Source organism: Sulfurospirillum sp. MES (assembly GCF_000789415.1).
Taxonomy (GTDB): domain Bacteria; phylum Campylobacterota; class Campylobacteria; order Campylobacterales; family Sulfurospirillaceae; genus Sulfurospirillum; species Sulfurospirillum cavolei.
Window position 1 is genome coordinate 1 of the sequence record NZ_JSEC01000007.1, and the last position, 57,671, is coordinate 57,671.

57 protein-coding genes, 1 tRNA gene and 1 pseudogene (1 of these 59 running past the window's edge) are annotated in these 57,671 nt (G+C 44.8%); 31 read left to right on the top strand and 28 right to left on the bottom strand.

The annotated features are described in order from the left end of the window. The coding region (locus OA34_RS09610; protein ID WP_039674783.1) for a transporter substrate-binding domain-containing protein at positions 1 to 470 on the bottom strand (470 nt) is incomplete at its 3' end. 401 nt (positions 471 to 871) lie between these two features. Here OA34_RS09610 and OA34_RS09615 point away from each other — a divergent pair. Beyond that, on the top strand, positions 872 to 2,983 hold the full coding sequence (locus OA34_RS09615) for a methyl-accepting chemotaxis protein (protein ID WP_286682970.1): 2,112 nt from the start codon (positions 872 to 874) through the stop codon (positions 2,981 to 2,983). 71 nt (positions 2,984 to 3,054) lie between these two features. After that, a complete protein-coding gene (locus OA34_RS09620) occupies positions 3,055 to 4,419 on the top strand; it encodes a class II 3-deoxy-7-phosphoheptulonate synthase (protein WP_039674784.1) in 1,365 nt (454 codons plus the stop codon). Here OA34_RS09620 and OA34_RS09625 read toward each other — a convergent pair. Further along, positions 4,416 to 4,703, bottom strand: coding sequence for a DnaJ domain-containing protein (locus tag OA34_RS09625; protein WP_060825864.1), 288 nt, complete (start codon positions 4,701 to 4,703; stop codon positions 4,416 to 4,418). The two genes, OA34_RS09620 and OA34_RS09625, sit on opposite strands and share 4 nt — an antisense overlap. Before the next feature lie 128 nt (positions 4,704 to 4,831). Between OA34_RS09625 and OA34_RS09630 the strand changes: the two genes are divergently transcribed. Further along, positions 4,832 to 5,251 (top strand): chemotaxis protein CheX, encoded by a 420-nt coding sequence (locus OA34_RS09630; RefSeq protein ID WP_039674785.1) that lies wholly within the window; start codon positions 4,832 to 4,834, stop codon positions 5,249 to 5,251. Here the strand turns inward: OA34_RS09630 and OA34_RS09635 are convergent. Genes OA34_RS09635 through OA34_RS09645 form a run of 3 tightly spaced genes read right to left on the bottom strand, consistent with a single transcriptional unit; the run spans position 5,217 to position 7,690 of the window. After that, the gene (locus tag OA34_RS09635; RefSeq protein WP_254376043.1) at positions 5,217 to 5,864 is read right to left on the bottom strand and encodes a DedA family protein; all 648 of its coding nucleotides are present in this window, start codon (positions 5,862 to 5,864) and stop codon (positions 5,217 to 5,219) included. The genes OA34_RS09630 and OA34_RS09635 overlap by 35 nt on opposite strands. 18 nt (positions 5,865 to 5,882) lie before the next feature. Then, the gene (locus OA34_RS09640) at positions 5,883 to 6,458 is read right to left on the bottom strand and encodes an ATP-binding cassette domain-containing protein (RefSeq protein ID WP_039674789.1); all 576 of its coding nucleotides are present in this window, start codon (positions 6,456 to 6,458) and stop codon (positions 5,883 to 5,885) included. Further along, positions 6,455 to 7,690: a glutamate-5-semialdehyde dehydrogenase gene (locus OA34_RS09645; protein WP_039674790.1), complete on the bottom strand. Its 1,236-nt coding sequence runs from the start codon at positions 7,688 to 7,690 to the stop codon at positions 6,455 to 6,457. The genes OA34_RS09640 and OA34_RS09645 overlap by 4 nt, the downstream gene beginning before the upstream one ends. 124 nt (positions 7,691 to 7,814) lie before the next feature. Here OA34_RS09645 and OA34_RS09650 point away from each other — a divergent pair, with 124 nt between their 5' ends. The 14 genes from OA34_RS09650 to OA34_RS09715 all read left to right on the top strand — a co-directional run bounded on the left by OA34_RS09650 (position 7,815) and on the right by OA34_RS09715 (position 20,025). Then, positions 7,815 to 8,774, top strand: coding sequence for an NAD(P)-binding domain-containing protein (locus OA34_RS09650; protein ID WP_039674791.1), 960 nt, complete (start codon positions 7,815 to 7,817; stop codon positions 8,772 to 8,774). An 8-nt stretch (positions 8,775 to 8,782) separates the two neighbouring features. After that, positions 8,783 to 11,665 carry a hypothetical protein gene (locus OA34_RS09655; protein ID WP_039674793.1) on the top strand — a complete coding sequence of 961 codons (2,883 nt, stop codon included), beginning with the start codon at positions 8,783 to 8,785 and terminating at the stop codon, positions 11,663 to 11,665. Between the two features lie 2 nt (positions 11,666 to 11,667). Continuing rightward, positions 11,668 to 12,363 (top strand): tRNA1(Val) (adenine(37)-N6)-methyltransferase, encoded by a 696-nt coding sequence (locus OA34_RS09660; RefSeq protein WP_039674800.1) that lies wholly within the window; start codon positions 11,668 to 11,670, stop codon positions 12,361 to 12,363. Next, positions 12,351 to 12,731: a YkgJ family cysteine cluster protein gene (locus OA34_RS09665; protein WP_039674802.1), complete on the top strand. Its 381-nt coding sequence runs from the start codon at positions 12,351 to 12,353 to the stop codon at positions 12,729 to 12,731. Before OA34_RS09660 ends, OA34_RS09665 begins: the two co-directional genes overlap by 13 nt. Continuing rightward, entirely contained in the window at positions 12,707 to 13,972 is a 1,266-nt protein-coding gene (locus tag OA34_RS09670) for a tetratricopeptide repeat protein (RefSeq protein WP_039674804.1), read from the top strand. Before OA34_RS09665 ends, OA34_RS09670 begins: the two co-directional genes overlap by 25 nt. Continuing rightward, positions 13,969 to 14,757, top strand: a complete 789-nt coding sequence (gene trpC, locus OA34_RS09675; RefSeq protein ID WP_039674808.1) for an indole-3-glycerol phosphate synthase TrpC — start codon at positions 13,969 to 13,971, stop codon at positions 14,755 to 14,757. Before OA34_RS09670 ends, trpC begins: the two co-directional genes overlap by 4 nt. After that, the gene (locus tag OA34_RS09680) at positions 14,757 to 15,248 is read left to right on the top strand and encodes an HIT family protein (RefSeq protein ID WP_039674810.1); all 492 of its coding nucleotides are present in this window, start codon (positions 14,757 to 14,759) and stop codon (positions 15,246 to 15,248) included. The genes trpC and OA34_RS09680 overlap by 1 nt, the downstream gene beginning before the upstream one ends. Next, the gene (gene mnmH, locus OA34_RS09685; RefSeq protein WP_039674811.1) at positions 15,242 to 16,246 is read left to right on the top strand and encodes a tRNA 2-selenouridine(34) synthase MnmH; all 1,005 of its coding nucleotides are present in this window, start codon (positions 15,242 to 15,244) and stop codon (positions 16,244 to 16,246) included. The genes OA34_RS09680 and mnmH overlap by 7 nt, the downstream gene beginning before the upstream one ends. A 71-nt stretch (positions 16,247 to 16,317) precedes the next feature. Further along, a complete protein-coding gene (locus tag OA34_RS09690; protein WP_039674812.1) occupies positions 16,318 to 17,061 on the top strand; it encodes a DUF4198 domain-containing protein in 744 nt (247 codons plus the stop codon). Continuing rightward, positions 17,061 to 17,657, top strand: coding sequence for a cobalt transporter CbiM (gene cbiM, locus OA34_RS09695; protein ID WP_039674813.1), 597 nt, complete (start codon positions 17,061 to 17,063; stop codon positions 17,655 to 17,657). The genes OA34_RS09690 and cbiM overlap by 1 nt, the downstream gene beginning before the upstream one ends. Then, complete coding sequence (locus OA34_RS09700) at positions 17,654 to 18,076, top strand: hypothetical protein (protein ID WP_039674814.1); 423 nt, start codon at positions 17,654 to 17,656, stop codon at positions 18,074 to 18,076. The genes cbiM and OA34_RS09700 overlap by 4 nt, the downstream gene beginning before the upstream one ends. Continuing rightward, positions 18,049 to 18,723: an energy-coupling factor transporter transmembrane component T family protein gene (locus OA34_RS13745; RefSeq protein WP_286682971.1), complete on the top strand. Its 675-nt coding sequence runs from the start codon at positions 18,049 to 18,051 to the stop codon at positions 18,721 to 18,723. Before OA34_RS09700 ends, OA34_RS13745 begins: the two co-directional genes overlap by 28 nt. After that, positions 18,720 to 19,436: an energy-coupling factor ABC transporter ATP-binding protein gene (locus OA34_RS09710; RefSeq protein ID WP_041961766.1), complete on the top strand. Its 717-nt coding sequence runs from the start codon at positions 18,720 to 18,722 to the stop codon at positions 19,434 to 19,436. The genes OA34_RS13745 and OA34_RS09710 overlap by 4 nt, the downstream gene beginning before the upstream one ends. Next, positions 19,411 to 20,025: a class I SAM-dependent DNA methyltransferase gene (locus OA34_RS09715; protein ID WP_039674817.1), complete on the top strand. Its 615-nt coding sequence runs from the start codon at positions 19,411 to 19,413 to the stop codon at positions 20,023 to 20,025. The genes OA34_RS09710 and OA34_RS09715 overlap by 26 nt, the downstream gene beginning before the upstream one ends. Here OA34_RS09715 and pdxA read toward each other — a convergent pair. From pdxA to OA34_RS09740, 5 genes are all read right to left on the bottom strand, one after another. Continuing rightward, complete coding sequence (gene pdxA, locus OA34_RS09720) at positions 20,022 to 20,960, bottom strand: 4-hydroxythreonine-4-phosphate dehydrogenase (protein ID WP_039674818.1); 939 nt, start codon at positions 20,958 to 20,960, stop codon at positions 20,022 to 20,024. The genes OA34_RS09715 and pdxA overlap by 4 nt on opposite strands. Beyond that, positions 20,957 to 21,736: a pyridoxine 5'-phosphate synthase gene (locus OA34_RS09725; RefSeq protein WP_039674820.1), complete on the bottom strand. Its 780-nt coding sequence runs from the start codon at positions 21,734 to 21,736 to the stop codon at positions 20,957 to 20,959. Before OA34_RS09725 ends, pdxA begins: the two co-directional genes overlap by 4 nt. Positions 21,737 to 21,910: 174 nt before the next feature. Further along, entirely contained in the window at positions 21,911 to 23,041 is a 1,131-nt protein-coding gene (locus tag OA34_RS09730) for a cytochrome b/b6 domain-containing protein (protein WP_286682972.1), read from the bottom strand. Positions 23,042 to 23,096: 55 nt separating this feature from the next. Continuing rightward, positions 23,097 to 23,471, bottom strand: a complete 375-nt coding sequence (locus OA34_RS09735) for a c-type cytochrome (protein ID WP_039674822.1) — start codon at positions 23,469 to 23,471, stop codon at positions 23,097 to 23,099. Between the two features lie 31 nt (positions 23,472 to 23,502). Continuing rightward, a complete protein-coding gene (locus tag OA34_RS09740; protein ID WP_039674824.1) occupies positions 23,503 to 24,972 on the bottom strand; it encodes an NAD(P)/FAD-dependent oxidoreductase in 1,470 nt (489 codons plus the stop codon). Positions 24,973 to 25,237: 265 nt separating this feature from the next. On the opposite strand from OA34_RS09740, the gene OA34_RS13750 reads away from it, so the two are divergent. The 6 genes from OA34_RS13750 to OA34_RS09765 all read left to right on the top strand — a co-directional run bounded on the left by OA34_RS13750 (position 25,238) and on the right by OA34_RS09765 (position 29,969). Then, positions 25,238 to 25,402, top strand: a complete 165-nt coding sequence (locus tag OA34_RS13750) for a hypothetical protein (protein ID WP_254376027.1) — start codon at positions 25,238 to 25,240, stop codon at positions 25,400 to 25,402. A 10-nt stretch (positions 25,403 to 25,412) separates the two neighbouring features. Further along, positions 25,413 to 26,315, top strand: a complete 903-nt coding sequence (locus tag OA34_RS09745) for a Ppx/GppA phosphatase family protein (RefSeq protein WP_039674826.1) — start codon at positions 25,413 to 25,415, stop codon at positions 26,313 to 26,315. A 283-nt stretch (positions 26,316 to 26,598) separates the two neighbouring features. Continuing rightward, a complete protein-coding gene (locus OA34_RS09750) occupies positions 26,599 to 28,290 on the top strand; it encodes an acetolactate synthase large subunit (RefSeq protein ID WP_039674827.1) in 1,692 nt (563 codons plus the stop codon). 13 nt (positions 28,291 to 28,303) lie between these two features. Continuing rightward, on the top strand, positions 28,304 to 28,765 hold the full coding sequence (ilvN, locus tag OA34_RS09755) for an acetolactate synthase small subunit (RefSeq protein ID WP_173636971.1): 462 nt from the start codon (positions 28,304 to 28,306) through the stop codon (positions 28,763 to 28,765). Next, positions 28,765 to 29,718: a UDP-3-O-(3-hydroxymyristoyl)glucosamine N-acyltransferase gene (gene lpxD, locus OA34_RS09760; RefSeq protein ID WP_039674831.1), complete on the top strand. Its 954-nt coding sequence runs from the start codon at positions 28,765 to 28,767 to the stop codon at positions 29,716 to 29,718. The genes ilvN and lpxD overlap by 1 nt, the downstream gene beginning before the upstream one ends. Positions 29,719 to 29,720: 2 nt before the next feature. Beyond that, positions 29,721 to 29,969 (top strand): hypothetical protein, encoded by a 249-nt coding sequence (locus OA34_RS09765; protein ID WP_041961761.1) that lies wholly within the window; start codon positions 29,721 to 29,723, stop codon positions 29,967 to 29,969. Positions 29,970 to 30,020: 51 nt separating this feature from the next. Here OA34_RS09765 and OA34_RS09770 read toward each other — a convergent pair whose 3' ends face one another. The 13 genes and pseudogenes from OA34_RS09770 to murA form a co-directional block, all read right to left on the bottom strand. Then, positions 30,021 to 31,217: an NAD(P)-dependent oxidoreductase gene (locus OA34_RS09770; protein ID WP_039674833.1), complete on the bottom strand. Its 1,197-nt coding sequence runs from the start codon at positions 31,215 to 31,217 to the stop codon at positions 30,021 to 30,023. A 109-nt stretch (positions 31,218 to 31,326) separates the two neighbouring features. Continuing rightward, a complete protein-coding gene (locus OA34_RS09775; protein ID WP_039674835.1) occupies positions 31,327 to 32,499 on the bottom strand; it encodes a pyridoxal phosphate-dependent aminotransferase in 1,173 nt (390 codons plus the stop codon). A gap of 321 nt (positions 32,500 to 32,820) precedes the next feature. Further along, positions 32,821 to 33,540, bottom strand: coding sequence for a serine O-acetyltransferase (gene cysE / locus OA34_RS09780; RefSeq protein WP_039674838.1), 720 nt, complete (start codon positions 33,538 to 33,540; stop codon positions 32,821 to 32,823). After that, the gene (speA, locus tag OA34_RS09785) at positions 33,537 to 35,381 is read right to left on the bottom strand and encodes a biosynthetic arginine decarboxylase (RefSeq protein ID WP_039674839.1); all 1,845 of its coding nucleotides are present in this window, start codon (positions 35,379 to 35,381) and stop codon (positions 33,537 to 33,539) included. Before speA ends, cysE begins: the two co-directional genes overlap by 4 nt. A gap of 11 nt (positions 35,382 to 35,392) precedes the next feature. Further along, on the bottom strand, positions 35,393 to 36,601 hold the full coding sequence (hisS, locus tag OA34_RS09790) for a histidine--tRNA ligase (protein ID WP_039674840.1): 1,209 nt from the start codon (positions 36,599 to 36,601) through the stop codon (positions 35,393 to 35,395). Continuing rightward, the gene (gene tmk / locus OA34_RS09795) at positions 36,594 to 37,178 is read right to left on the bottom strand and encodes a dTMP kinase (protein WP_039674841.1); all 585 of its coding nucleotides are present in this window, start codon (positions 37,176 to 37,178) and stop codon (positions 36,594 to 36,596) included. The genes hisS and tmk overlap by 8 nt, the downstream gene beginning before the upstream one ends. Then, complete coding sequence (coaD, locus tag OA34_RS09800) at positions 37,169 to 37,654, bottom strand: pantetheine-phosphate adenylyltransferase (RefSeq protein ID WP_173636970.1); 486 nt, start codon at positions 37,652 to 37,654, stop codon at positions 37,169 to 37,171. Before coaD ends, tmk begins: the two co-directional genes overlap by 10 nt. Further along, positions 37,651 to 38,181, bottom strand: coding sequence for a UbiX family flavin prenyltransferase (locus tag OA34_RS09805; protein ID WP_039674845.1), 531 nt, complete (start codon positions 38,179 to 38,181; stop codon positions 37,651 to 37,653). Before OA34_RS09805 ends, coaD begins: the two co-directional genes overlap by 4 nt. Beyond that, entirely contained in the window at positions 38,178 to 38,993 is an 816-nt protein-coding gene (gene flgA / locus OA34_RS09810; protein ID WP_286682973.1) for a flagellar basal body P-ring formation chaperone FlgA, read from the bottom strand. Before flgA ends, OA34_RS09805 begins: the two co-directional genes overlap by 4 nt. Before the next feature lie 83 nt (positions 38,994 to 39,076). Further along, a tRNA-Gly gene (locus OA34_RS09815) sits at positions 39,077 to 39,151 on the bottom strand. A 298-nt stretch (positions 39,152 to 39,449) separates the two neighbouring features. Then, positions 39,450 to 39,800 (bottom strand): annotated as a pseudogene (locus OA34_RS13935) (methyl-accepting chemotaxis protein); the annotation flags it as partial. Between the two features lie 1,234 nt (positions 39,801 to 41,034). Continuing rightward, entirely contained in the window at positions 41,035 to 42,234 is a 1,200-nt protein-coding gene (locus tag OA34_RS09825) for a molybdopterin molybdotransferase MoeA (RefSeq protein ID WP_039674852.1), read from the bottom strand. A gap of 3 nt (positions 42,235 to 42,237) precedes the next feature. Beyond that, on the bottom strand, positions 42,238 to 43,506 hold the full coding sequence (murA, locus tag OA34_RS09830) for a UDP-N-acetylglucosamine 1-carboxyvinyltransferase (RefSeq protein ID WP_039674854.1): 1,269 nt from the start codon (positions 43,504 to 43,506) through the stop codon (positions 42,238 to 42,240). A gap of 100 nt (positions 43,507 to 43,606) precedes the next feature. Here murA and OA34_RS09835 point away from each other — a divergent pair, with 100 nt between their 5' ends. Continuing rightward, entirely contained in the window at positions 43,607 to 45,505 is a 1,899-nt protein-coding gene (locus OA34_RS09835; RefSeq protein ID WP_039674855.1) for a PilZ domain-containing protein, read from the top strand. Between the two features lie 72 nt (positions 45,506 to 45,577). On the opposite strand, the gene OA34_RS09840 is transcribed toward OA34_RS09835, so the two are convergent. The 3 genes from OA34_RS09840 to OA34_RS09850 form a co-directional block, all read right to left on the bottom strand. Further along, the gene (locus OA34_RS09840; RefSeq protein ID WP_039674856.1) at positions 45,578 to 46,141 is read right to left on the bottom strand and encodes a Fe-S-containing hydro-lyase; all 564 of its coding nucleotides are present in this window, start codon (positions 46,139 to 46,141) and stop codon (positions 45,578 to 45,580) included. A gap of 12 nt (positions 46,142 to 46,153) precedes the next feature. Then, the gene (locus OA34_RS09845) at positions 46,154 to 47,005 is read right to left on the bottom strand and encodes a fumarate hydratase (protein WP_039674857.1); all 852 of its coding nucleotides are present in this window, start codon (positions 47,003 to 47,005) and stop codon (positions 46,154 to 46,156) included. A gap of 210 nt (positions 47,006 to 47,215) precedes the next feature. Further along, entirely contained in the window at positions 47,216 to 48,625 is a 1,410-nt protein-coding gene (locus tag OA34_RS09850; protein WP_039674860.1) for a DASS family sodium-coupled anion symporter, read from the bottom strand. Positions 48,626 to 48,820: 195 nt separating this feature from the next. On the opposite strand from OA34_RS09850, the gene OA34_RS09855 reads away from it, so the two are divergent. From OA34_RS09855 to OA34_RS09875, 5 genes are read left to right on the top strand one after another with little or no spacing between them, the layout of a single operon-like run. Then, on the top strand, positions 48,821 to 50,938 hold the full coding sequence (locus OA34_RS09855; protein ID WP_254376017.1) for a sensor histidine kinase: 2,118 nt from the start codon (positions 48,821 to 48,823) through the stop codon (positions 50,936 to 50,938). Then, entirely contained in the window at positions 50,935 to 51,585 is a 651-nt protein-coding gene (locus OA34_RS09860) for a response regulator transcription factor (RefSeq protein ID WP_039674864.1), read from the top strand. Before OA34_RS09855 ends, OA34_RS09860 begins: the two co-directional genes overlap by 4 nt. Next, entirely contained in the window at positions 51,575 to 52,741 is a 1,167-nt protein-coding gene (locus OA34_RS09865; RefSeq protein ID WP_039674866.1) for an MFS transporter, read from the top strand. The genes OA34_RS09860 and OA34_RS09865 overlap by 11 nt, the downstream gene beginning before the upstream one ends. Beyond that, complete coding sequence (locus OA34_RS09870; protein ID WP_039674868.1) at positions 52,722 to 53,003, top strand: hypothetical protein; 282 nt, start codon at positions 52,722 to 52,724, stop codon at positions 53,001 to 53,003. The genes OA34_RS09865 and OA34_RS09870 overlap by 20 nt, the downstream gene beginning before the upstream one ends. Positions 53,004 to 53,049: 46 nt before the next feature. Then, entirely contained in the window at positions 53,050 to 53,565 is a 516-nt protein-coding gene (locus tag OA34_RS09875; RefSeq protein ID WP_039674869.1) for a SixA phosphatase family protein, read from the top strand. An 11-nt stretch (positions 53,566 to 53,576) separates the two neighbouring features. Here the strand turns inward: OA34_RS09875 and OA34_RS09880 are convergent, their stop codons facing one another. Together OA34_RS09880 and tgt are read right to left on the bottom strand one after the other, a co-directional pair. Next, entirely contained in the window at positions 53,577 to 54,359 is a 783-nt protein-coding gene (locus tag OA34_RS09880; RefSeq protein WP_039674949.1) for a CorA family divalent cation transporter, read from the bottom strand. A 26-nt stretch (positions 54,360 to 54,385) separates the two neighbouring features. Next, a complete protein-coding gene (gene tgt, locus OA34_RS09885) occupies positions 54,386 to 55,507 on the bottom strand; it encodes a tRNA guanosine(34) transglycosylase Tgt (protein ID WP_039674870.1) in 1,122 nt (373 codons plus the stop codon). A 38-nt stretch (positions 55,508 to 55,545) separates the two neighbouring features. Here tgt and OA34_RS09890 point away from each other — a divergent pair, with 38 nt between their 5' ends. Then, positions 55,546 to 56,952 carry a COG3400 family protein gene (locus OA34_RS09890; protein ID WP_039674871.1) on the top strand — a complete coding sequence of 469 codons (1,407 nt, stop codon included), beginning with the start codon at positions 55,546 to 55,548 and terminating at the stop codon, positions 56,950 to 56,952. Positions 56,953 to 56,994: 42 nt separating this feature from the next. Continuing rightward, positions 56,995 to 57,671 carry the 5' portion of a 3-dehydroquinate synthase gene (gene aroB / locus OA34_RS09895; RefSeq protein ID WP_039674872.1) on the top strand. 373 nt of this gene lie beyond the right edge of the window, so only the first 677 of its 1,050 coding nucleotides appear in the window; the start codon lies at positions 56,995 to 56,997; the stop codon falls past the right edge of the window.

The window sequence follows — 57,671 nt, forward strand, 5'->3', positions numbered from 1 at the left end:
GTCGTTCCCGTTTGAAGACAAATCGAAGCACCGTCTAACTCTTTGGCACTTTTGACGCCGAGTTTTTTCGTCACCATAAAGCCTTGTCCGTCATAATAATTGACGCCGGCGAAATTTAAACCCAAAGAGGTATCGCGTGTTTCCGTCCATGTCGTATTACGGGAAAGCATATCAATCTCGCCCGATTGAAGCGCGGTTAATCTCTCTTTTGCGTTCAAAGCGACGTATTTAACCTTTTTGGCGTCACCAAGTGTTGCCGCGGCGACGGCACGGCATACGTCCACGTCGATTCCTCTGTAAATACCGTCGCTACCGACTTCGGAAAACCCCGGAAGTCCGCCGTCGACGCCGCACTTCACAAAACCTTGCTTTTGTACTTCACTGAGCGTATCGGCACTAAGTGTCGTGACGCCTAAACCCAAAATCGTTACGGTTGCTAAAGAGACTTTAGCGATACGAGATAAAACCATTATTTCTTTCCTTTCGTTTGAGAATTGGTGTACGTCCATTTTAACATCAAAAGATTTTTTTTGGCGAAAAAATTGCCTATAAATTAATCAGTCGAAAAAGGTGTGTAGAATCTACATTCTTGAAGAAAAAAGGCTTTTTCGAAATCTTATGATTATTTTTTAATCAATTTTATCATTGCATCGAGATTGCTATTTTTGTATAGTTCTGCGTTGTTTTTTTTAAAATATAAAGCTTTCAATGCTCTATATGAAGGGGCTTACAGACGATACTTTTTTTGAGGCGATTCAATGACGTAAAACCGTCGGAAGCGTTTATGAATCAAAGCAATCGTTAAACGTCTTTCTATAATAAAAGAAAATGATTAAAAATTAAACAATCAAAAACAATAAAGGAAAATACCGTGCTTTCACTCAAAGATAAAGGGACTATTTGGTCGAAATGGACGTGCAATAAAGGAATGCTCAGTGCCGTAGAGACCGCATTTGAAGGTATTGCGCAAACACGTAAACGGCTTATGGTCGAATGGGCAAACGAAATATGGCGCGAAGTCGAAAATACCGCTATTCTTCTCGATCAAGAAGCAGGCGATCCCATCGGTATCCTCAAAGAGCAAGAAAAGCTAAGCGAAACGATTTTAGAATATTTCATCCTTAACGGTGCCAAAACGATGCTTTTTAGCTCGATACAACGTCCGTTAAAAGAGTATCGTTACGATGCAACCGCTTTTTGCGAAGCAATCGATTACGTTCAGCTTGCCTCCTCGCAACTGCTTTTCGGCCCTTACGTCGATGAAGATACGCTTTTATTTAGACCGAAGGCTTCGACGTTCCACGATTGCGTAACGCTCGCTTTTATGAAACACGTTACATGTCAAAACGAAAAGTGCCTTCTCGTCGCACGTGTTTCCAACGATACGCTCAGCGATCTTATTCAACGCGAAGCGGGACATATCTTTAAAGAATCCGGCGATAACTATCTGTTTATGATCAAACCCTATTTTAATAAAAACATTAAAACCGGAACGGCACTTTCTCGCTCGCGTTTTGAAGACGACACGTTTAGCTTCGGTGAAAACCTCAAAGAGGGCGTGCACACAAAACAAGGCATCATTTCGATTCAAAAACATACCGAATTTGAGATCGTTTTTAACGACCCCGCGACCAAAGCATTGCACTTTGGCGTAGCCAACACCGTTAAAAAAGGAGCAAATCTCTGTTGTGCGTATCCGGGGTATTCCGATTATCGCGGCATTCCCGTGATCGGCAAAGGTATTACCGTAACGCTTCCTTATAGCCTCGATACGTGGGGGATGATGTGCGAGGGCGATCTTTTGGAAGTATACGACATCATGCAATTTCGCCATAAACTTTATTTTAGAATGGCTTTGCTCATCGGTCTTTTCATTCCGAGTGCCTATTATGCAACACTCACGTTTATGCCGTTTTTAACCCGCTTACAAGAAATCGGCATCATTACGACGGTTTCTTTAGCGATGATTTTAGGGATGACCAAAAACGAACTGTCTAATTTTTTTAATGCATACGCCTCTTTACGTTCACTCTTGCAAAGTTTTGTCGAAGGTGACGGCGATATTACCCAACGGGCAGATTTGAATCGATTTGCAAAAGACGAGAACCGACGTACGGCCGTTTGGATTAACAGCGTCATCGATATTTTCGATACGATCTTACAAAAAACCAAAAGCTCGCTTCTCAATTTGCTCAATCTCAATAAACATCTCACCAACACGATCGTCGTAACGGGCAAAAAAATCGAGCAAATCGGCGTTAGCATTCAAAATATCGCGACGCATATTCAAACCCAAAACAACGCGATCCAAAATTCGGTCACTAAAGCCGACGCGATGAGCCTTAAAATTAGCCAAACGCAAGCACATGTCGCCGAAAAACTCGGAAAAGTAGAATCGTCCATCGGCAACATCAAAACCATCGCAGACGAAACGACGCAGATTATTTTTACGCTGGAGCAAAACGTCGCCGAGGTTTCGTCGATGATCGAAACCATCAAAGACATTACCGACAAAACCAATCTTCTCTCCCTCAATGCGGCGGTAGAAGCCAGTCGTGCGGGCGAACAAGGACGCGGATTTGCGGTCGTCGCCGAAGAGGTTCGCAAACTAGCCGACATGACCGATAAAGCCACCGTACGTATCGAAGCCATCGTGCATAACATTAACGACAATGTCGGAGACGCGCTTTCGAGTATGCAAAACGTCAATCGTACGGTCGACAACGGTGTTGCGATCTCCACCGAATCGTTACAAAGTATCGATGCGATTTTGCACGACCAAAAAGAGGTGATCTCGGCGATGAAAGAAGACGTTTACGCCGTTTTTGAAGATTCGAAAAATACGATGCTTCACGCAAAGGCGATTAGTGACGAAGTGCACGAGTTAACGCACCTTAACCGCCGCGTACGAACGATTAGCGACAGCGTCACGCATCACGTCAATTCGCTTAGCAAAACCGTAGGGCAGTTTAAAACGTCCTAAAACGTCGGGACTTTTCAATTCTCTTTAAAGCCAATCTCATTATAATAGAGAAAATCATTAAAGGGTCTTTTATGAGTTCTTGGACGCGTGCATCTTGGAGAAACAAACCGATCAAACAACAACCGACTTATGCTAATCAAGAGATTTTAAAAAATGTCGAAGAAGAGCTAAGTAAGTATCCGCCGCTCGTATTTGCCGGAGAAGTGCGACAACTCAAATCCGCTTTGGCGGACGTCGTACACGGCAAGGCTTTTTTACTGCAAGGCGGCGACTGTGCCGAAAGTTTTGCGGAATTTAATGCGGTCAATATTCGCGACATGTTCAAAGTTCTGCTTCAAATGGCGGTCGTTTTGACCTTTGCCGGAGGGTGTCCGATCGTTAAAGTCGGAAGACTCGCGGGACAATTCGCCAAGCCCCGCTCAAGCGATTACGAAGAGTTGAACGGCGTCAAATTGCCGAGTTATCGCGGCGATATTATCAACGATATCGAATTTACCGAAGAAGCGCGTATACCAAACCCGAAACGCATGCTCAAAGCCTACAACCAATCGGCGGCGACAATGAACTTACTGCGCGCCTTTTCGCGCGGCGGTTTGGCAGACTTGCATCAAGTACATAAATGGACCTTAGGTTTTGTCCAAGAGAGTCCTTTGGGCGATCGCTACCGACATTTATGCGAGCGCATTTCCGAAACGCTTGCGTTTATGGAAGCATGCGGTATCACATCGACTAGCACGCCGAGCATTCACGAAACCGTCGTCTATACCTCACATGAAGCCTTGCTTCTCAACTACGAAGAAGCCCTCACGCGTCAAGACAGTTTAACCGGAGACTGGTACGACTGTTCGGCGCATATGCTGTGGATCGGCGATCGAACGAGAGAAGTCGACGAAGCACATGTCGAGTTTTTAACCGGCGTTAAAAATCCTATCGGTATTAAAGCAGGCCCTAGCATGACGGCCGAAAAGCTGATGGCGTTAATCGAAAAATTGAACCCCGAAAACGAAGCGGGACGCATCAACATTATCGTTCGTATGGGTGCCGATAAAATCGAATCCGAATTCCCAAAACTCGTACGCGCGGTCAAAGCAGCGAGAAAAGAAGTGCTTTGGAGTATCGATCCGATGCACGGAAATACCATCAAAGCTTCCAATAACTACAAAACGCGTTCGTTTGATGAAGTCTTACGCGAAGTCAAAGGCTTTTTTAAAGTTCACGAAGAAGAGGGCACGTTTCCGGGCGGCGTTCATTTGGAGATGACGGGACAAGATGTCACCGAGTGCATCGGCGGCGCACAAGAGATCACCGAAGAGAACCTTGCATGCCGTTACCAAACCCAATGCGACCCGCGTCTCAACGCGAACCAAGCTCTTGAACTTGCCTTTTTGATTGCCGATTCCCTCAAAGCGGCACGCCAACGTCTGATAGAATCTTAACGCTCGTTCATCCATATTCCCGCTTTGGCGTCATAAAGCGGGAATTGGTGCTTAAACTCCTCTTCGTCAAAGTCAAATCGATAGGCTTCCATATAATCCATCACCAGTGTGTACGCATCGTTAATGGCTTGAAATTTTGCGTGATCGCCTGTTGGCATATCGGGATGAAACTCTTTGCATAAGAGCAGATAAACGCTTCGAACGGTCTTTTTATCGGTTTTTCCGACAAGACCCAACGTCTCTACGGCACGGCTAAACGCTTCAAAACTGATCTCTTTTTCCATCACGTGAGTTCCTTATTTTTGACATGTAGCTTTGAATATGCCTCATTGGCGCATCGATTGTTATTTAATCTTTAATTTACATTGCTTGCATTATAATCGTTTCACAAAATAATATTTTTGGACAAAAAATGAAACAAGCCGTTCTTTCTGCCGCTGAGAATTTTTGCTCCACGATCTTATCGACGTCTTTACGACAAGGGCGACTCGAAACAGACAACTTTTACGGTGCCGCGGTTTCTTTGTACGAAAACGAAGCCGAGCATATTTGGTATCTCTTATTTCAACGAGAAACCCTCAACCAAATCGCACAAAACCTTCTTTTTGAAGATAGCCTGTGCGAAGACGATCTGGACGACTTAATCAAAGAGGTTTCCAACCAAATTATCGGCGGAGCCAAAGTCATCTTACAACAAAAATACCCAAATCACACCTACCAACTCAGCGTTCCCGAATTTATGGGACATATCTCGCATCCTTTCCCGTTTACGACGCAAGAAACGCTGTGTTATTCGCTTAACGATTTTTCGTTTGTGATTGCGCGCCAATAGCACTACGAGCGCGTTTTTTCTCTTTTGTACGAAATACTTTGACGTACACGAGCGAACTAACGACGATCAAAGCGAGTAAACTCCACGTTATCGTATGCAAATTTTCTTCCAAAAGGGCTTGATTCTGACCGAAGAAATACCCCAAAAGCGTCAAAATCGTGACCCAAATACCGGCACCCAATCCCGTGTAAAAGCAAAAAAGTGCCACATTCATACGCGCCAATCCGGCGGGCAACGAGATGTAATGGCGTACAACGGGGATCAGACGTCCCGTAAACGTTGAAAACGAACCGTGCGTTTTGAAAAATCGTTCGACTTTTTCAAGCTTTTCGGCACTAAAAAAGAGATAATGGCCGTATTTTAAAATCAATTTTCGACCCAAAAAGACTGCCAAATAGTAATTAAGTAAAGCTCCGGCGATACTTCCGAGCGTTCCTAACACGATCACGACCGGCATACTCATTTCGCCTTTAGCACATAAATAGCCCGCCGGGATCATCACAACTTCGCTGGGAAGCGGAAAAACACTGCTTTCGATCAACATCATCACGAAAATACCCAAATACCCTAAAGCTCCAACCGTTTGAACAATCCAATCTATCATAGCGTGCATGCCGTTTTAATCCTTACTTTATGTTAATTTAATCGTTTTATCGCTACACCATGCGGCTAAATGCGTATCGTGCGTAATAAGTACGATTCCCACGCGATCTAAAAAACGCATCAGCAACTGCATCACATGTAAGCCCGTAACGTTATCGAGCGCGGAAGAGGGCTCGTCGGCTAAAAGCAGTTGAGGCTTCATCAATAATGCACGTAAAATCGAGCATCGTTGCAATTGACCGCCGCTTAATTGATGCGGTTTTTTCGTTAAAAGGTTCGCATCAAGGTCCAAGTCGTGCAATAACGCTTCGCAATCTTCCATCGACGCGACGTCTTTGATTTGATTTTCAATGCTATACGTCGGGTGAAACGACGTGTAAGGGTCTTGAAAAATTTGTGAAAGCGGTGCGGCAACGATGCTTCCTTTAAGCGGTTTAAGGTGTCCGGTAATGAGCTCGAAAAGCGTGCTTTTCCCGCTTCCGCTCGCTCCCAAAATCGAAACGCATTCACCTCGATGCACGCTTAAGCAAAAATCCTCGTACAAAAGCCGTCCATGAGGATAACCGAAGCAAAGGCCTTCAATCGCTAACACCTCTTGGTTCATTCGCGAATTTGCCCTTGCCCGTAAACTTTAAATTTATAAGTCGTCAAATCGTTAATACCCATAGGACCGCGCGCATGCAGTTTATTGGTACTGATGCCCACTTCCGCCCCGAAGCCGAATTCTCCGCCGTCGGTAAAACGCGTCGAAGCGTTGGCGTACACCGCCGCCGCGTCTACTTCGTTTAAAAAACGCTCAACGACGCTGTAATTGTCGCTCAAAATTGCCTCCGAATGCGAAGAGCCGTAAGCCGCGATATGCGCAATTGCCGCATCGACGTTCGCAACGATCTTGATGTTTAAAGCGTTGCTTAAGTGTTCGGTATGATAATCTTCGTCACTCGCACGTTCTACATGTAAGAGTTCTTGTGTTTTTTCGCACCCTTTGACGTGCGTTCCCGCGCGATCAAGTGCCTCTTTCATCCGCGGTAAAAACGTTTCGGCGATTGCTTCGTGTACCAAAAGCGTTTCAAGAGAGTTGCATGCGCTGGGACGTTGGCATTTGGCATTTAAAACGATTGCGACGGCACGTTCGTGATCGGCGTCTCGGTCGACGTAGGTATGGCAAACGCCTTTATCGTGTTTTACGACCGGAACGGTTGCGTTTTCGCTGACGTAGCGAATCAACGCTTCGCCGCCCCGCGGAATAATCAAATCAACGTAGCGATCCATTTTAATGAGTTTTGCGACGCCTTCACGGGAAGCATCGGGTAGGAGCGAAATAATTTCTTCGGGTAAACGGTTGTTTCGCAACACCGCTTGCAAAAGCGCGGCAATCGCCCGATTACTGTGCAATGCCTCTTTCCCGCCTTTGAGCACGCATGCGTTGCCGCTTTTGAAACACAATGCCGCCGTATCGCTCGTGACGTTCGGACGGCTCTCGTAAATAATACCGATGACGCCGATGGGAATACTCACTTTTTCAATGCGCAACCCGCTTTGAACGACCCATCCTTCCAAAACGCGTCCGATCGGCTCTTTGAGTGCCGCGATTTCGCGAATGGCCTGCGCCATATCCGCAATGCGCTTGGCGTTTAAGAGCAATCGATCAACCAAGGCACTCGCTAAATTTGCTTTTCGTGCCTCTTGTAAATCTTTTTCGTTTTCGGCAAGGATCGTATCGACATTTTTTTCCAGAGCATCCGCCATCTGCATCAATACCGATACTTTCGTATGGGGATCAAGCGTGGCGATCGTCTTGCTTGCCGCTTTAGCATGTTCTAAAAAAGTTTGCACGGTTCTCTTTCCTTAATCATCGCATTTACGGGGATTTTACACTTTTTATATTTAATAAGCCATAAGTAAGCTCGGGGTATAATGGACGTTATAAAGAAGAAACAAACGGGAGACGACACACATCATGGTACAGTTATACGATTTAGTCATTATCGGAGGAGGCCCCGGAGGCATCGGTGCGGCGGTTGAAGCAAAAGCCTTAGGGCTTCAAAACATCTTGATGATCGAAAAAGGCGAAAACCATTCGCAAACCATTCGCAAATTTTACAAAGACAACAAACGCGTCGATAAGAACTACAAAGGACAAGAGATCGAGCTCAAAGGGACGATCGATTTTCGAGACGGCACGAAAGAGAGCACGCTCAACTATTTTGATTCCTTACTCGATAAAGGCGAAATCGATACGGCGTTTAACAGCGAAGTCGAAAGCATCACGAAAGAGAACGGACAATTCTACGTCGTAACGTCCAAAGCCGGCTACCGTGCAAAAAACGTTATCGTTGCCATCGGAACGATGGGCAAGCCCAATAAACCCGACTATACGCTTCCGATCTCGCTTAAAGAGCGCATCAACTTCAACCTCGACAAATGTTCGCAAAAAGAGAAACTGTTGATCGTCGGCGGCGGCAATTCGGCGGTCGAATACGCAATCGAGCTCTCCAAAACCAATAACGTCACGCTGAACTACCGTCGCGATACTTTTAGCCGACTCAACGACATCAATTTAACCCTTATCAACGAATACAACGGTCAAGAGAAACTGCGCTTGCGCTTGGGTATGGATATCGTCTCGATCGAAAACGAAAACGGTTTGGTTAAAGTCAATTTTACCGACGGCTACTACACGATTTACGATCGCGTCATCTATGCCATCGGCGGAACGACGCCGGTCGATTTTCTTAAAAAATGCGGTATTACCTTCGATGCGGAAGGCAAACCCGAGTTTGACGAGCACTACGAGACGAAAACCAAAGGGCTCTACCTTGCCGGCGACATCGCGGTTAAAAGCGGCGGAAGTATCGCCATTGCGCTCAACCACGCCCACGATATCGTAACGCATATTTTAACTTCGTCTCACATGTAAGGATAGAAATGGCAAAAATCCCTCTTTCGTCGTCACAAAGTTTAAACATTCTTTTAAGCGTCATTATCGTCGTAGGCGGTTTTTCCGCTTACGAATTCGGTCATTTCGACGGTGTTTCGTTTGACGAACTCGGCGAAAAATACATTAGTAAAAGCGACGTCAAATTTAGCGATTTACCCAGAGACGTTCAAAAACGCTATATCGATAAAGAAGCGACTTTGGAACAAAACAAAGAGGCTTCCGATCTTTTAGAAGACACCTATCTCGACGAGCAAGGAAAACCTATTCCCGAGTCGGAAGTGACGCCGCAAGATATGAAACGCCTGATTGCCAAGTTGCAAAAAACGCTTCTTTTCTTACAACACGACAATTTACTGATAACGAATGAAAAAAACGAACTTGCTAAAAAACTTGACGAACAAGAGAACGAACGCGAGAGCGAAAAAGCGGAACTTCAAAGCAAAAATACCGAACGCCTCAACGAGGCGGAACAGCAGCATTATCGTAACATCAGCGATCTGACGATGAAAATCAACGAATTGCAAAAAGAAAACGTGGTCATCGCGCAAAAAGCCAATCTGGAAGCCAACGCATTGCGTTCTCAAATCGACGAATTAAAAAGCCAAGCCGTTGAAGCCGAAACGCGCAAGGGCAAAGAGATTCAAAAAGCGCGCGAAGAAGAACAAGCCAAGCTGAGCGACTATAAAGAAAAAATCAAACTTCTGAACGATCAAATTTCACTTCTGAACGAACAAATCGCCAACAACAACGATACGGCGAAAAATGCCTTTATGCGCAAACAAGACGAAATCGATAAACTGAAAAACCAACTCGATCTTGCGGCAAAAGAGAAAAACGAGCTTTTAAGCAAGCAAACCCAAAACCTTCTTGCGGCGGATCAAAAACATAAAGACGAAATTGCCCAATACGTCAGAACCATCGAACAACTCAAAGCCGACACCGAAACGCTCATCGCAAAAAATCGCCAAGAAATGAGTGACCAAGAACAAGTGGGCCTTAAAAAATTAGCCGTCCAAGAAGAGAAAATCAAAGGTCTCAACGCCGAACTTGCAAGTGCGCAAAAACACGTAGATGCCTTAATTTTGGAGAATGAAAAAGATTTCAATAAGTTTAAAACCTATCTTGAAGACGAGAAAAAGCTCAACAAAGAACTCACCGCGGGCAATAAAAAACTGGAAGAAAACGCTCAAGCGATGGAAAAAAGTTTGAACGACAGCTTGCTCAAACATAAAGAGGAGTTGGCAAAAAAAGAGATTGTCATTCAAGAACTCAACGATAAAATTGCCAAACTCAACAACGATAAACTCAACGTCGAAGCCGAAGTAAAACGTCGCGTCGACGAAAACGACAAAGTCCATAATAAAAACTACAAAATTTTCAACGAGAAAATCGCAAGCTTCGAAGCCTCTAAAAAAGCCTTAACGGAAAACCTCGACAAACAATTAGCCGAGTACAAAGCCAGTGCAAAAGAGACGTATGATCGCGTTCAGTTCCATACGGAAGAGCTTACGCGCGCCAACGAAGAGTTGAAACAAAAAATGAGTGCCAAAGACCAAGAACTTCAAAACGCGAAAAATCAACTCGTAGCGTTTAAACTTGAACAGCAAAAAGCTCAAGACGCCAAAGATACTTCGCTCAAATCCGCCCAAAGCACGCTGGAAACGCTTCGCGGCGAAACCAAACAAAAAGAAGAAGCCTACCTTCTTAAAATTCAAACGCTAGAGGCCGATCTGCGCGCAAAAGAGGCAACGGCGACAGCGGCAAAAAAAGACGAAACGCTTAAAATTGCGACACTGGAGAAAGAGATTAAAACCAAAGCGGTTGAGATGCAAGCACTTCGCGATGAAAATTCGCGCCACGAAAGCGCGCTCAAAACGCTTCAAGTCAAAATCAAAGATATGGAAGACTCCGCAACCAAGGCAAGCAATAAGCAAATCGAAGAGCTCAAAGCCAAACTGGCGCAAACCGAGAAAAACCGTGCAACCGAAAACACGCAATTGGTCGATCTTAAAGATACGTTACGTGCCAAAGAGATCGAATACCTAGACGCCCTTAAAGAAAAAGACAAAGCGTTCAAAGCCAAAGAGACGCAACTTTCGGCGAGCAAAGACGAGATTAAAAAGATAAGTGCCGTACAACAAAACGGCGAAGAAGAGATTAAAAAACTCAAAGAAGAACTGAAACAAAAAGAGTTTAAGCATCTTGAAGAGACCAAAACGCTTCAAAATGAGCTCAAAGTGAAAGAAAGTGCGCTCAACGGCAACCAAAAACAAGAGACGCTCAAAAGTATCGCTTTGGAAAAAGAGCTCAAACAAAAAGAATTGGCGTTTACTCAAGAAAAAGACGCTCTGAGCAAACGTTTGGCGGCAAGCGAACAGTCGCTCAAAACGTTAAACGAAAAGTTGGCGTTACTCGAAGCGTCCGAATCGACGAAAAACGCGCCTAAAACGGCCGCCGCAACGTCAACACCGAACAAACCCGCCGGCAAGGGACAAAAGCCCGTTTTCGTCGATTCGATTATGTGTACCGATATGGGAACGGGTGTCAACGCCATTTCCGAGCAGTGCAAACAAAACGTGCAAGCCTTCTTAAGCAAATACGACGGTACTTATTTCTTTGAGGTCGCACCTATCGTCGATAACGGCGGATTTGCCTCGTTAAAACTGATTAAAAGTAAAAAAGTCGGCGTCGAGGACAGCGAAATTGATCGCATCAGTTCCCTTGCCAACATCGGCTTAGGAAAAGCACGCGCCAAAGCGGGCGGAGAGCTCATTGAAACGTTTGTGGGCGATGGCGCGAAGATCAGCTATGCGCTTTCCAACGTCGAAAAAGATAAATCCAAAGGGTTTTTAATCAAGGTGTACCGATAAGCATGCAACTTTACCAATACGAAACGGGCTATCGCTACAACAGCGATACGCTCTTACTTTACGATTTTATCGCGGCATGTCACCCCAAAGGATCGATACTGGACGTCGGATGCGGATGCGGTATTTTAGGGCTTTTGCTCAAACGCGATTTTCCTGAAACGTCAATGACGCTTTTGGATATTCAAGAAGCGAATATGATTCTCAGCGAGCGCAATGCGGGGCTCAATTCTTTACATGTAGGTTTCATACACGGCAATTTTACGGAAACGTCGTTTAGCGATAAATTCGACTGGATCGTCTCTAACCCGCCTTTTTACCATCAAGGCGTCGTGAAAAGCCAAAACGAGTCACTTTTTTTGAGTCGTCACGGCAGTGCCTTACCGTTTGGAGCATTGGCGCATAAAGTCACGAAAAACTTGAGCAACCGCGGCTATTTTTGCTTTTGTTACGACGCCAAACAACTGGATATGCTCATGCAAGAGTTACAAAAAGCAAAGCTCAACGTCGAAGAGATCTGTTTCGTTCACCCCAGCTACGATAAAGAGTCCTCGCTGGTTTTGATTCGCGCGCGTAAAAATTCTAAAACTTTATGCAAAGTACGTCCGCCGATTATTTTATACGAGAACGATCGGTTTACTCCTCGCGTCGCACATATTTTTGAAAAATCACAAACCAAGAGCTTAGCATGGCAGAACTAATGCGTTGCAATGCTTATCCCTACGCTTTTGATCCTAGCGCGTGCGAAACGTGTCAGGGCAACTGCTGTATCGGTGAAAGCGGTTATATTTGGGTCAGCACAGAAGAGATCGAAGCGATCGCGGCAAAACTTTCTTTGAGCAAAGCGCTTTTTATCAATAACTATTTAAACAAAATTCGCTATCGTTTCACGATCAAAGAGGTCGTTCACGAAAGCGGGTATGCGTGTATTTTTTTCGATTCGCACCGCAAACAATGCGGCATCTACGAAGTACGTCCCAAACAGTGTCGAACGTTTCCTTTTTGGGAACATTTTAAAGATAACATGAACGAGGTAGTTTCAGAATGTCCCGGTATTATTCCTTTATAGTCGTTTTTTTCCTTTTGGTGGGATGTAGCACCAAAGAAGTCGTCTTCACCGAAACGACCAAAAAAGTCTTTGAAGAAGAGGATAACCTTATTCTTCAAGCCCTTGATTATCAACAACGCGGCGATTATGCGAATGCTAAAAGAGTATACCACGTTCTTTACGATCAGAGCCAAAAGAAAGACTATTTGACCGAAGAAGCGGGATTGGCGTTTGTTCTCCAAACGCAAGATGCCGCCGCATTGATCGACGAAGGACTTCGAAAATACCCCGAAGAGAAAAACTTTACACGCTTACATGTCGGTCAACTCGTCAAAGAAAAACGCTACGAAGAAGCGGAAAAAGAGATCCTTTCGTTAATCGGTACCGACAAGACCGTTCAACACTTAAGCATTGCCGCCAATTTGTATTTGCAGATGAAAAACTACGACGTTGCGCTCAAATACTTTGAAAGTGCGTACAAACTCGAACCTTCCGAAGAGCTGTTGATGAATATGGTCGAAGTGTTGTACCGCTTTTTAGACCGTAAAGACGACGCCATGGCGTACCTTGAAACCTTTGCGTCCATGGAAGGATGCGGGCAACACGTGTGCTACAAACTCGTTGAAATCTACGGACGCGATCGTAACGTGAACGGATTGATCGCAACGTACAAAAAACTCTATAAAGAGAACCAAAACGAAGAAATCGCCAAGAAAATCGTCGAATTGATGCTCTATTCCAAAGACATCAAAGGCGCGATCGCCTTTTTGGAAAAAAGTCGGTTTAACGAAGATTTATTGCTCCAAATTTATGCAACGCAAAAGAAATTTAAAAACGCTTACGAACTTGCCGAAGAACTCTACGACGATACGAAAAACATCGACTACCTCGGTAAAATGGCAATTTATGAATATGAGCTCAATAAAAACGCACTTTCGCCCGAAGTTTTACAGTCTATAATGCATAAATTTGAAGAAGTAACCGCTATTTTGAACGATTCGGTCTACTTAAATTACTACGGCTACTTATTGATCGATCATACTATCGATGTTAAAAAAGGAATCGCTTTGGTGGAGAGGGCGTTAAAACTCGAACCCGATTCGCCTTACTATTTGGACTCTTTAGCGTGGGGATACTACAAGCTAGGAGAGTGCCAAAAAGCCTACGATATTATGAAAGATTTCGACGAAAGCATCTCCGAACCCGAAGTGTTAAGCCACATTAATGCCATCAAACAATGCCTCAAAGAGAAACGACCATGATTTTAGACGAGATTATCAAGCGTACCAAAGACGATTTGGAGAAAAAGAAAAAAAAGTATACGATCGATTGGTTAGGGCGAAGCCTTGCGTTTAATCCTTATATGCCGCGCGACGTTAAGCCGTATCTTAAAGCCACGAGCGACAATCCTTACCGCATTATCGCCGAAGTGAAAAAAGCAAGCCCGAGTAAAGGAATTATCAAAGAGGATTTCGATCCGCTTGAGATCGCAAAAGCGTATGAGTTAGGCAAAGCCGATGCGATTTCCGTTTTAACCGAGCCGCACTATTTTAAGGGCGATTTAGAATACCTCACGCAAATACGCCGTTACGTTCCGACGCCGTTGCTTCGAAAAGATTTTATCGTAGACGAGTATCAGATCGTCGAGGCGCTCGTTTACGGTGCCGATTTTATTTTGTTGATCGCCAAAGCGCTCAGTAAAACCGAGCTCAAACACCTCTTAGAGTATGCGTTTCGTTTAGGATTGGAAGTTTTAGTCGAAATTCACGACAAAGAAGATTTGGTCAAAGCGATTTTTGCGGGCGCGAACATTATCGGTATCAACCATCGCAATTTAGAGACTTTCGATATGGATATGAGCCTAACCGAAAAGCTCATGCCGCTCATTCCGCAAGGCAAAATCATCGTCGCGGAAAGCGGATTGAACGATAAAGAGACGATTCGGCATTTAAGCAAAGTCGGTGCGGACGCTTTTTTGATCGGCGAATACTTTATGCGCGAACCCGATATCGCGTCCGCATTGGCAGCGATCAAAAAGGTCGACTGATGGATTACATGTACGCACCGTGGCGCGACGTTTATTTTAAGGAAAAAGAAGAGGGGTGTGTTTTTTGCCGTATTAGCGAACATCCCGAAATGGACGAAGCGCATCACGTTCTCTATCGCGACGAACTCTGCTTTGTCGTGATGAACCGCTATCCGTACACGCCGGGGCATTTTATGGTTATACCGCACGTTCATACCGACGCTATCGAATCTTTAGAGTCTTCGACGTGGCTTCGTATGTCCCATCTGGTGCAATGTTCGGTTAAAATGCTTAAAGAAGGGCTGGGAGCGCACGGTGTCAATTTAGGTATGAATTTGGGTAAAAGCGGCGGTGCCGGCATTGCCGAACATGTACATTACCATATTCTTCCGCGTTGGAGCGGCGATACCAATTTTATTACCGCTATAGCGCAAACCCGCGTCTACGGTACGGATTTTGACGCCTTGTATCACACACTTCACGCGCTGATTCCGACGTATTTTTCATGTTAAAAGAATGCGACGTCGAAACGTTTCTAGCGTCTCGCGAAGCGTTGGATCTTCTGATCGACGCTCGTAGCCCCAAAGAATTTAGCGAATCTTGCATCGTAGGCGCACAAAACTTTTATGCGCTAAGCGATGCACAACACCAAGAAGTCGGTACGATTTACAAACAACGATCGCGCAACGAAGCCAAGATTTTAGGCGCGCGTTACATCTGCGAAAACGTTGCCGCAGACCTTCAAACGATCGCAAAACACTATCCCATAGGCTCGAAGATCGGCATTTATTGTGCTAGAGGAGGGCTAAGATCCAGTTCGATCGCCATTATATTGTCGCATATCGGTTATCAAGTCTATCGTTTGGAAGGCGGTTATAAACGTTATCGCGCGTACGTACTAACGTTTTTCGAGCAATTGCCTCACCGACGTTTTATCGTCCTCGGAGGAAAAACGGGTTGCGGCAAAACCGAGTTGCTCAAACGACTCTCGCCTTCGCTCGATATCGAAGGATTCGCCAATCATTTAGGTTCGAGTTTCGGCGCGGTCTGCGGAGCGCAACCGAGCCAAAAGATGTTTGAAAACAGCCTCTTTAACGCTCTTTACTCTTTAAAACCCGATCAGAGTATCTTTGTGGAAGCCGAGAGCAAGCGTCTTGGAAAAGTCACGATTCCCGCGCGCGTGTATCAAAACATTCAAACAGGCGTTCGAGTCGAAATTACCGCACCCTTTGAGATGCGTACGAAACGCATCTTGCACTACTACCAAAACGTAACGCCGGAATTTTTTTACCGTGCAATGGCGATTATCGCGCCGTACATTCGCAAAAGCGTTAAAGAGGCGATTATCGATGCGTACGAACGTCGTGATTTACAAAGCGTCGTTACCTTCTTACTGCGCGATTATTACGATTTGGTCTATCAAAAACCTTTACATGTAAGCTTTTTTTTCGACAATGCAAACGAAGCGTCATGCATCGCTTCACTCTTAAACCTTCGCGAAACGCTTTAAGCCCTTTTTTACGTCATAAATGCGACAATAATATCGAATTAATTCAAGTATTATTTATGAGGAGCATTCGTATGAAAATATTATTGGCATCATTGGTTTGCGCAACGTCGCTTTTGGCTCACTTTCAAACGGTTATGACCGACCAATCGGTCGTCGAACAAAAAAATCCGAAAGTTTTGATTCAATACGAGTTTACGCACCCGTTTGAACAACAACCGATGAACATGCAAAAACCTAAAGAAGCGGGCGTCTTCTTTGAAGGTAAAAAAACATCGCTTCTAAACAATCTCCAATCGGTCGAAAACAACAAAATAACGACGTGGAAAAGCGAATATACGATCAAAGAACCCGGCGTGTACCAATTTTACGTCGATCCGATGCCGTACTTCGAACCTGCGGAAGACAAGTTTATTCGCCATCAAACGAAAACAATCGTCGATGCGTTTAATTCAGGCGAAGGTTGGGATAAACCCATCGGACTCAAAGCCGAAATCATTCCGCTTTCACGCCCTTACTCGCTTTATGCCGGAAATCTTTTTAGTGCCAAAGTGCTCTACAAAGGTAAACCCGTTCCTAATGCCGAAATCGAAATCGAATACTACAACACGAAAGGGCTCAAAACCCCCAACGACATGTACGTAACGCAAGTCGTCAAAGCCGATAATAACGGTGTTTTTCATGTGGCTTTACCGCTTGAGGGTTGGTGGGGATTTGCCGCTTTGATCGACGACGACGAAAAGATCAAACACGAGGGTAAAAGTTATCCGGTAGAATTGGGTGCCGTTTTATGGCTTAAAACCGAAAAGATTCACTAATGCATATTAGCGAAGGGGTATTACGCCCCGAAATTCTGATCGGAGGTGCCGTTCTTTCGACGGCACTGGTTTTTTACGCGTTTAAAACGCTTAAAAACGAAGAGATTCCCAAGACCGCCGTTTTATCCGCACTCTTTTTCTTAGCGTCGTTTATTCATATTCCCTTAGGCCCGACGTCGGTTCACTTGGTTTTAGGCGGTATCGTCGGCGCACTGTTAGGTCCACGCGCTTTTGTGGCAATTTTCGTCGCGCTCTTCTTGCAAGGAATTTTATTCGGCTACGGCGGACTTACGACGCTCGGCGTAAACGTGTTTAACCTTGCGTTTCCGACGCTTGCAGGGTATTTTCTCTTTCGCTTGCACCCGCATACGCTTTGGAAAAAAACCGCCTTATGGTTTTGCGTCGGCTTTGTTCCCTTAGGCTTATCGGCGTTCTTGCTCTCGCTTACCTTAGCCCTAAACGGCGAAGCGTTCGTCAGTGCCGCACAATTGGCGTTTTTAGCACACCTTCCCGTGATGTTCATCGAAGGCGTCATCACGCTTTTTGCGCTTCGGTTTATCGAAAAAGTCGCACCCGCATGGTTGGAGGTCGCATGATAGTTCGTTTTATAATCATCGCTTTTTTAAGCATTTCGACTTTGTACGCACATAAAATCAATCTTTTCGCATACGACGAGGAGGGGAGTTTATACGTTCAAAGCTACTTTACCAAATCCGCTCCGTGTAAACAATGCACGATCCTGCTTCAAGATTTTCAAGACAAAGAATTGGCGCGCTTTCAAACCGACGATGAAGGCAAAGCCTCCATCAAGTTGCCTGCGCCGCATTTCAAAATTACCGTTGAAGGCGGCATGGGACATCAAGCGACGTTAGACTACGAAGCAAAATCCCACACGAAAGAAGAGCTCAAAACTTTGCCTTCCGATACGCCTTTGGGCAAAGTCGCCTTAGGATTGGCTATAATTGTCTTTTTCTTTGGAGCACTCTTTTGGATCAAACGTCCCGCCCGTCGATAACGCCTTGCGTCGCCTTGCTTTTAGCCCTCGTATACGGTTGTACGATCGCACTTCAAACGCACATGTACGTTTCGATGTCACTGATCTTGTTTTTTTTGGCATGGCTCAAACGACGCTTTTTGCTGATTATTTTCAAACGTCTTGTCATGCTCAATACGCTGATCGTTTTCATTGCGCTTACGCTTTATTGGCAACACCAAGAGCATCTTGCGGGATTGATGCTCCTTCGCTCCAACCTGATGTTGCTTTGTATTTTACTGCTCTTTCACGGCTGTAACGAATTTACGATCGCGATTGCGATGCAACGCCTCGCCTTACCGCATAAAATAACGACGCTCTTTTTCTTTACGAGTAAATCGATTTTTCTAATTCGCCATGAGCTCGAGCTCTTTAAAAATACGTTACGCATTCGCGGTTTTACGCCCAAAACCGATCTGTTATCGTATAAAACGCTGGCGGGATTTATCGGCACGCTGGTGATCAAAGCTTTAGAACGATCGGTCGCTTTGCAAAAAGCGATGCTGCTTCGAGGATTTCAAGGTGAAATTTACACCTTAAGCCGTCGTCAAAGCTTAAGCTCCAACGACGCGATCGCGACGTTATTGACGCTTATCTCACTTTTTTGGCATCAAGGGTATATCTTATGAGTTGTTCGCTAACGATGAAAAATATTTCCGCCGCACGTAACGGCGTGACGCTCTATACCGGCATCACGTTAAACCTTTCGCATAAAGAGAAAATTGCGATTATCGGACCTAACGGTTGCGGTAAAACGACGCTTTTGGAGATGATCGCCGGATTGTCTTTACCGCAAAGCGGACTGTTGGAACTGTTTCACCGACCGATGCGCTCTTTGGACGATTTTAAAACCGTGCGCACGATGATCGGCTATCTTTTTCAAGACTCCGACAATCAGTTTTTAGCGCCTATCGTCGAGGATGACGTCGCGTTTAGCCTCCTTGCCCAAGGCATACCCAAGGAAGAAGCCGCACTCAAAACCGCCATGATGCTTCAGGATTTAGGCATTTCGCATTTGGCGAAGAAAGTGGTCTATCATCTCTCCGGAGGCGAAAAAAAATTAGTAGCCCTTGCCGGCGTCTTAATCGCCGAACCCAAACTCATGCTTTTAGACGAACCGACCAACGGTTTGGACAATGCCATGCAACAAAAGCTCGTTTCGATTTTACGCAAAATCGATAAAAGCATCATCATCGTTTCGCATCACAGAGAGTTCCTCGAATCCATCGTCGATACAATCTACACGATGACGCCGCAGGGTCTACGTGGTACGTTTAACGCCTCAAACCCGCAAAAATATTATATCTGGAGAACGTATGACGGACACGAAACAACGCTTTGATGCCGTAGCACAAAAATGGGATCAAAACGATATGCGTTTAAGCCTTGCTAAAAATATTACCGATGCGATCTTGAAATCCGTTTCGTTTTCAAAAGACGACTGTGTTTTGGACTTTGGTTGCGGCACCGGACTTGTGGGACTCAACATCGCTCCTTTGGTCGGCAAACTCGTCGGCGCGGATCTTTCAAGCGCGATGTTGGAACAATTTCAACGTAAAGCCGATGAAAGCGGATTGTCGCACGTTGAAACCTTGGCGTTGGACGCAGATGCAAATTTCGGTGCTTGGCGATTTGATCGTATCGTAAGTGCCATGGCGTTTCACCATATCGAAGAGCCTTCGCGCCTTATTCAAAAGTTTTCCCGTATCCTCTCAAACAAAGGGCTCTTAGCGATTGCCGATTTGGACAAAGAGGACGGAAGTTTTCACTCGGACAACACGGGCGTATACCATTTCGGATTTTCAAGGGAAGAGTGGGTGCGTTTTTTCACCGAAAACGGCTTTGAAAAACCGAGTTTCGTCCAAGCGCACACCGTGAACAAAAACGGCAAAACGTATGAAGTCATCCTCTGTTTTGCCGCAAAAGCCTAAAAGGTCAATAAGACTTTAGTACCGGTCAGCTTCAACGCTTCGTGAACGGCATTGACGTAACTGAGCGTTGAAAGTTCTTGAGCGTTTTTATAGGCAATATCAAAAGCGGTTCCGTGATCGACCGACGTTCGTATAATGCCCGCATTGAGGCTCACGTTGATACTCTCTTCAAAATAGAGCGTTTTGAGAGGAATCAAGCCTTGGTCGTGGTACATGCAAACGAAATACTTAAATTTTTCACGATTGGCGATTGAAAAAGCGGTATCGGGAACCATGGGACCGAAGAAAACTTCACGTTCTAAAAAATGGTTGGCTTTTTGAATCGCTTTTTCGATTTCGCTATCTTCGTCGCCGATAACGCCGTGATCTCCTGCATGCGGATTTAACCCTAAAACCGCAATACGTTCACATCCGAGTTCTTCGTATATTTTGAGTAAAAACGGTTTAAGCTTTTTCGTTTTGATCTCGTGCGGCACATCGCGAAGCGGAATATGATGCGTGTACAAAATGACGAACATCGCTTCGCATCCGAGCATCATGATCGCTTCGCATCCGAGTAAATCACTGAGGGCATCGGTATGACCTTTATATTCCAAGCCCGCTTTTTCCCATGCCTCTTTGTTGATCGGCAGCGTCACGATCGCATCGACTTCGTTACTTTTAGCTAATGCCACCGCCGTAATAAACGAATCGTAGGAACTCTCTCCGGCATCAGCGCAACAAACGCCCGGGGTAATTTCAAAAACTTTTCCGCAATCGCGAATTTCGAAATCTTCGGGTACGTCGATTCCTAAAAGTGCACTTCCCCATGCTAACATGTTTTCGTTAATGCAATAAATCGGCTTACAGACTTTCGTAATTTCTCGGTGCGCTCTGAGCGCAATTTCCAAACCGACGCCGTTAAGATCGCCGATGCTGATGGCAAGTTTTTTCATCGGACCAATCCTAACATCTCTTTAATGGCGCATTCTAAGCCGACAAAAACGGAACGCGCGATAATACTCTGTCCGATATTGAGTTCTTCGATCGCGGGCATAGCGACGATTGGCTTGACGTTTTGATAATTAAGACCGTGCCCCGCGGCGACTTTCATCCCCAATCGGCGCGCTAAATTTGCGGCATTTTCAAGCTCGCTTAAAGATGCTTCCAACTTCACATGTAAGGTTTTTCGATCTAATTGTAACGCGGCAATCGCATGAGGCGTTCGAGCCAAATTGGCGTACAACATCGCATAAATATTGGCGTACAAACCCGTATGCAATTCAACCCATTCAACGCCTAAACGGTGCGCCGCTTCAATCATCTCCACGGAAGGATCGATAAAAAGCGATACTTCGATCTGCGCTTGATGCAAACGCTTTATCGCCTGATTGAGAGCATCGAAATGCGCAAGAACGTCTAAGCCGCCCTCCGTTGTGACTTCTTCGCGTTTTTCGGGAACCAAAGTCGCTCGATGCGGCAAGAAGGCTAATACTTTTTCAAGAATTTCAGCATTCATCGAACACTCTAAATTCACGGGAAGTTGCGATTGTGAAATGATTTTTTGCGCATCTTCGTCGTTCATATGGCGTCGATCTTCGCGAAGATGAATCGTGATCTGATCGGCTCCGGAGCGTTTAACGAAAAAGAGCGCGTCCAAAGGATCGGGATCGTTGATCTTGCGCGCTTCCCTTAATACGGCGATATGGTCGATATTCACACCCAAAAGCATTCTGCATCCTTTGTTTTTAGTTTCAAAACGAGCCTACGCGTCAGGTACAAAATACGCTACATCATCTTACATGTAAAAATCTTGCATCAACGACGCGTCAGACAGTTGCTAGGAACGTTTTGTATTATAACCAAAATAGGGTTTCAAAAAAATTGCGACGTTACGAAACGGTCGCTATTGGGGAATATGAATACGCGTATTGTCCAAAATACCGAACTCAAACCCTTCGTGACAGGCGAAACAGTTGGAAGCCTCTTTGATCGAAGGACGTTTGTACACACTACGGTCGATATGTTCATGTGCCGCGCGCCAGTAGGGAACTTTACTCATTGAAATCGGGTGCATCGTCCCCAAAGAATCCAGCGTTTTAAACGCCAACTTGCGAGAGGACGTTTCGGCACTACGGCTTGCAAGATACGCACGAATGCTCTCTTGCTCGCTTTGGGTAATATTGCGATCGCTAATCGCTTCGCCGAAATGGTTCGATAAGCCGTCCATTAAAAGCGTCCACGAAGCACTCGGAAGCATAAAAGGAGGGTAGGGTTTGTGGCATTTTCCGCATTTTTGCGCATAAGCCTCGTTTTCGGCGGCATAGTCGATTTTCGCAAAACGTTCATGCGTCAAATAACTCTTTTCGTCGTAAACGATCGTATAAAGCATACCGATCGAAATCGCAATCACGCTGTACGCAAACAGATGGTGCCAAATTGAGACGACGGTATCTTCACCCTCGGCTCTTTTATAGCCCGTTACCATTGCAAACGCCATATTCGTTTTATGGTAAAACTGTTCCACGAGAACGCCTGAAATATGAATGAACGCCCATGCAACGAGAATATACGCTCCGTATTCATGCACGTAAAACAGGAACGTCGATGCCTTAAAAAAATCGTTGTTAAAAAAGCAAAACGGACCGCTTGCTTCTTGCGTTCCTTGCAGTAAAAGCCCGCTTAGAACGATTTCCAAACCGAAGCACAGCACGATAATCGTAAACCAACTGGAAGCGGCATTATGCCCGGCGTGAATCTTGCGCCACCGGTTTTGGACCTTTTCGACAAAATAGTATCGCAGTTCCGCAAAAGAGAGTTTAAACGTTTTGAACGTCGCATAATTTGGACCGACGATGCCCCAAACGAGCCGATAAATCAAAACAATTCCGAAAATCCAACCGAAGGCTAAATGCCATTTAAAAAGCGAGTGAAAAAAAGCCGTGATAAAAGAGGTGATAAAGGAGAGTGCGATCATCCAATGAATAATGCGCGTACACAAAGGCCATACGAAAACTTCATTTTGTCGCTTGTTCATTCTTCGCTTTCAGAGACTTCTCGGCTCACATGTCGCCGAGAAGTACCGTTGATCATTACTTGCTGATATTAAACGTGTTGAAAATGTAACTTGCCATCACTTTAATGTCGTAATCATAACCTTTTTCGGCTAATTTTTTCATATTATGTTCCATCACTTCGTGCTCGCTTGCCGTAGATTGTCCTAAACCGCCGTTTTTGATGTCAAAAAGTGACATCTCAAGCTCTTGGATGCTTTGTTTGTTAATCGCAGGAGCTTTTTTCTCTGGATTGCCTTCGCCCTTATTGCCGTGGCAATGTAAACACGTCTCTTTATAAACTTCCGCCGCGGAATACTTATACTTTGCCGCATCCGATTTTGGTTTATCCCCGCAACCGCTTAACAAAGCCAAACTTGCTACCGTCATACATAGTAAAGTCAATTGTTTCATCTGTTATTCCTTTTTCTATTCGTTCGTTATTTTAAGCTCTACCGGATAGCATGCCGTAAATCGTCATCGGTTTAAGGGCATACACTTTCAACAACCACCAAATCCATCGCTCTTGCGTCGGATCGAGAGGGAAAGAAGGCGTAGGTTTTGCCGTCCAGTTAAATTCGGCAAGCATAACCGTACCGAGGCTCGTAATCAACGGGCATACGGTATAACCGTCGTATGCGGCCGGCAATTTCTCTTTTTTCTCCATAACGGCAATCAAGTTGTCGACTAAAACGGCATACTCTTTACGCGCGCTTCCTCCGGTTTTTGCCATGGGAAGAGCGGCAACGTCTCCGATAGCAAAAACGTTCTTATAGGTTACATGTTGCAAAGTCTCTTTAACGACGGGAACCCAGCCTTTGGAAGAGCCGATCGGAGATTTACCGACAAGATCGGGTGCTTTTTGAGGCGGCGTAATGTGGATAAAGTCATATTTTTTCTCGATATTTTTAGACATCGGAATCATCGTATACTCTTTCAAATCCTCGTCGTATTCGCCCTTTTCCAACCATTTGTATTCAAACGTCGCTACTTTTTTCTCGGTATCGATGGCGACGAGATTGGTTTTAAATTCCCACTTAAAGCCGCGTTTTTTAAATTGTTCAAAAATAGCATCGTTGTATTCAGGCACGCCGAACATCTTATCGCCGCTCGGGCAAAACGTAAGTTCGACTTTATCGCGTACGCCGGCTTTGGTTAAAAGATCGTGGATAATATACATAATCTTTTTGGGAGCACCGCCGCACTTAATTGCCGTAGCGGGATCGGTAAAAATGGCTTGTAGTTTTTCGCTTCCCGTGTGCGCTTTGGCTTTAGCGATCAATTCTTGAATACCTTTATACGTATCGACCGCACCGTCGGCAAAATAGATAGAGTAGACGCCGTTTTTGCCCACTTTTTTACGAACGATTTCATTGTCGCCCGAAGACATGATTTCGCCCTCTAAGCCTTTAATCGAAGCAAAGTCAAGCACCAAACCCGTTGCCACGACCAAATAGTCGTACGCAACTTCCATGCCGCTTTGTGTTTTGACTTTGTTATTTGCCGGATCGAAAGAGACAACCATCTCTTTAATCCATTTTGTGCCTTTGGGAATAAAATTGGCGGTATCATACGTAATATCGCTTTTTTGCCATACGCCGGCTGCTACCAATGTTTGCCCCGGTTGATACGAAACCGAATGCGGATTAGGTTCGATAATCGTAATGTCGGGATTGGACAGTTTATTCGTCAATTTTGCCGCCGTAGCAACACCGGCAAGACCGCCTCCGACGATCACGATTTTTCCCTTTGCATCGGAAGAAGCATACGCTTCGGTTGTCGTTGTCGTACCTGCTAAAACGCCTGCGGCAATAGGAGACGCCGCCAATAGCTTCATAGCGTCACGACGGGAAAGGACACCTTCGTGTTTTTCAATCTCACCTAGAATCTCTTCGATGATTTTGTCAGACTTCATAATTTAACCATCCTTTTTGTTGTATGTCTCCCCATTCTACTGCCAACAATATAAAGTTTTCCTTGGCTAGTAATATTATAGTTGATTATTTTAGTTATTTATAATCTTCTAAGATTGTAGCGATAATGTAACGTTATTCTAAATCTTCTATTAAGTCTTTTTTGCTTACAATCTGTAAAAATTTTAGCTCCCGTAGTGAGGCATCGTGAAAAAAGAGTTCTTCATTTTTGTCGTGATATTTTTCGTCTTATCCTTAGGCATGCATATGAATCAGTGGGTTTCACATCCTTTAGAGCATTTTTCTCGTCTGATGGCGCACGATATGCCCTACCATCCGCTGTTATATACCTTCATTGCATATGTGTTGATCGGCGTGCTTCGTCTTGCTATTGCCCTTGTAATGAAACTTTTCGGTTTTCAAAAACGTTAGTTCTTGCCGTATGATTGCATGTGATTTAGGCTCAAACACGCTTCGTATCGCACGTTTTGATTGTCAAACACGCCGAAGAACGGCATGCTTTGAACGCATCGTACGTACGGCAAAAGACTTACATGTCAACCGTGCGATTGCTCCAGAGTCGCAAGAACGCCTTTTTGCGGCACTGCATGAAGCTTCGTTACATTTTGACTTCCGAAACGAACCTTGCTTTGCGGTAACGACGCAAGCGATGCGTATGGCATCCAATGCGCGTGAAATTCTTAGTCGTATCGAAACAACGTTTGGGATTTGCTTTGAAATTATTTCAGGCGAAAAAGAGGCGGCATTGACCTCTTTAGCGGTTGAACACGCCTTAACGCGAGAAGGATTCGACGCGTCTTGTTATGTTTTATTCGATCTAGGCGGCGGGTCGACGGAAATTACTTTTTGTAACACGACGAGCAAAGAGAGTCGAAGCTTTCCGTTCGGTATCGTCACGACCACCGAACGCTATGCCTCAATCGACGCATCGCAAATTGATCGCATCGTATCGGTCATCGAACCTTTCGTCGAGCAACATCAACCCGTCGTATCGCGTTACCGTCAATTGATCGCGACCGCCGGAACGCCTACGACCGTTGCCGCTTTCAAACAAGGTATGGATTATGCCCATTACGATGCGAACGCGATTAACGGCACGTCTTTACATGTCAACGATTTTGAAGAGGCTTTCGTACGTTTAAGCCGTATGCCTATCGAAGAAGCGACGCGCTTTACGGGAACCAATCGCCGTGACTCCATGATCGCCGGAATTTTACTCGTTAAAACCATTATGCAAAAACTAGGGTTTGCGACCTGCATCGTTATCGACGATAGCCTTCGAGAAGGCGTGGCTATAGCAAATTGTAACACCTCTTCCATTTAATGATTCAAAGTACCGAAAATAGCCTCTTTTAATCTTTATTTGCTATAATAACCCACTTTTTTTACCGAGCTTTAACACTCGATACAACAGAGGTGTTCGGGCTTTACGTGAAGATGTAAAAACAGCGGTATGCGGAAAATTTGACTTCGTTACGAAACAAACTTTGACGCTCGGTACAACCTCGGCGTTGAGGCTTTTGCCCCGACATGTAAAAATAATTTGCTTTGCAAAAAGCGAATTTTAGCGCGAAGTCGCAACCAAAAAAAATATGAAAGGAGAGGTCATGGAGTTAAGCGGTTCCCAGATGGTTATAGAAGCACTACGGAAGGAGAACGTCAGCGTCGTCTTTGGCTATCCCGGCGGTGCGATTATGAATGTTTACGATGAAGTCTATAAACAAAACCATTTTAAACATATTTTAACGAGACACGAACAAGCGGCGATTCATGCCGCAGACGGTTATGCAAGGGCAACGGGCGAGGTCGGTGTTGCGTTTGTGACCAGCGGACCTGGCTTTACCAACGCGGTGACGGGTCTTGCAACGGCTTATATGGACTCGATTCCTCTGGTCGTCATTAGCGGACAAGTTCCCATTAGTATGATCGGTACGGACGCGTTTCAAGAAATCGATGCGGTCGGTATCAGCCGCCCGTGCGTCAAACACAACTATTTGGTCAAAGACGCCAAAGATTTGTCGCGTATTTTAAAAGAGGCGTTTTATATCGCGCGAAGCGGCAGACCCGGTCCCGTACATGTCGATATTCCCAAAGACGTGACCGCACAGATTGCACATTTTAGCTACCCTAGCGAAATTAAAATGCAAACTTACAAACCGACGTACAAAGGCAATCCTCGTCAAATTAAAAAGGCGATCGAAGCGATTGCGGCGGCGAAGCGTCCCGTTTTATACATCGGCGGCGGTGCGATTAATTCCAACGCGGCAAACGAAGTACGCGAATTTGCACAAATTTGCGGCATTCCCGCCGTCGAAACGTTGATGGCACGCGGCGTTATGGGCGATGAAAATCCTTTATTACTCGGAATGCTGGGTATGCACGGTTGCTATTGCGCCAATATGGCGATGAGCGAAGCCGATTTGATGATCGCTTTTGGCCCTCGTTTTGACGATAGGGTTACTGGAAAACTCAGTGAATTTGCCAAACATGCCAAAATCATTCACGTCGATATCGACCCAAGCAGCATCGGGAAAATCGTTCCGATCGATTATCCGATCGTCGGAGACCTTAAAAACGTCGTCGAAGCGATGATCCCGCTGGCAAAAGAGCAAATACAAGCCGATAAATACAAACCGTGGCGTGAACTGTTAAAACGCTACAACGAAATTCATCCGCTCCGATACGAAGACAGCAACGACGTCATTAAACCGCAATGGGCGATTGAACGCGTAGGGGAACTTCTCGGCGATAAAGCCGTCATCTGTACCGACGTCGGTCAACACCAAATGTGGGCGGCGCAATTTTACCCGTTTAGCTATCCAAGACAATGGCTTAGCAGCGGCGGTTTAGGAACGATGGGGTACGGTTTGCCCGCGGCGATGGGTGCTAAAGTCGCATTACCGAACAAAACGGTCATTAACTTCACGGGAGACGGCTCAATTTTGATGAATATTCAAGAGCTTATGACCGCGGTCGAAAATAAAATTGCCGTTATCAACATTATTTTGAACAATCAATTTTTAGGAATGGTTCGCCAATGGCAAACTTTTTTCTATAACAAACGCTACTCTTCAACCGATCTTTCGGTACAACCCGATTTTGTTAAATTGGTTGAGAGTTTCGGCGGACGCGGATTTAGAGTCAAAACCAAAGCGGAATTCGATCAAGCCTTAAGCGATGCAATGCAAAGCGGTTGTGTTTGTATGATCGACGTTCAAGTCGACCGCTTTGAAAACGTTTTACCGATGGTTCCGGCAGGCGGAACGCTTTACAATATGATGTTAGAGTATAAGGAGTAAGCCCATGGATGCGATTAGAAGAGTATTATCGGTTATCGTCCTCAACGAAGACGGCGTACTATCTCGTATTTCAGGCTTATTTGCCGGTCGCGGATACAACATCGACTCTTTAACGGTAGCGCCTATTCCGAAAACGAATTTGTCGCGCTTGACGATTGTTACCTCAGGCAGTACCGCCGTTTTGGAGCAAATCGTCAAACAACTTCATAAATTGATACCGACCTATAAAGTCATCGAATCGGGCGAGTTCGTCGAAAAAGAGCTTGCATTGGTTAAGATTCCTCTGAGTGAAGATTTCAACGGTCTAGATGCCATGCTCAAAGCCTATAACGGCACGATCGCCAGTAGCAGCGAAGAGTCGATCGTCTTAATGGTTGCGGACGACTACAATCGAATCGACAGTTTTTTGAAAGCCGTTAAAAAATATAATCCGACCGATATCGTTCGCAGCGGTTCGGTAGCGATGGACTTGTAATGAAAATTAGCCTCCTTGCGCAAGCGTTAGGATTAGACTACGCCGGCAGAGATTTTGATGTTGCCTCTTTTGCAACGCTCAAGGAGGCAACGCCTTCGCACATCGCTTTTTTTAAAGACGCCAAGCTACTCGACGACTTAAAAAATACCCAAGCAGGCGTTGTCATCCTTCCCAAAGCCTATTTAGAAGCCTTACCTTCGAACGTAGAAGCTCTCGTGAGCGACGATCCTTATTTGAGCATGGCATATGCGAGCCGCTACTTCGCGAAAAAAGTTTTTGAGACTTCCGTTGCTCCGCGTATCGATCCCGCGGCATCGATCGAGCAAAACGTCGTCGTCGGTAGTGGAAGCGTCATCGAAGCGGGCGCGCGCATTATGCCAAACGTAACGATCGGAGCGAACGTCACCGTCGGTCAAAACGTCGTCATATACCCTAACGTCGTCGTTTACGACGATTGTGTAATTAAAGCAGGCTCCATCCTTCAAGCCGGCGTCGTCGTCGGGAGCGACGGCTTCGGTTACGCGCATACGAAAACCGGCGAACACATCAAGATTTACCATAACGGTAACTTGATTATCGAAGAAAACGTCGAAATAGGCGCTAATTCCACGATCGATCGTGCGGTTTTCGGCTCTACGGTTATCAAAAAAGGGACAAAAATAGATAACCTTGTGCACATCGGACACAATTGCGAAATCGGTCAATTTTGTATCATCGTCGCGCAAACCGGCTTGGCGGGATCGACGAAGTTAGGACGAAACGTTGTCATGGGCGGACAAAGCGCAACCGCAGGTCATTTGGAAATCGGCGATTTCGCAACCGTCGCGGCACGAGGCGGAGTGAGCAAATCCATCGAAGGCGGTAAAGTCTACGGCGGATTTCCATTGATGCTTCAAAGCGATTGGCTTAAAAAACAGGCCAAAATCGCTCAATTTTTTAAAAGGAATTCATAATTATGGGTGGAAAAAATACGATATTAACCAAATTTCCGTTAGCAGGTACGAAAAACGGCGTCATCTCCGTTTCACATTTGGAAGAGCCTTACGGCAACGGATCGTTTCCGGTCGTGAGTATCGGCATTTCATTAAAGAAAAATACCGAAGATCCGGATTGGAAAGCGCACATTCCTTATGAAAATCTCGATGAACTGATCAATGCACTCAAAGACGCCAAAGCGCGTTTTGAAGCGCAACCGCGTTCGTAAAAATTACTCACGCTATACCGTCTAGACGGTATAGCTTTTTTTCGTTTGCGACTACAGCGTCGCCACATACTCCTCAATCGCTACAGCAACGCGTTTTGAAAACGCTACTGCTTCAACAACCGTTCGCGCACCCGTTACCACGTCTCCGGAAGCAAAAACGCCTTGCATCGTCGTTCGACCGCTTTCATCGGTAATCACGAGACCTTTCCCGTCCACTTCGATCTGTTTTGCCGTTTGTACGATATTGTCTTTTGGATTTTGACTAATGGCGATCAAAACCGAATCCGCTTCCAACATTCCGGCTTCAACGCTTTCGTTCGTACCTTGATAGATCACACCTTGTTCGTTGATTTCAACGGGTTGTTTGTACAGCTCGAATTTAACGCCGTCGATTTTGGCACATTCAACTTCATGGTTGGACGCGGGAATATCTTCCATCCCTTTGCGGTACATAATAATCACGTCACGCGCTCCGTGTCGCACCGCCGTTCTCGCCACGTCCATTGCTACGTTACCTGCACCTAAAACAACGACCTTATGACCGAGACGGTACACGGAAGGATTTTTGAGATAATCGATCGCAAAATGAACATGTCCCAAACTCTCACCTTTAATCCCCAATTTTTTCGGAGACCACACACCCGTACCGATAAAGACCGCTTTAAAATCGTCGCGAAACAAGTCGGCGATCGTGATGTTTTTACCGACCGTAATATTAGGGCGTATCGTCACGTCCAATTGACGCAATTTGTTTTCAATCGTATCGAGGATCTCTTTATTCAGACGAAAATCGGGAATACCGTAGCGAAGAACGCCGCCGATTTTATCGTGAGCGTCGTACATCGTGATCTCGTAGCCTTTCATACCCAGAAGTATCGCCAACGCGATTCCCGCAGGTCCGCTTCCGATAATGGCGACTTTCGTGCCGTTTTTAAGAGGTTTTTCAAATTGAAGGTCGTTCATATACAGATCGGAAATGTAATTTTCGATACTGCCTACGCTCACCGCCGTACCTTTTTTATTCAAGATACAATGCCCTTCGCAATGCTTTTCATGCGGACAGACCATCGAACAGATGACAGAGAGCGGATTGTTTTCAAACAGCATTTTTCCCGCTTCTTTAATCTCACCCGCCAAAAACAGACGAATCATCTCCGGAATAGGCGTTCCCACGGGACAGCCCGTACGACAGGAGGGTTTTTTGCATCCTAAACAGGTTTTAGCGAGCGTAATGACGTACTTGTTCATCGTATTCCTTTGCTACATGTCAAAATCGTGTCGGGATTGTAGCAAAAATTTGAGAATTTTTTGAGAAGTTTTAAAAGTAGGGTGCTATTTTAAGCACCCCGGAAGAAAATTATCGTTCGTAATGTTGAACAAAATCGGCAATACGCGCGATACCGTTTCGGATGGTCGTATCATCGGTTGCAAACGACAGTCTAAAATAGCCTTCCATCCCGAATCCGATACCAGGAACTACCGCCACACCCGTTTTCTCAAGCAATTTAGAACAAAACTTCATCGAATCGTTTTCGACCGCTTTCGTATTGACGTAGAGGTAAAATGCGCCTTCGGGTTTGACGACGCTGAGTTGCGGAATCTTGCTAAAGAGTTCGCAAGCCAAATTACGTCGTTTTTCAAACGCAACGCGCATCGTTTCAATGTCGTCGTCCACCAAACCCTCAAGTGCCGGAATAGCGGCTTTTTGGGTAATAGAATTGATATTGGACGTGCTTTGTCCTTGCAAATCGACAATCGCGTTGACGATTTCTTTGATCGGACATGCCAAGTAGCCAAAACGCCATCCGGGCATCGCGACGGATTTGCTCAAACCGTTGACGGTAATCGTTCGTTGGTACATATCCTCGCTGATGGCCGCAACGGAGGTAAATTTACGTCCGTCAAATAAAATCTTTTCATACATTTCATCGGAAACGACAAGAATTTTCGTACCCTTCAAAACGTCTGCAAGTGCTTGAAGCTCCTCTTTGGAGTAAACCGAACCCGTCGGATTGGAAGGCGTGTTTAGCAACAAGACTTTCGTTTTAGGCGTAATGGCGGATTTGAGTTGCGCCGGCGTAATTTTAAAGCAACTTGCCTCATCGGTTTCAATAAAAACGGGCGTTCCGTTACTGTATTTGACGATTTCGGGATACGTGACCCAATAAGGCGAAGGAATAATCACTTCATCTTTTTCATCGAGAATCGCTTGAAAAATATTGAACAACGAATGCTTTGCACCCACGTTTACCACAATATCGGAGGGCTTGTATTCAAGATTGTTTTCGCGTTTAAGCTTTCCTGCGATCGCTTTAAGAACTTCGGGCGTTCCCGCGACGGCGGTATACTTGGAGCAACCTTTTTGAATCGCTTCGATAGCGGCATCTTTAACGCGTTGAGGCGTGTCAAAATCGGGCTCACCGGCCGAAAAGCTTAAAATATCTCTTCCCTGCGCTTTAAGATCTCTTGCCAAGGCAGTAATCGCCAAGGTTAAAGAGGGCGACAATACTTGAATTCGTTTAGATAACATGCACGTTCCCTTAAAAAAATATCGTCGAGATTATAGCGAAAAAATCCCTATTTCCCTAACACGTTCAGGCGTTTTTATGCTTGCCGCGGCGGATTTTGAGAGACGATATTCCATGCGACGTTTTGAAGTACGAACGAAAGTTCCCGCACCAACGCGAATTCAGCTTCCACCTCCGAAACAAAGCGCTTCTCAACAACGATCGATAATAAAAAAAGGGGCTATATTCTACAGAGTGATCATGCAATGCGTCGTGACGATAGCGATATGCTTTTTATGCCGTTGTTAAAGGCGCGAAAGGGTGCGCCTCTTACGGTAGAAGTACTACTCTTTGACCGATTCCAAGTAGCTTTTGTAAATGGCTTCCAATTCGTCATCTTTGACCTTCACGTTTTGATCGTGATGACTTTGCAAGACAGCGTCTTCTAAAATCTTAATACGTTTGAACATATAAATAAAAAGCTCTTTGTTAATATCGGGAAGTTTATTATGTGCCATCGGGCTTTTGTCGCGCCCTTTTTCGATCACGCGTGCGGGTACGCCCACGGCGGTGGAGTCGTCCGGAATACTCTTAACGACCACCGAATTGGAGCCGATACGGCAATTTTCGCCGATCGTGATATCGCCTAAGATTTTAGCCCCCGAGCCGATAACCGAACCGTTTTTGACCGTTGGATGGCGTTTGACGCCGCGTTCTAAACTCACACCGCCTAACGTGACGCACTGGTAAATCAAAACATCGTCTCCGATCACCGCCGTTTCACCGACGACCACGCCGAAAGCGTGATCGAAAAAGACACGTCTGCCGATCGTACATGCGGGGTGAATGTCCATATTGGTAATAATCTGGGAAATCCCCATAATCGCTCGCGCAAGGGTACGAAAACCTTTGATATGTAAGGCATGGGCAATACGGTAATTTGCTAATGCCCATACGCCCGGATAGTTGAAAAAAAGCTCTATTTTAGAATTGAGTGCCGGATCGTGCAAAACGGGTTGGGAAAAATCTTCCTTGATCTTTTGCCATAAAGAGATGTCGCTCATTGCGTATTATCCTCGTTATTGATCGTTTTCAAGTAACCGTTATCGTTCAAAAAGAGATAAATCTCGCCTAAAATATGTTTTTTCTCTTTTTCGCTGATAATATCGGAAGCTTCGATACGATCGTTCAGGTTTTCTTGGACTTCTTTAATATCGTAATCTAAATCCTCTAAAATATCGCTAATGCTTTGAGACTCTAAGATATTTTCGATCTCGTATCCGTCGTCGTCGATGCGAATCGTCGCCTCTGTGGGATGCGTAAAGAGATTGTGTTTCATGCCTAAAACTTCTTGATAAGCACCGACCAAGAAAAATCCTAAAAAGTAATCGCGTTGCGTAACGTCTACGTCATGCAAGAACAGCGGCGTTTCGGTACTAAAGCCGATTTCACCGTCGCTATCGCAGGTAATGTCCCAAAGCGAGGCCGAACGCGTCGGAACTTCATCCAAACGATCCAAAGGCATAACCGGAAACGTCTGATCGATACCCCAAAAATCGGGCAAACTCTGAAAGAGGGAAAAGTTGACCAAATAGCGTTCTTGAACGCGATCTTGAATGTCCAAAATTTCGCTCAATTTTTTATCGGCACTGAGTCCCACCGCTTTTTTAATAATCAAGTTAACCAAAATTTCGGTGTTGGAACGGTCTTGAAGATCGATGTAACCCAAATCGAACAAAGTCAATAAAGATTCCATATGATCGATACTGTCGTGAAGAAACTCTAAAGCGTTTTTACGGTTCATCGTATTGAAAAGATCGTACAATTCCTGAACGAGAGGAGGGTTTTTGTCTTTAAGACGCAATTTTTGATCGGTATACTCTTGCGAAAAAAGCTCCAAAACGGGTGCAACCAAAACAGCATGGTGAGCCGCGACAAAACGTCCAGACTCGATAAAAATATCCGGTTCGTGAACGTTTTTTTGCGTTGCGATGTCTTTTAAAAGATACACGACGTCGTTGGCGTACTCGCCCAAAGTATAGTTTTTATGCAAAGTCGTTTTGTGTTGCGAATACTCGACCGCCAAACCGCCGCCCAAATTGATCGCACGAAGATTTGTTGCACCCATGCGGCAAAGCTCGGCATAAATATTACCCGCTTCCCGTAAGGCTTTTTTCAAAGGCGCAATGTCGGTGATTTGCGAGCCGATATGAAAGTGAATCATCGTAAATTTATCGAGGAGATTCGCATCGCGGATCATATTGACCGCTTCTAAGAGTTCGGTAGAGGTTAAGCCGAATTTGGAATTGATACCGCCGCTTTTTGCCCAGATACCGATTCCCGAACTGTGAAGACGAATACGAAGACCGATATTGGGAACGCAACCGAAGCGATCTTTCGTAATCGAGATAATGCTTTCAAGCTCGTTCAAGCCCTCGATGGTCAGCGTAATATTATGCCCCATCTCCGCGGCGATAAAACCCAAAGAGATCATCTCGTTGTCTTTAAAACCGTTAACGGTAATCGGCGCATGCGGATTGTTATACGCCATCGCCAAAATAAGCTCGGCTTTCGATCCCGCTTCCAAGCCGTAATTGTATTTTTGTCCCAATGCGACAAGGTTTTTGACGAAATTTGGGAACTGATTGACTTTCAAAGGATAAACGGCGCTAAAATTTCCCTCGTAGTTAAACTCTTTTTTAGCGTCGGCAAAACTTTTGTAGATCATTCGAATCTGTTTTTGAATCAAATGAGGAAACCGTAATAAAATAGGACCTCGAATACCGTCTTTTCGTATCTCTTGAATAATTTCGATGAGTGAAGGTTCACATCCGGTGTTGACCTTGACTTTACCGTCTTCAATAAAAAAGTTGTCGTTTCCCCAGGTTTTAATACCGTAGTCCAATGTTTTGCTCCTTAAAAGTTCTCGATAGGCATAATGCGTTCTTCTTTACTCTCTAAATCCTTCACCCATACCGTTTGATTTGCCAGCTCGTCTTCACCGATACATACACAAAATTTTACATAAAATTTATCGGCGGCTTTGAGATGATTTTTAAGCGATTTGGGCTCGTAACTCGTTAACACTTGCGCAATCGCGCGTTTTTGCTGAACCAACGTATAAACGCTTGGTAACGCCTCGTCGCATAAAGCGGCGATGTAGTATCCCTCACGTTTGGATTCGGGCATTTTGACCAAATCCATTAAACGCTCGATCCCCATCGCAAAACCGACCGCGGGAGTAGGTTTTCCGTCTAAAAATTCCACCAAACGATCGTAACGTCCTCCGCCGGCAATAGCGCTTTGCGCTCCGATCTCGGAACTGACGAACTCAAACGCCGTTTTGGAGTAATAATCAAGCCCGCGTACCAACTTAGGATTGACGCGATACACCATCCCGAAACGATCTAAAATCGATTTCAACGTCTCAAAATCATTTTGACATGTAGGGCATAAATGATCAACGATTAACGGTGCGTTTTGAAGCAACGTTTGGCAATGTTCGTTTTTACAATCAAGCACGCGAATCGGATTGGTCGTTTTTCTTCGTTCGCAATCTTCACACAATCCCTCGACGCTTTCTAAAAACGAGACCAAACGCGTACGATAAGCGGGCATACACGCGGGGCAGCCTAAGGAGTTGATTTCTAACGTATAACCGATACCGAGGGCTTCGAAAATCGCTTTAATCATTAAAATAATCGTCGCGTCTTCTCTCACGTTCGCTTCGCCGAAACTCTCCGCACCGAATTGGTGAAATTGTCTAAGTCGTCCTTTTTGCGGTCGCTCATAGCGAAACATCGGTCCATGGTAAAAAAAGCGTTTGGAAAGACCCGCTTTGTCGTATTTTTCCTGAATAAAAGCCCTCACGATGCCTGCCGTTCCCTCAGGACGCAAACAGACGTCGTTATCCCCTTTATCTCTAAACTGGTACATCTCTTTACCGACGATGTCGCTGCTTTCGCCCACACTGCGTTTAAACAACGCCGTCTCTTCCAAAATCGGCGTTTCAATAAACGAAAAACCGTAGTTTCGGGCAATTTTGGTACATGTATCGATCACGTACATGTAAACTTCATTGTGCGGGAAAAGCGTATCTTTCATACCGCGTAATGCATTAATCATGTAAAAATTCCTCAATCTGTTGATAAATTGCTTCGACGCTCTGCGTTGCATCGACTTCCAAATAGCGTATCGGCAAGCTCTTAACGATGCGGCGCATTATAGCTTGAATTCGTAACAAATAGCTTACGCCTCGCTCTTCGATCGCATCGTTTTCTTTTACGCCTAAACGTTTTTGGATCAATGCTTCGTCGGTCAAAAAAAGAACGATTTTATCGGGATAGGTTCCGTGTAAGGCCAAACGGTTCATTTGAAGCAAGAATTCGCCCTCGATTTCTTCGTGATTGGCGCAAGCGTAGGCGATACCCGAGACAAATCCCCGATCGCTAATCACGATGCGTCGATCGCGATGCGGTTGAACGACCGTGTCGTAATGCAACGCACGATCGGCTAAAAATAAGAACAACTCCGCATACAGCGACGCTTTTGCCTCACCGTTTAAGAGTATCTCGCGAAGCTTCATACCTAAGGGCGTACCGCCGGGCTCTTTAGTCGCGAGCACATCGGGATTTTTTTGTTCAAAAAGGCGCACTTGCGTGCTTTTTCCGGTCGTATCGACCCCTTCAAAAATTACATACATAAGAGCTTTCTTTCGACAAAAGGTAAAACGGAAGAGGGAATTAAATGCGATACGTTTCCGCCGTGTTTAGCGATAGAGCGAACCACGGAAGAGCTAATAAACGCATTTTTCAGGCTCGGCATCAAATAGACCGTTTCGATTTCGTTCCAGAGCGACGCATTGGCGTAACCCATCTGCAATTCAAACTCAAAGTCGCTGACGGCACGAAGGCCTCGAATCATCACGCGAATATTTTTTTCTTGGGAAAAACGTACCAACAAGCCGTCAAAAGCTTCTACATGTACGTCTTCCAAATCGCTCACGGCGGCTTGTGCCATCTCGACGCGCGTTTGCACGTCGAACATCGGACGTTTTTCTTCCGAAAACGCTACGGCGACGAGTACTTTATCGAAAAGTTTACGCGCCCGCTTAATCACGTCCATATGGCCGTTGGTAATAGGATCAAACGTCCCCGGATAAATTGCAACGCGCATTATGCTCCCTCCCATCGTTTAAATAGCGTATGTTCGATGCCTAAAAGATCAAACCACTTACCGATAAAAAAGTTTTCCATCTTTTCCAAAGAATCGACATCGGCATAATAGCCTGCAACCGGCGGTGCGATATGGACTCCGAGCACAGAGAGTTTGTGCATATTTTCCAAGGCGATAGCAGAAAAAGGCATTTCGCGCGGAGCCAATAAGAGCGGTCGTTTTTCTTTCAACATAACGCTTGCACTGCGCGTTAAAAGATTGTCGGCGATACCGTAGGCAATTTTTGCCAAAGTGTTCATACTGCACGGAATAATAACCATGGCGTCGCATTGAAACGAACCCGAAGCACTCGGTGCTGCGATATCGGTATCGTCCAAGCGGTGGATGGACGCGTGTTCCTTTTCGAAAACGACTTTAGCGTGATCGGAGACAATCACATAAGACTCGATGTCGGAAGGAAGCGCTTTTAAAAAGGCTAAGCCCAATTCCACGCCGCTTGCACCGCTGATACCGATGATAAGGCGTTTCATTCGAGAATGACCGCTTCGTTGGCGGACACGATTTTTGCGTTTAAAATTTTACCTTGTTCGGTTTTGATTCTCACGATATCTCCTACGTCACCGTCATCTAAAAGGGTTGCTTGAACCTCGATGCTTAAACTTTCGTCTTTATACACTGCTTTAATAGCCGATTTTTTTGTCACGAGACGTTTGGGTTCAAAGAGATAATCGGTAAGAATTTGCCCCTCTTTGACGGTGCTTTTTACCATTAACGTTTGCGTGTTTTCACGGAGCATAGCGCGGTTCGGTAATGCGTCTAATCCGACGAGCACCGTTTCAAAATCATCGTTGCCGAGGATTGTACCGTTAAGCAAATTACGTTTCGCTTTAAATACGCGTGCTTTAGCGTCCATTTCATACGAGAAGTAAAGCTTCCGCTCTTTGTCGCCGACTTTAAAAAGTGCAACGAACGAGCCGCTGTTTTTACGAAGCGTATTGTCGCTTAAGAGAATATCGATAAGTTCGTATCGCTTAAAATCGGACGGTAAAGAGGCCTTCGTTCCGATATGCGGTTTGCTCTCGATCAGTACATATGGAGCTGCGGCTTGAAATTTTTTCAAGAAGAGGGCTTCGATCGCGTCGGCTTTGCCCATTAAACGGCACTCTTTTTTAAAAACGACGACGCCTTCGCTCGTGTCGACGATGCTGATATTGCGGTCGTTAAAAAAGGAGAGAATCGCGCCGCTCATAACGGTGTATTGCATACGATCTTTAGGAATTTCGACCAACACGGGGTCGTCTTTGGAATGGGCGTCTTTGTAACCGAAAAAAGAGGCTCTCACGTCTGATTGATCGACGCAATAAGTTTTATCGATGTAAATCGTTTGGGAAAAGAGAAAGGAAGAAAAACATAAAAAGATAACAATGGAGCGGGAAACGAGGTTCGAACTCGCGACCCCGACCTTGGCAAGGTCGTGCTCTACCACTGAGCTATTCCCGCAAAACGGACGGAATTCTATCAAAAAAGCCCCTTCATGTCAATAGTTTTTGCTGCTCTTTAACGCAAAAACGCATATTTTTGCGCCGTTAAAGCATGATAATTGTAACACAACTTGACCGTGAAGGGCTTTAAAGCGCGTTTAAACCTGAAAACTATTGATCTCTTGTTCAAGCTCCGCCGTCGAACGATTTAAGTCGTTAGAGATAGAAAGCAAATTATCGGCGACTTGTTTATTTTCGTGCGCTAAGCCGTTGGCTTCTTCGACGCCTTTGGTCAGCGCATCGATCTCTTTAGATATATCGACGGCTTTTTTATACGCGACGTTGGTAATGTCCAAACTCTTCGCCGTTTTTTCTTTGGTTTCGTTTGCCATCGACGAAATTTTAATGGCATTTTCGTTTAAATCGATCACTTTTTGGCTGTTTTCTTTGATGTTTTCACTCGCACTCGAAACGCTTTGAACCACGACGCTAATCGTCACGTCGATTTCCGAAAGCGATTTTTGCGTACGTTCGGCAAGCTTGCGGACTTCATCGGCAACCACCGCAAATCCGCGTCCGTGTTCACCCGCACGCGCCGCTTCGATCGCGGCATTGAGGGCTAAAAGGTTGGTTTGATCGGCTATATCTTTAATCATTTCCAAAATCGAGCGAATCTGCGCCGTTTGCTCCGCTAAATCGTGCATTTGCGTCGAAATATTTTGCTCTTCGCGACTCACGGTATTGATACTCTCGACGATTTCGTCCAAGGTCTCGATCATCATATCGAGCATCGCGTAGTCTTCTTTCATATACGTGGCCGACGTCTCGGAAATTTCACAGGACTCTTGCAATTCGCGATTGATTTTCGCCGTTAATTTTTTGACGTTTTCAACGATGCGATCTTGCTCTTCTGCAACGTTGGTAATTTGATGAGAAAACGTTTGCATGCTTTTGTTGATCGTCGAATTGCCGGACATCGTCGTTTTGGCTTTGAGTAAGGCTTGCTGCAAGGTCGACAAAAGCGTATTGAGATTGCTGCTTATCTCTCCGATTTCATCGTAATTACACGGAACGATCGGTCGATTTAACGCCAAATCTTTGCTAATTTCGGACAAATGCTCGCCGATACGACCGATACGTTTGACGATATAGCGACTAATGGAAAATAACAAGCCCGTCGTAATGACTAAAATAATGACCGAAACGGCGATGACGATGTACAAATTGCGATTGAGTTTTGCGCTGATTTCGACGCTGATATCTTTGACGCGTTGATTGGTAAACGAAGAGATATTGTGAAAACGTTGACTGATATATTTACAATCCTCTTCGATCTCAACCGCCATATCGCCGATGTCTTCTCGGTGATCTTTAACGTAAAGCGCATGAATTTTTGGAAGTTTCGGAGCGATCTTTTGAGAGTAACGTTCGTATGCTTCGTTTAGATTTTGCTTGAGCGTCGGATCGTTGTAAAATTCGCTCTTCAAGGCTTTAGCAAAAAAACTATTCATTTCGGTTTCGATTTTGGGTAAGCGATCTCTGGCTTGTCCCGTCGGCAAAAATTCACTGGTGACGTGAATTAAATCGTTTAAAATCATTTCAAACGTCGTACGTGCGGTCGTAATTTCAGCATCAGGAACCACATTTTTTTCATAAATCGTTTCCAAAGAACTTTTACCGACCAAGCTGGCATTAATTCCGATATACGAAAGCAGCGATAATCCGAAAACCGTTACGAGAGAGATGACGAGAAGTTTTGTAGAAATCTTTAAATTCTTAAACATTACCAAGCCTTTAGATATTTCTGGATAAATTTTTCGTTCAATATACCGAAAAAAAGGTTAAACGGTCAAGTTTTTTATACTATTTTTCTGAAAATTAAATTATTTTTTACAATTAATCTCACAAAAGTGAAGTAATGCGAATCGTATCTCCCGCATTAACGTGTAAATCCGTCTCATCGCTAATCCATAGCGCATTGGCATTTTGAAGAGGGCGAACCATTCCCGATCCGTATTTATTATTGCCGTACACTTCAAAGACGCCGTCGTTATGATACCCTAAAACAAAGTTGACGCGACCGGATTTCATCGTAAAAGAGGTTTTATTGATGGCGGTAAGTCGCGTATGGTAAAAATTCGTCTGCCCTTGAAGCTTTTTGAGCAAAGGAATTAAAAACACAAACGCGTTGACATATGCCGCCAAAGGATTTCCCGGCATCGACGCGATAATCGTGTGATCCATAATACCCATCATCGTCGGCTTTCCGGGTTTGATATTGATTCCGTTAAAAACCGCCTCAAAACCGTTGGCTTTGAGCGCACGCTCGACAAAGTCCGCCTCACCCATACTCACGCCGCCGCTCGTAACCAAAACGTCGTAATGTTTCATCGCCGCAAAATAGCGCGTCGCCGTTCTTAAATTATCGGGAATAACGCCGCAATACGAAGCTTTAAAGCCGTGTTCTTCCAAAAGTGAAATCAAAGAAAGTGCGTTAATATCGTAAATTTCGTCTTCATTGGCCCTTTCCCACGGAGCTTTCAACTCGTTACCGGTTGAAAAAACCGCAATATTCAGCTGTTTATACGTCAACACCATGCTGATACCTTGCGAAGCGAGAACCGCCATTTCACGAGACGTGAGTACCGTACCTTTTTTCAATAACAAAGAACCCAAAGCGGCTTCTTCGCCTTTTTGACGCAACGCATTGCCTTTGACGACTTTAGCGCGGGGCTTCATCCACATGTCGCCTTCAACAAAACACTCTTCAAACGGGATGATCGTATCGGCGTCGTCGGGCACTTTGGCTCCGGTCATAATCTTATAACACTCGTGTTCGCCCAAGCATTCCGACACGACTTCACCGGCTAAAATCGTTCGTTTGATACGCATTTTTTCACTCAAACTATCGAAACGAAACGCAAAACCGTCTAAAGCGGCATTGTTATACGAAGGAAGATTTTTTTGACATGTAATGTCGTGTGCCAAGGTACGTCCTAGAGCCTGAAAGATACTGACCCATTCCGAATGCGGCGTTTGCGTCGCCAAAGAAAGGCTTTTTTCAACGGCACTTAAAAAATCGATACTGCTTTGCTTTGCCATAATTTACTCCTCTAATCGTTCGATATTGGCGCCGAGTCTTGAAAATTTTCCCTCTAAATCTTCGTACCCGCGATCTAAATGGTAAATACGATGGATTTTCGTCGTACCCTCGGCAACGAGCGCGGCTAAAATTAACGCCGAACTTGCCCGTAAGTCGGTCGCCATGACATCCGCGGCATTGAGTTTCATTTTTCCCTCGACCGTTGCGGTGTGACCTTTGAGCTTAATATTGGCTCCCATACGAGCGAGTTCGCTCACATGCATAAAACGGTTTTCAAACAACCGTTCATCGATCAAGCTCGTTCCTTTTGCCTGCGTACACAACGCCATAAATTGTGCTTGCAAATCGGTCGGAAAGCCCGGATATTCGGATGTTTCGATGTCGCATGCGATCATTTTTTCATTCGGGTGGATTGTCAACGACTCTTCCGTCTCGTCAATTTCAAAACCCATCTGCTTCAATTTTAAAATCACCGCTTCCAAATGCTTCGGATTGACGTTTTTGAGCGTTATTTTGGACTTGGTAATCGCTCCGGCGCACAAATACGTTCCCGCTTCGATACGATCGGGAATGACTCGAAAATCGGGGATATTGAGCAATTTGCCGCCGCTTCCTTCGATGATGAGTTTTGAGCTTCCCACGCCCTCAATCGTCACGCCCGCATCGCGTAGGACTTCGCATAATTGCACGACTTCAGGCTCTTTTGCCACGTTAACGAGCATCGTCGTTCCGTGCGCCAATGCCGCCGCCATAATGATATTTTCACTACCCGTTACCGTCACTTTATCGAAAACGATCGTCGCACCCTTCAGTCCTTTGGGCGCTTTGGCCAAAACATACCCTTGTTTAATCTCGATTTCCGCACCCATTCGTTCTAAAGCTTTTAAATGCAAATCGATCGGACGCTGACCGATAGCGCAACCTCCGGGCAAGGAAACTTCGCAATGCCCGAAACGCGCGAGTAAAGGGCCAAGCGTCAAAATAGACGCGCGCATTTTGCGGACGATATCGTAATTGGCGCACGCCGAATTAACGCTCGTCGCATCCACGTCCACGACGTTTTTTTGAACAAACGCATAGGTTGCGCCCAAATTGGCGAGCAATTGTAAAAGCGTTTTGACGTCGGCAACTTCGGGGATATTGGATATTTTAATTTTTCGTTTGGAAAGAAGCGTTAATGCCAGCAACGGCAACGCGGCATTTTTCGCTCCTGAAATCGTTACCGAACCGCTTAATTTTTGTTTGCCTTCGACGGCTAAATAGTACATCATACCCATGTCCTTTTAAAAGATGCATCTATTGTAGTCATTTATGATTGAATTTTCGATGAATTTTGGTAGAATTGACATCATTAAGATTGTGAGGAAAGCAGTGGTCTTAGAGCAATTTTTATTTGAAACGCGCTATTTGAGTATCGCGCATCTTTATTTCGGCGAAAAACGCTTAAGCGTGCTTGAATCCGCTCTAATCCCTCATGCAAAGTTTTCGTCTTACGATCTAGACTTATTGTCGTATCGCGATCGCAACGACATTCTTTTTATCGAATTGGGCGAAAGTTCCAAAGAGAAGCTCAAACGCCTGCTCGGGATTTTTACGCAGTACAAACCCGTCGTCGCGTATCTTTTCGCTCAAGACGTCGAAAATCGGCTCTTACTGAAATTTGCTTTGCACTTCGGCGTTACCGATGTTTTACCGCTCAACAACGAAGCGACGCTTTTAGCCTCGATCTTTACCAAAAATCCCAATAAACTCGACGATAAACTCTACATGTACCAAAAAATCGAACTGGAAAAAAAGATCGAACGTTTTTTCCCGTTTCTCGTCTTTCAAAATGCTCAATTAACCTATGCCAATGCACAGGCAAAAAGAATTTACGAAACAAACGATCTTTTGGAAATCGAAGCGAAGGTTCACGAAGACGTCGAATTAAGCGAGGTTCTGCTCAGCCATGAAGACGTACAAGGGAACATCGTCATCGAAACCGCCTCCAACAAAGAAGCGGAATATACGTGTATCGTCAAAGCGTTTGATCAAAGCGACGAAAAAATTATCACGCTGATCCCCGTCGATCAACTCCAAGACGTCAAACCCGCACAAACCGTCTTAAACCGTTTTGATTTCATCGATCGTCTTAAGGATCGTCTTGCGCAACAAAGCGTTACGAAAATGCCGGTTTCGCTCGTATTTATCAATATTTCCAACCTCGATAAACTCAGTCGAACGTTCAAAAGCACCACGCTTTACGATGCTTTTAAAAATCTAATGCTTAAATTGTTTCAGCTCAAAGAAGAAAATCAAGAGTTGATTCAATGGAGTCCGAATCTTTACATTTTGATGGGGGAAGATCGAACTTTTGAGCATACGTGCGAACAAACAAAACACCTTCAACAAGAGCTGATTTACGCTACGGCAAGCGAAAAAATCACGCCGATCATTCTCTCTTCGGCCTTTCACGTCGAATCGGACGACTTGAACGTCGTTATCGACTATATCGAAAAGATTAACACCCAAACGCTTTTGCCCCAAGATATTGAAAAGATCAAATATTTTGAGCTCGAATACCTTGAAAACGTTATCGAAGAGCAAGAACAGATTCGGTATTTGATGCACAATTGCGTAAATAACAAAATTCCGATCAAACTGTTAAATATCTACAAAGGTTTGTGCATCAATACGCACGCTTATATCCTCAAAATCACGGAAGACAGTTATCAAATGAGTTGCGAAAACCTCCAAGGATATGCGATGCAGATCGAAAAAGAGACGGTATTGCAAGCACCCAATTTTCCCAAAGACATCAAAGCGGAAGTCTCGTTGGTCGACATTAAGCGTTCTTTCGTCGTCATTAGAAACCTCAAATTTATGCCCAGCAGTGCTAACAACCGTCAACACACGCGCGTTCAAACCAGCATTCGCACTCCCGTACTCATCAAATACGCCCATCGTTCTTCTGCCCAAGGCGATATTATCGATATTTCCGTGAATTCTATTGCGATGAAAGTCAGTAAATCGTTTCGCGAAGAAGAGATGCTCAACCAAAAAGTCCGTCTGAATTTTTCGCTTCCGAACGAAGAGGGCGACAACGGATACGTTATCATGGAGATCGAGGCAAAAGTAACCTACATTTTACAAAAAGACGAATTTACCAAGATCGTCGTGATGCTTGATAAGCTTCCAAAACCCTACGACGACTATCTGCTTCGCTACATGTACAACCGCCAAAAAGAGCTTATTTTCGAGATCAAAAAGGCAACGAAAGCGTATAATTGAAAGCGTGAAGCGTTCAAACAAGAGGCACGTTTAAGCGTACCTCTTGCAAGTGATTAGGTAAAGAAGAGGGGTTTATTCGAAAACTTCGTATTGAGCGCGACCCATTTTGTAAAGATCGGCTCCAAATGTGTCGTTAATAACGGTTAAAGGAAAATCGACGACTTCGAGTCTGCGAATTGCTTCAGGACCTAGTTCCGGATAAGCGATAACTTCCGCTTTTTTGATTTGACGAGCAAGAAGAGCACCCGCGCCGCCGGTTGCACCGAAATAAATCGCTTTGGATTTAACACATGCATCGATGACGTCTTGGTTACGTTTACCTTTTCCGATCATCCCTTTAAGCCCTTGCTCGTTGATCAAGCGCGGTGAATAAGAGTCCATTCTGTATGAAGTTGTAGGACCTGCACTTCCGATCGGATCGCCCGGTTTGGGAGGAGTCGGTCCGACGAAATAGATAACCGCACCGTTCATATCGAAAGGAAGGGCTTGACCCGCATCTAAAAGATCCACCAATTTTTTATGTGCCGCATCGCGTGCCGTGTAAACAACGCCCGTTAAATAAACAATATCGCCTGCTTTAAGTTGAATGACGTCTGCTTCGCTAAGCGGTGCCGTTAAATGATAAGTTTTGCTCATTGTAATTCCTTCTTATAGCGTAATGTGCATATGGCGTGAGCTGTGGCATTGAACGTTGACGCTCACGGGTAAACTTGCGATATGGCAAGGATTTTTTTCGATATGAACGCCCAGTACCGTTTGCGTACCGCCCATACCCATAGCACCGATACCCAAGTTATTGAGAAGATGCATCAACTCTTCTTCCATGGATTCGAGTACCGGATCGGGATTTTTACTTCCCAACTCTCTAAAAAGCGCATGTTTCGAAGAAATAACGGCTTTTTCAAACGTACCGCCGATACCGACACCGACTGTAAGCGGAGGACACGGGTTTGGACCTGCATCGGAAATGACTTGTTTAACGTATTCGATAATACCTTTTCTGCCTTTTGCGGGAGGAAATACGGTCGCGCGAGAGACGTTCTCGGAACCGCCGCCTTTAGCTGCGTATTCGATGTCGATTTTATTGCCTTCGACGATATCGAAGTGAATGATCGCCGGAAGGTTGTAGCCGACTTCGTCTTTAAGGTTTGCGCGCGTATCCCAATGACAGGTAGAAGCACGTAAATAACCCTCTTTATAGCCTTGCTCCGTTCCTTCGTTGATCGCTTTTTTCAAGCTGCCTCCGACGACTTTAACGTCTTCGCCGACTTTGACGAAAAAGACGGCCAATCCGGTGTCTTGACAAAGCGGTCGCGCTTCATTCGCGGCAATATCCGCATTCTCTAAAATTTGCTTCAAGACTTGTCTACACACTTCACTTTTTTCCGTGTCGTAGGCACTTTGCAATGCTTTATAAGCATCTTTAGGCAAGTTTGTCGCACTGTAAAGGATCATATCCTTTACGCTCTTGACGATATCTTCGTACTTAATCTCTCTCATTTTTCATCTCCGAAAAAGTTTGATTTTGAATAGAACTGATCAAATCGCTTGCGCAAACCATTTAATCAACCCTATTGTATCCAAAAGTAAAGTAGAGGTGCTAATTTAGAGTTTACATTTAAAAGGAGGGCACCTCTACGAATCCTTACATGTAAAGATTCGTAAAAATGCACACCCCGAATTGCTTCGGGGTTGCGTACTTTTAATACGTTAAACGAAAAGGAAAACACCTACTAACAAGACGGCAAGGTAGATCGCGGCAAAAAGCGCACCCAAAGCCCACCATCTGGCTTGAGAGATATAACCTGCACCGTACCAAATCGGAGAAGGACCCGTACCGTACGGAGTGATGATACCCATGATACCGAGTGAACCGGCAAGTAAGATCATAAACGCAGGCAATTGATCCGGCGCGATAAATTTAACGGCGATCAATGCAAAAACCGGAACCAACGCGGAAACGTGTGCCGTAACGCTCGCAAAGAAATAGTGAAGGATAAAAAATACGATAATCATCGAGATCATTAACGCCATCGGAGAAAGACCCGTTAAAGAACTTTCCGCCATCGTTCCGATCCATTTCAAGATACCGACTTTACCCAAACCGCCTGCAAGCGCAACCAACGTGGAGAACCATACGAGAACGTTCCAAGCACCTTTGTTACCGATAACGTCTTCCCAAGAGATAACTTTGCAAAGGACCATTAAAGCAACGATGGAAACGGCCGCAGTCGTAGCGTCGACGCTCAATTCTTTACCGAAAATCCAAAGGACAAGCGCAAGAACCGCAAAGAGCAACATCATGATCTCTTTAAACGTAATCGATCCCATTTTTTTAAGCTCGTTTGCCGCCCAAATCGGTGCTTCGGGAGATTGTTTTTGTGTCGGAGGATAAACGATATACGCCAACAACGGAGTCAATAGGAAAAGCGGTAACATCAAAGGAATCATCACTTTTGCCCAAGCACCCCATTCGATAGAGACTTTAGCACTTTTAGCGATCAAATCGACGGCTAGTAGGTTCGGTGCGAGAGCCGTTAAGAACATTGAACTCGTAACGCATGTCGCAGCCATCGCTACCCACGTAATATACGAACCGAGTTTGCGCGGCTCGTTATCGGGGAGAGAGTTGAAAATTTGAGGAATGTTAATCGCGATAGGGAAAATCGTACCGCCGCTACGTGCCGTATTGGAAGGCATAAAAGGAGCAAGCAAAAGGTCGGCAAACGCTACCGCATAGCCAAGACCGAGTGAGCTTTTGCCCATAAACTTAACCATAATAAGAGAAATTCTCTTTCCGAGTCCCGTTTTTTGATAACCCGCCGCAAACATAAAAGCTGCAAAGATTAACCAAATAATAGAGTTAGAGAAACCGGAAAGTGCCCATTTGATACCTTCGGCAGGCTTTGGATCGATAATACCCATAAGGGCAACCAAACATACGCCTACAAGCCCCACAAGAGCAGCCGGAACGGGCTCTAAAACGAGACCTACGACGACACCCAAGAAAATAGCCATAAAGTGCCAAGCGTTCGCACTTAACCCTTCAGGTGCCGGAAGAAACCAAACAACCAACATTACCAATACCGGAACCAGCATTGAAATGGCTTGTTTTGACATGTAAAACCTCCATTAAATAATTTTTACTCAACATCTCATAAGTAAGACTGACGTAATTATAGGCGTAGAAAAGAGATATAAATGAGACTTTTTTGCTAAAATGGTAAAAAAAATAGCTGGAAACTTATGAATATCTTAAAAATAATAATTGGATTGTTTTTTTATAGCTCTTTTTTATTCGGGAACGAAATTTTATTGCTCCATTCCTATAATAAAGGGCTGAAATGGACGGATGGAATCTCAAGCGGCGTTGAAGACGTCATGAAAAAACATCCCGAATACGAACTGACGACCCAATATATGGATAGTAAAAAAATCGAATCGCAAAACTACTTCGACGAATTGCTGGACCTTTACCGCAAAAAATTTCGCGATCGCACCTATAAAGCAATCATTGCGGCCGACAACTACGCCTATGAATTTGCTTTAAAATACCATCGTGAATTGTTTCCCAATACGCCGATTGTCTTTTGCGGCGTCGAAAATTTCAATCCCAAAGACATTACGCCGTATCTCAAACAATACGTCACCGGAATCGTCGAATACAAAGACATACGCAAAAACTTGGAGCTCATCCAAACCCTTTTCCCCGCAACGAAAATGGTCTATATTATCAGTGACGATGCTTATTCTTCGTTGGTGATTAAAGACCAAATCGTCGAAGAGTCGAGCCACTTTCAAGATAAAGTACGCATCGTTTTCGACAATAAAATCGATTTTAAGACCATTGACGAAAAAATCGATAAATTACCCAAACACAGCGTCATCTTATTTACCAGCTTTTACCGTGACATGTACGGAAACTATATTCCCTATCATCGCTTACAATCTTTTTTCCAACGTTCCAAATACCCCGTATTTGCACTCAACCGTATTCATGTCGGCGAGGGCGTCATCGGAGGCTATATGGTCGATCCTTACGAGCAGGGCTATTTGGCGGCTAAAAGGGCTTTTGAGATTATCTCCGGCAAAAAAATCAGCTCTCTTCCCGTCAGCACGCCTTCGAATAACTATTTTTTCGATAACCTCGTATTGAAAAAATTCGGTCTTTCGACAAGCGACATCCCAAGCCCTTCCGTCGTGATTAACGGCGTGGAAAGTTTTTACGAAAAACACCAAAAATTCGTCGAGAACGCTTTTACTTTGATGCCCTTGCTCCTTTTGCTCACGACGATTCTCGTCTTAAACATTATCAAACGCATCTCTTTGGAGAAAGAGCAACTCAGGCAAAGTAAGCTTGACTACGTTCTTTTGAATAACATTCAAAGTGCCATTTTTTGGAAAGCCAACGACGGAACCGTTTTAGGATGTAACGAGCTTTTATGCGAAATCGTTGGTAGGGATAAATGGGACATCGTCGGACGTAACATTCAAGAAGTGATGCCCTCTATCTGCGATCAGATCCAAAACGTGCCGCTCAATAATCCTAACAGCACCGAAATCGAAATCCAATTTCCGCATCATGAGAAAAAAACCTTTGCGATTAGGCGCACCTACTATACCGACGAAAAAAACCTCGAAGCCGGCGTTGTTACCATTATGACCGACATCACCGAAAAGAAAAAGATCGACACCGAGCACAAACGCCACGAACAATTCGTCGTGCAACGCTCGAAACAGTCCGAAGTCGGAGAAATGATCGCCAGTATTGCCCATCAGTGGAAAACGCCGTTGGTCGAAATCTCTGCAATTGCACAGGAGTTGATCTATAAACGCCGTAAAAAAGTGCTTGACGAAGCCGATACGCAAAAATTCGTCGACGACATTATGACGCAAGTTAAGTACATGTCGCGTACCATTGACGATTTTAGACAGTTCATCAAACCCTCGACCCGACAAAGTGCCTTTGACGTCAAAGAGGCCGTCGAAACGATGCTCGAAGTCGTTAACCACAACCTTAAATACAATTACATTACGATTACGATTCACGATTTATGTCAGGAAAAACTCTTAGCGTTCGGCTACCCTAATGAATTTAAACAATGTATTTTAAATATCGTTAATAATGCAAAAGATAGTATTCTAAAGCGAAGAGAAACCCTTCCGACCGAAGGCGTGATTTTGATTACGCTCAAAAGCGACGAAACGTCGATTTACCTCACGATCGAAGACGACGGTTGCGGAATCGAACAAGAGACGTTGGAGACGATCTTCAATCCGTTTATGAGCACCAAAGAACACGGCGACGGTTTTGGTTTATACATGGCTCGCCTGATTATCGAAGATAAAATGGGCGGAAAAATTTATGCAGAACAAAAAGAGCAGGGCGCACGCTTGTGCATCGTTGTTCAAAAATACAAAGGAAGCGTATGAAAATCTTGGTACTCGAGGATAACGAACGTTTGGCAAACGTCATCGTTGAAGCGTTCGAAGATAAAAAATACCGCGTCGATCTTTTCGATAACGGCAAAAAAGCTCTTGAGGCGATCGACAACGGATACGACTGCTATATCTTGGATATTAACGTTCCGGGCATCGACGGGTTATCGCTTTTGAAAGAAATACGCAGTATGGACGGTGAAACTCCCGCCATTATTATCAGCGCAAACGTCGAACTCGAAACGATTCAAGAGGCGTACTGTAAAGGATGCGACGAATACCTCAAAAAACCGTTTTACATGTACGAATTGGAGACCAAAATCGAACGTCTGTGCAAACCCAAAGCCCATACGATTCGCCTTGCCCAAAACTTTAGCTATTGCGTTGAGCATGAAAAATTGCTCGATAACCGAGGCGAAGAGGTAAAACTGGCGAAAAAAGAGATTTTATTGCTCAATCTTTTTGCAAAAAATCTGGATAAGAACATCACGTTCGAGCGTATCGAGCAGTACGTTTGGGGCGGAGAACTCACGACGACCGAAAACATACGAGCCCTCATTAAACGCTTGCGTAAAAAGTTGCCCGAAGAAGCCATCGAAAACCAAGGCGGCGTCGGTTATCGTCTCAATTATGAACGTTAAAACGCCTTTTCTCGCCTCACGCGAGGGGCTTTTGTACCTTTTAGCCGCCGCCGTTCCCGTTGCCTTTAGCGCATGGAACTCTTTGCTCAACAATTTTGCCGTAGAAGTCGTTCGTTTCGACGGCGAAAAAATCGGTTTGCTTCAAAGCCTACGCGAAGTTCCCGGCCTTTTGGCATTTACGATCGTCTTTGTTCTCATCTTTTTGCGCCAGCAAAGCGCGGCATATCTTTCATTGGCACTGTTAGGAATCGGTACGATGCTCACAGGCTTTTTCCCTTCCACCGTCGGACTTTACGTCACGACGATCGTGATGTCCGTAGGATTTCATTATCTTGAAACTTTACACAGCTCGTTAAGTTTACAGTGGATCGACAAAAACAAAGCACCGTCGTTCTTAGGGAAACTCTCTTCCCTCCGGTCGTTTATAGGTTTAGGTATCTTGGCACTTTTATACGTTTTGATGCAATACGCTAACGTCGGTTATACGGCGATTTACGCTTTAAGCGGTGCGATCACCGTTGCCGCCGCATTGTTTGCATGGAGGGTTTTTCCGCATTTTAAAGACGACGTCATCCAAGAGAACAGACTTTTTTTACGTCGAAAATATTGGATTTTTTACGTTTTGACCTTTTTAGCCGGAGCCAGACGCCAAATCGTGGTCGTTTTTGCGGGATTTTTGCTCGTGGAGCGCTTTCATTTCAGCGTCCAAAATATGCTTCTTTTACTTATCGTCAACACGATTTTAAATATGCTCTGCGCTCCTTACGTCGGAAAACTCATCGAACGTTTCGGCGAAAATCTTTCGCTCAAAATCGAATACGGTTCCATCGTGCTCATTTTTGTCCTATACGCTATGGTACAATCCCTTGAAATGGCGGTAGGGCTTTACGTGATCGACAATCTTTTTTTTACGATCGCGATCGCACTTAAAACCTATTTTCAAAAAATTGCCGATGCACGCGATATTGCCGTTACCTCGAGTATCGGGTTTACGATCAACCATATTTCGGCGGTTTTATTGCCTTTTAGTTTAGGTATTATTTGGACCTATTCCGTTTCCGCCGTTTTTTTAATCGGAGCTTTTTTGGCAACGATTTCATTTTGTTTAACATTTCTGATGCCCAAAGGAGTGATGCATGAACCTTCAGTCTCTTGACGACGATTCTTTACAATTGGATTACGTATCCGACCCCAAACTATACGATGAAAAACGCTATTTTAACGAAGAGGGCGACGAACCTTTTGATACGACCTCCAAAGCCCAAATGCTTTTAATGCTCAATACGCTCGCTTACGACATGCAATTAGACACCTACGCACTCAAAAAAATGGAAATCTTCCTACGAAGCGAATTACCTTTTTTTGCGGTTACCCGACGCTTGGTACGCCAATGGGTCACGCAGAATTTTTTATATTAATATCATATTACGATGTTATAATGACGTACCAAGTGTGAGGTAAACGATGAAAAAAATTTATTTAATACGCCATGCCAAATCCAGCTGGAAAGACGAAACGCTCGATGATTTTATAAGACCTTTAAACGCAAGAGGCAAGCGCGACGTTCTTTTTATGGGCAAACGTTTGAAGATGTTCGACGTTTTGCCCTGCGCAATTTACGCAAGCCCGGCCAAACGTTCGGAAAAAACGGCAAAAGAGCTTGCTAAAGCCGTCGAATTCAATAGAAAGAAGATTATCTATACGAAAAAACTTTACGACAGTACCTTTGAAACCTATCTTTCGTTGATTCAATCCATCGACGATCACTGCAACGACGTGTTCATCATCGGACATAACCCGACGATTACCGAAGTCGGCGAACGCCTTAGCGGCGCAATTTTAAGCAATATCCCGACCTGTGCGATCGTTTGCCTTCGTTTCGACGTCGAACATTTTCACGAGATCACCGAAGAGAGCGGACATATCCTCTTTTTCGACTATCCGAAAAAACACCTTAAAGAGACTTCGCAAGAATCCTAAAGCTCGTCTGCTTATAATTTCCGACGTAAGTAAAAGATCAGCCCGATCATCACTCCGGCACAAAGCCCCAGCAAAACCGTTACCTTTTCCGATCCCGAAGCGATCGTCGAAAAAGGTAAATTTTGCGTGTTCATCCCAAAATAACCGACCACCAAATTCAGCGGTAAGAAAATCGCCGATAAAATCGTTAAAAAATAGATCGTTTTGTTCATACGCTCGTTGTTGCGACTGGTGTAAAAGGTGTACAGGTTTCCCAGTTTATCGATGGCCAATAAAGCGGAACGATTGGTACGGCTTAAATGCTCGTGAATATCGTTAAAATGCGTTGCCAAAAAGCCTTCTTCTTGGATATAACGTTGAACGAACGTTTCCAAAACTTCCGTCGCTAACGTTAAAAGGCGCACGATGCGCGCTAAATCTTTTTTATACGTTAACCAATAATGCATAAATGCCGTAAACGGTTTGTTTTCGTAAAGCCGCTCTTCCATCCAATCGATACTCTCGTGAATCGAAGCGACAAGTTTCATCGTTTCGTTTGTCTTTTCGTTGAGATACACATACACTTCTTCCATCGAAGGAAGCTCCAAAAAAACGCTTTGCACGGAATCGTAACGGTAATAATGCCGATCGTCGAAGACAAAAGCATGGGCATTCACGATGAGCTCTTTGTCTTTATGCGGAAGCGTCACAATCAAAATATCGTACGCCGCTTCTTCGACGAACATCGACGGATGCGTCGGATTTTTGATGTCCAAGAGGTAAAAACGATCGATTTTTTCGTAAAGGGTTTGCATCTTAAACCGCCGCATCGTCATGCATTTTAGTTGCCTCTTTTGCGATAAAACTCGGCTTTGAATGCCGCAAAGGAGCCTTGTAAGATTGCTTCGCGCATTTGTGCCATCAAGTGCAAATAATAATGCAGGTTATGAATCGAAGCCAACCGAAAATACGTTAACTCTTTCGCACGATACAAGTGGTGCAAATAGCCTCTTGAATAGTGCTTACATGTTAAGCAGTCGCATTCGGGATCGATCGGACTTTCGTCCAAAGCGAACTTGGCGTTTTTAATGCTGATTTTTCCGAAAGAGGTGAATAAAGAGCCGTTTCGCGCATTGCGGGTCGGCATAACGCAATCAAACATATCCACGCCGCGTTCGACGTTTTCGACCAAATCCTCGGGTGTTCCCACGCCCATCAAATACCGCGGCTTATGCGTCGGCATGAGCGGTGTTACGAATTCGACCGTATCGTACATTTCGCGGTTGGCTTCTCCCACGCTAAGCCCTCCGATCGCAAAACCGTCAAAAGGAAGCTCGCATAATTCGTTCGCGCTGATGCGGCGAAACTCTTGATCGGTACCGCCTTGAATGATCGCGAAAATATTTTGATGCGTGCCGATCCCCTCGGCTTTTTTGCGCAAATGATACGCAATAGCCCGTTTCGCCCAATCCGTCGTTCGTTGAATCGAAAGCGCAATACGCTCTTTGGTAGCAGGAAGGGCTACAAGGTCGTCCAAAATCATCATAATATCGGAATTGAAGTTGTACTGAATGTCCAAGACTTTCTCGGGCGTAAAATAGTGCGTCGAGCCGTCAATGTGGCTTTTAAACGTAATGCCGTTTTGATCGGCTTTGGAAATGTCGCTGAGACTAAAGGCTTGAAAGCCGCCGCTATCGGTCAAAAAGCTATACGGAAACTTCGTAAAGCCGTGCAATCCGCCGAAATGACGAATCGTTTCGTCTCCGGGGCGCAAATACAAGTGGTAGGTATTGCCTAAAATAATCTTCGCTCCGACTTCTTCCATCACGTCTTTCGCATCCAAACTCTTCACGCTTCCGACCGTTCCGACCGGCATAAAGATAGGCGTTTGAATCGTGCTGTGCGCCGTTTGAATCGTACATGCGCGCGCATTTCCGTCGGTTTTATCTATCTGAAATTTCATATCCGTTATAATATCCTCTCATAATTTAGGGAGCTCGTATGAAAAAAATCCTTATCATCGCTGATGGCATTCTAGCAAAACAATTTTTAGAAAAGGTTATGGAAACAGAAGCCGGCGAAAATAGCTATACGATTATCACGTATAAAGAAGAGACGCTGCCCAAACGTCGCCCCGAAAATTTTAAATTTTTCGAGTTTGATCCGACCAGCTACGAAAAGTTGGCCGTCGTCTTAAACGAACAATTTTTTCAAATTATGATTTTACTCTCCAACGAAATCGACGTCACGGCAACGTATAAAAATATTCGACGTATCGATAATAAAGTACGCATCGTTTTGATGGACCGTTGGGGTCTTCAACTGGAAGATAAACGCCTTTTTATGGTCAATTCCAGAGAAATTTTAGCTTCTCGTTTTACCGATCACCTCCCCAATATGCCCATTATGGCGCAAAATATCGGTTTGGGTATCGGCGAAATTATGGAAGTCTCCATTCCGGTCGGAAGCTCGTACGCGTACCGCCATTTAGCGTCCATTGAGCAAAGCAAATGGAAAATCGCCGCGGTCTATCGCGCCAACTCTTTGTTGCTTCCGCGACCGACGTTGATGCTTTTACCCAATGATCTCATTCTCTTAGTCGGCGATCCTAAAGTGCTTCAAAGCGTTTTTCGAAGTATCAAACGCGAGCTCGGGCAGTTTCCATCGCCGTTTGGAAGTAGCATCTACTGCTTGGTCGATATGCTCGAGATGAACGATAAAGAGATGGAATCTTTGCTCAACGACGCATTGTTATTGCACTCTAAACTCAACAGTAACAAACTGCATATCAAAGTGATTCATCCGACCTACTGCAAATCGTTGGACAAAATCAAAAGTTACCATAGCACGCACATTAACGTGATGATCGATTATTACGAAACCAATCCGCGTAAAGTCCTCCGCGCGGATACCGAAACGATGGATATCGGACTGATCGTCACGATGAATCGTTTCTTTCAACACAACCGTAAAGCGCTCTACAAAACCAAACTTCCCGTTTTTAAAATGGGCAAACGCGGTTTTTCAAGTCTCAATCAAGGCGTCGTCCTCAGCAACGACGCGCATGAAATCGAACAAGAATCCTCCGTGATTTTCGACGTCGCGACGCAACTGGCCTTGGAAATCAAGCTTTATACCTACAATCCCGATCATCCCGAAGCGAAAAATAGCTTAATCGAGCATTTTGAAAACCTCTCCAAAATTTTCGGTCGTGAAGTCGATATGATTCAAAGCGAAAAAAATCCTCTTTTCAAACTGAAAAACAGAGACAATATTTTGCAATTTCTCCCTTTTAGCCATAAAATTTTAGAGTCCAATATGCTCTCTATTTTTTCAACCGATATGGATAAACTGCACTTTAAATTGGCGGATAATTATCAACTTTTTATTCCGGTTAATACAAATTAATGCCTTTTTGAGATACTATAAAATAAAAAATTTGGATCGAATATGCACGTCAACGTCGTTTTTAACCCAACCGCTTCTTCGAAAGATTACACCGTCTTCATCGACGAACTGCAAACGCTTTGCTTCGATACGAAAGTCATGATCGTGACCAATACGACCGTCGCCGCTTTGCACCTTGAAACCCTCAAAGCACGCTTACATGTCAAAACGTTGCACACAGTCATTTTACCGGACGGAGAACAGTATAAAAATTTTGAAAGCCTTCATTGCATTTTAAACGCCTGCTTTGAACACAGGCTCGATCGCAAATCGCTTTTGATCGCCTTCGGCGGCGGCGTGATCGGCGATATGACGGGCTTTGCCGCTTCGATTTATCAACGAGGCATCGACTTTATTCAAATTCCGACCACGCTTTTGGCGCAAGTGGATGCAAGCGTGGGCGGGAAAACGGGTATCAACAACGATTACGGCAAAAACCTGATCGGAACGTTTTGGCAACCGCGCGCGGTGTACTGTGAAAGTGCCTTTTTAAAGACGCTTCCGCACCGTGAATTTGCCGCAGGCGTCGCTGAAATCGTTAAAATGGCGGTGACGTTCGATCGTGATTTTTTTGCATGGCTCGAAACACACGACTTACATGTCGACCAAAATCTTGCCGAAGCGATTCGCAAAAGCATCGCTATTAAAGCACGCGTCGTTGCGCAAGACGAAACCGAGCA

Excerpts from the sequence above, each read along its gene's own strand:
- OA34_RS09620 (WP_039674784.1), top strand. The coding sequence starts at position 3,055 with ATGAGTTCTTGGACGCGTGCATCTTGGAGAAACAAACCGATCAAACAA.
- OA34_RS09625 (WP_060825864.1), bottom strand. The coding sequence starts at position 4,703 with ATGGAAAAAGAGATCAGTTTTGAAGCGTTTAGCCGTGCCGTAGAGACG.
- OA34_RS09630 (WP_039674785.1), top strand. The coding sequence starts at position 4,832 with ATGAAACAAGCCGTTCTTTCTGCCGCTGAGAATTTTTGCTCCACGATC.
- OA34_RS09635 (WP_254376043.1), bottom strand. The coding sequence starts at position 5,864 with ATGCACGCTATGATAGATTGGATTGTTCAAACGGTTGGAGCTTTAGGG.
- OA34_RS09640 (WP_039674789.1), bottom strand. The coding sequence starts at position 6,458 with ATGAACCAAGAGGTGTTAGCGATTGAAGGCCTTTGCTTCGGTTATCCT.
- OA34_RS09650 (WP_039674791.1), top strand. The coding sequence starts at position 7,815 with ATGGTACAGTTATACGATTTAGTCATTATCGGAGGAGGCCCCGGAGGC.
- OA34_RS09655 (WP_039674793.1), top strand. The coding sequence starts at position 8,783 with ATGGCAAAAATCCCTCTTTCGTCGTCACAAAGTTTAAACATTCTTTTA.
- OA34_RS09660 (WP_039674800.1), top strand. The coding sequence starts at position 11,668 with ATGCAACTTTACCAATACGAAACGGGCTATCGCTACAACAGCGATACG.
- OA34_RS09665 (WP_039674802.1), top strand. The coding sequence starts at position 12,351 with ATGGCAGAACTAATGCGTTGCAATGCTTATCCCTACGCTTTTGATCCT.
- OA34_RS09670 (WP_039674804.1), top strand. The coding sequence starts at position 12,707 with ATGTCCCGGTATTATTCCTTTATAGTCGTTTTTTTCCTTTTGGTGGGA.
- trpC (WP_039674808.1), top strand. The coding sequence starts at position 13,969 with ATGATTTTAGACGAGATTATCAAGCGTACCAAAGACGATTTGGAGAAA.
- OA34_RS09680 (WP_039674810.1), top strand. The coding sequence starts at position 14,757 with ATGGATTACATGTACGCACCGTGGCGCGACGTTTATTTTAAGGAAAAA.
- mnmH (WP_039674811.1), top strand. The coding sequence starts at position 15,242 with ATGTTAAAAGAATGCGACGTCGAAACGTTTCTAGCGTCTCGCGAAGCG.
- OA34_RS09690 (WP_039674812.1), top strand. The coding sequence starts at position 16,318 with ATGAAAATATTATTGGCATCATTGGTTTGCGCAACGTCGCTTTTGGCT.
- cbiM (WP_039674813.1), top strand. The coding sequence starts at position 17,061 with ATGCATATTAGCGAAGGGGTATTACGCCCCGAAATTCTGATCGGAGGT.
- OA34_RS09700 (WP_039674814.1), top strand. The coding sequence starts at position 17,654 with ATGATAGTTCGTTTTATAATCATCGCTTTTTTAAGCATTTCGACTTTG.
- OA34_RS09710 (WP_041961766.1), top strand. The coding sequence starts at position 18,720 with ATGAGTTGTTCGCTAACGATGAAAAATATTTCCGCCGCACGTAACGGC.
- OA34_RS09715 (WP_039674817.1), top strand. The coding sequence starts at position 19,411 with ATGACGGACACGAAACAACGCTTTGATGCCGTAGCACAAAAATGGGAT.
- pdxA (WP_039674818.1), bottom strand. The coding sequence starts at position 20,960 with ATGAAAAAACTTGCCATCAGCATCGGCGATCTTAACGGCGTCGGTTTG.
- OA34_RS09725 (WP_039674820.1), bottom strand. The coding sequence starts at position 21,736 with ATGCTTTTGGGTGTGAATATCGACCATATCGCCGTATTAAGGGAAGCG.
- OA34_RS09730 (WP_286682972.1), bottom strand. The coding sequence starts at position 23,041 with ATGAACAAGCGACAAAATGAAGTTTTCGTATGGCCTTTGTGTACGCGC.
- OA34_RS09735 (WP_039674822.1), bottom strand. The coding sequence starts at position 23,471 with ATGAAACAATTGACTTTACTATGTATGACGGTAGCAAGTTTGGCTTTG.
- OA34_RS09740 (WP_039674824.1), bottom strand. The coding sequence starts at position 24,972 with ATGAAGTCTGACAAAATCATCGAAGAGATTCTAGGTGAGATTGAAAAA.
- OA34_RS13750 (WP_254376027.1), top strand. The coding sequence starts at position 25,238 with ATGAATCAGTGGGTTTCACATCCTTTAGAGCATTTTTCTCGTCTGATG.
- OA34_RS09745 (WP_039674826.1), top strand. The coding sequence starts at position 25,413 with ATGATTGCATGTGATTTAGGCTCAAACACGCTTCGTATCGCACGTTTT.
- OA34_RS09750 (WP_039674827.1), top strand. The coding sequence starts at position 26,599 with ATGGAGTTAAGCGGTTCCCAGATGGTTATAGAAGCACTACGGAAGGAG.
- lpxD (WP_039674831.1), top strand. The coding sequence starts at position 28,765 with ATGAAAATTAGCCTCCTTGCGCAAGCGTTAGGATTAGACTACGCCGGC.
- OA34_RS09765 (WP_041961761.1), top strand. The coding sequence starts at position 29,721 with ATGGGTGGAAAAAATACGATATTAACCAAATTTCCGTTAGCAGGTACG.
- OA34_RS09770 (WP_039674833.1), bottom strand. The coding sequence starts at position 31,217 with ATGAACAAGTACGTCATTACGCTCGCTAAAACCTGTTTAGGATGCAAA.
- OA34_RS09775 (WP_039674835.1), bottom strand. The coding sequence starts at position 32,499 with ATGTTATCTAAACGAATTCAAGTATTGTCGCCCTCTTTAACCTTGGCG.
- cysE (WP_039674838.1), bottom strand. The coding sequence starts at position 33,540 with ATGAGCGACATCTCTTTATGGCAAAAGATCAAGGAAGATTTTTCCCAA.
- hisS (WP_039674840.1), bottom strand. The coding sequence starts at position 36,601 with ATGATTAATGCATTACGCGGTATGAAAGATACGCTTTTCCCGCACAAT.
- tmk (WP_039674841.1), bottom strand. The coding sequence starts at position 37,178 with ATGTATGTAATTTTTGAAGGGGTCGATACGACCGGAAAAAGCACGCAA.
- OA34_RS09805 (WP_039674845.1), bottom strand. The coding sequence starts at position 38,181 with ATGAAACGCCTTATCATCGGTATCAGCGGTGCAAGCGGCGTGGAATTG.
- OA34_RS09825 (WP_039674852.1), bottom strand. The coding sequence starts at position 42,234 with ATGGCAAAGCAAAGCAGTATCGATTTTTTAAGTGCCGTTGAAAAAAGC.
- murA (WP_039674854.1), bottom strand. The coding sequence starts at position 43,506 with ATGATGTACTATTTAGCCGTCGAAGGCAAACAAAAATTAAGCGGTTCG.
- OA34_RS09840 (WP_039674856.1), bottom strand. The coding sequence starts at position 46,141 with ATGAGCAAAACTTATCATTTAACGGCACCGCTTAGCGAAGCAGACGTC.
- OA34_RS09845 (WP_039674857.1), bottom strand. The coding sequence starts at position 47,005 with ATGAGAGAGATTAAGTACGAAGATATCGTCAAGAGCGTAAAGGATATG.
- OA34_RS09850 (WP_039674860.1), bottom strand. The coding sequence starts at position 48,625 with ATGTCAAAACAAGCCATTTCAATGCTGGTTCCGGTATTGGTAATGTTG.
- OA34_RS09860 (WP_039674864.1), top strand. The coding sequence starts at position 50,935 with ATGAAAATCTTGGTACTCGAGGATAACGAACGTTTGGCAAACGTCATC.
- OA34_RS09865 (WP_039674866.1), top strand. The coding sequence starts at position 51,575 with ATGAACGTTAAAACGCCTTTTCTCGCCTCACGCGAGGGGCTTTTGTAC.
- OA34_RS09870 (WP_039674868.1), top strand. The coding sequence starts at position 52,722 with ATGAACCTTCAGTCTCTTGACGACGATTCTTTACAATTGGATTACGTA.
- OA34_RS09875 (WP_039674869.1), top strand. The coding sequence starts at position 53,050 with ATGAAAAAAATTTATTTAATACGCCATGCCAAATCCAGCTGGAAAGAC.
- OA34_RS09880 (WP_039674949.1), bottom strand. The coding sequence starts at position 54,359 with ATGCAAACCCTTTACGAAAAAATCGATCGTTTTTACCTCTTGGACATC.
- tgt (WP_039674870.1), bottom strand. The coding sequence starts at position 55,507 with ATGAAATTTCAGATAGATAAAACCGACGGAAATGCGCGCGCATGTACG.
- OA34_RS09890 (WP_039674871.1), top strand. The coding sequence starts at position 55,546 with ATGAAAAAAATCCTTATCATCGCTGATGGCATTCTAGCAAAACAATTT.